This window comes from Streptomyces sp. NPDC002698 (assembly GCF_042888945.1).
In the GTDB taxonomy this organism is placed as follows: Bacteria; Actinomycetota; Actinomycetes; order Streptomycetales; family Streptomycetaceae; genus Streptomyces.
The window spans coordinates 1-57671 of the sequence record NZ_JBIAQM010000007.1 but is presented as its reverse complement, the minus strand read 5'-3'; the positions used below and the strand labels follow the sequence as shown (position 1 = coordinate 57671).

41 protein-coding genes (1 of these 41 running past the window's edge) are annotated in these 57671 nt (G+C 71.4%); 31 read left to right on the top strand and 10 right to left on the bottom strand.

Annotated features, from left to right (window positions below; translation table 11 throughout):
- Positions 1 to 1732, bottom strand: partial view of a glycoside hydrolase family 3 C-terminal domain-containing protein gene (locus ACFYW9_RS12795; protein WP_389148439.1) — the 5' portion only. 1118 nt of this gene lie to the left of the window's left edge; 1732 of the gene's 2850 nt are visible here — the first part of the coding sequence; the start codon lies at positions 1730 to 1732; its stop codon lies off the left edge, out of view.
- A 363-nt stretch (positions 1733 to 2095) separates the two neighbouring features.
- Between ACFYW9_RS12795 and ACFYW9_RS12790 the strand changes: the two genes are divergently transcribed.
- The 6 genes from ACFYW9_RS12790 to ACFYW9_RS12765 all read left to right on the top strand — a co-directional run bounded on the left by ACFYW9_RS12790 (position 2096) and on the right by ACFYW9_RS12765 (position 10951).
- The gene (locus ACFYW9_RS12790) at positions 2096 to 3775 is read left to right on the top strand and encodes an extracellular solute-binding protein (RefSeq protein ID WP_389148436.1); all 1680 of its coding nucleotides are present in this window, start codon (positions 2096 to 2098) and stop codon (positions 3773 to 3775) included.
- 26 nt (positions 3776 to 3801) lie between these two features.
- On the top strand, positions 3802 to 4854 hold the full coding sequence (locus tag ACFYW9_RS12785) for an ABC transporter permease (RefSeq protein ID WP_389148433.1): 1053 nt from the start codon (positions 3802 to 3804) through the stop codon (positions 4852 to 4854).
- The gene (locus tag ACFYW9_RS12780) at positions 4851 to 5786 is read left to right on the top strand and encodes a carbohydrate ABC transporter permease (RefSeq protein WP_389148430.1); all 936 of its coding nucleotides are present in this window, start codon (positions 4851 to 4853) and stop codon (positions 5784 to 5786) included. Before ACFYW9_RS12785 ends, ACFYW9_RS12780 begins: the two co-directional genes overlap by 4 nt.
- 132 nt (positions 5787 to 5918) lie before the next feature.
- Positions 5919 to 7925: a beta-galactosidase gene (locus ACFYW9_RS12775; protein WP_389148428.1), complete on the top strand. Its 2007-nt coding sequence runs from the start codon at positions 5919 to 5921 to the stop codon at positions 7923 to 7925.
- The gene (locus tag ACFYW9_RS12770; protein ID WP_389148426.1) at positions 7922 to 10198 is read left to right on the top strand and encodes a glycoside hydrolase N-terminal domain-containing protein; all 2277 of its coding nucleotides are present in this window, start codon (positions 7922 to 7924) and stop codon (positions 10196 to 10198) included. The genes ACFYW9_RS12775 and ACFYW9_RS12770 overlap by 4 nt, the downstream gene beginning before the upstream one ends.
- 36 nt (positions 10199 to 10234) lie before the next feature.
- Positions 10235 to 10951 carry a hypothetical protein gene (locus ACFYW9_RS12765; protein WP_389148424.1) on the top strand — a complete coding sequence of 239 codons (717 nt, stop codon included), beginning with the start codon at positions 10235 to 10237 and terminating at the stop codon, positions 10949 to 10951.
- Positions 10952 to 10999: 48 nt separating this feature from the next.
- On the opposite strand, the gene ACFYW9_RS12760 is transcribed toward ACFYW9_RS12765, so the two are convergent.
- Both ACFYW9_RS12760 and ACFYW9_RS12755 read right to left on the bottom strand, forming a co-directional pair.
- A complete protein-coding gene (locus tag ACFYW9_RS12760) occupies positions 11000 to 13042 on the bottom strand; it encodes a TIM-barrel domain-containing protein (protein WP_389148421.1) in 2043 nt (680 codons plus the stop codon).
- A 191-nt stretch (positions 13043 to 13233) separates the two neighbouring features.
- On the bottom strand, positions 13234 to 14247 hold the full coding sequence (locus tag ACFYW9_RS12755) for a LacI family DNA-binding transcriptional regulator (RefSeq protein WP_351869791.1): 1014 nt from the start codon (positions 14245 to 14247) through the stop codon (positions 13234 to 13236).
- A 365-nt stretch (positions 14248 to 14612) separates the two neighbouring features.
- Between ACFYW9_RS12755 and ACFYW9_RS12750 the strand changes: the two genes are divergently transcribed.
- The 8 genes from ACFYW9_RS12750 to ACFYW9_RS12715 all read left to right on the top strand — a co-directional run bounded on the left by ACFYW9_RS12750 (position 14613) and on the right by ACFYW9_RS12715 (position 27222).
- Positions 14613 to 16544 (top strand): acyl-CoA dehydrogenase family protein, encoded by a 1932-nt coding sequence (locus ACFYW9_RS12750; protein ID WP_389148416.1) that lies wholly within the window; start codon positions 14613 to 14615, stop codon positions 16542 to 16544.
- A gap of 160 nt (positions 16545 to 16704) precedes the next feature.
- Positions 16705 to 19479 carry a preprotein translocase subunit SecA gene (secA, locus tag ACFYW9_RS12745; RefSeq protein ID WP_389148413.1) on the top strand — a complete coding sequence of 925 codons (2775 nt, stop codon included), beginning with the start codon at positions 16705 to 16707 and terminating at the stop codon, positions 19477 to 19479.
- 192 nt (positions 19480 to 19671) lie between these two features.
- Positions 19672 to 20928 (top strand): 1-deoxy-D-xylulose-5-phosphate reductoisomerase, encoded by a 1257-nt coding sequence (gene dxr / locus ACFYW9_RS12740; protein ID WP_389148409.1) that lies wholly within the window; start codon positions 19672 to 19674, stop codon positions 20926 to 20928.
- Positions 20925 to 22229: a M50 family metallopeptidase gene (locus ACFYW9_RS12735; RefSeq protein ID WP_389148406.1), complete on the top strand. Its 1305-nt coding sequence runs from the start codon at positions 20925 to 20927 to the stop codon at positions 22227 to 22229. The genes dxr and ACFYW9_RS12735 overlap by 4 nt, the downstream gene beginning before the upstream one ends.
- A gap of 169 nt (positions 22230 to 22398) precedes the next feature.
- Positions 22399 to 23556 (top strand): flavodoxin-dependent (E)-4-hydroxy-3-methylbut-2-enyl-diphosphate synthase, encoded by a 1158-nt coding sequence (gene ispG, locus ACFYW9_RS12730; RefSeq protein WP_389148403.1) that lies wholly within the window; start codon positions 22399 to 22401, stop codon positions 23554 to 23556.
- A gap of 423 nt (positions 23557 to 23979) precedes the next feature.
- Positions 23980 to 24828, top strand: a complete 849-nt coding sequence (locus ACFYW9_RS12725; protein WP_328671850.1) for a GNAT family N-acetyltransferase — start codon at positions 23980 to 23982, stop codon at positions 24826 to 24828.
- Positions 24829 to 24889: 61 nt separating this feature from the next.
- Entirely contained in the window at positions 24890 to 25459 is a 570-nt protein-coding gene (locus ACFYW9_RS12720) for a GNAT family N-acetyltransferase (RefSeq protein WP_351869807.1), read from the top strand.
- Positions 25460 to 25530: 71 nt separating this feature from the next.
- Complete coding sequence (locus tag ACFYW9_RS12715) at positions 25531 to 27222, top strand: proline--tRNA ligase (RefSeq protein WP_351869810.1); 1692 nt, start codon at positions 25531 to 25533, stop codon at positions 27220 to 27222.
- 86 nt (positions 27223 to 27308) lie between these two features.
- Here the strand turns inward: ACFYW9_RS12715 and ACFYW9_RS12710 are convergent, their stop codons facing one another.
- Genes ACFYW9_RS12710 through ACFYW9_RS12700 form a run of 3 tightly spaced genes read right to left on the bottom strand, consistent with a single transcriptional unit; the run spans position 27309 to position 29430 of the window.
- Complete coding sequence (locus ACFYW9_RS12710; RefSeq protein WP_389148944.1) at positions 27309 to 28253, bottom strand: aminoglycoside phosphotransferase family protein; 945 nt, start codon at positions 28251 to 28253, stop codon at positions 27309 to 27311.
- A gap of 38 nt (positions 28254 to 28291) precedes the next feature.
- The gene (locus tag ACFYW9_RS12705) at positions 28292 to 28765 is read right to left on the bottom strand and encodes a ferritin-like domain-containing protein (RefSeq protein ID WP_387299272.1); all 474 of its coding nucleotides are present in this window, start codon (positions 28763 to 28765) and stop codon (positions 28292 to 28294) included.
- Positions 28762 to 29430, bottom strand: a complete 669-nt coding sequence (locus tag ACFYW9_RS12700; protein WP_389148398.1) for a hypothetical protein — start codon at positions 29428 to 29430, stop codon at positions 28762 to 28764. The genes ACFYW9_RS12705 and ACFYW9_RS12700 overlap by 4 nt, the downstream gene beginning before the upstream one ends.
- Before the next feature lie 251 nt (positions 29431 to 29681).
- Here ACFYW9_RS12700 and rimP point away from each other — a divergent pair, with 251 nt between their 5' ends.
- The 9 genes from rimP (at position 29682) to ACFYW9_RS12655 (ending at position 42128) form a co-directional block, all read left to right on the top strand.
- Complete coding sequence (gene rimP / locus ACFYW9_RS12695; RefSeq protein ID WP_328447446.1) at positions 29682 to 30179, top strand: ribosome maturation factor RimP; 498 nt, start codon at positions 29682 to 29684, stop codon at positions 30177 to 30179.
- 2 nt (positions 30180 to 30181) lie between these two features.
- The gene (nusA, locus tag ACFYW9_RS12690) at positions 30182 to 31216 is read left to right on the top strand and encodes a transcription termination factor NusA (protein WP_389148394.1); all 1035 of its coding nucleotides are present in this window, start codon (positions 30182 to 30184) and stop codon (positions 31214 to 31216) included.
- A 101-nt stretch (positions 31217 to 31317) separates the two neighbouring features.
- A complete protein-coding gene (locus tag ACFYW9_RS12685) occupies positions 31318 to 31596 on the top strand; it encodes a YlxR family protein (RefSeq protein WP_351869824.1) in 279 nt (92 codons plus the stop codon).
- 149 nt (positions 31597 to 31745) lie between these two features.
- Positions 31746 to 34892 carry a translation initiation factor IF-2 gene (infB, locus tag ACFYW9_RS12680; protein WP_351869827.1) on the top strand — a complete coding sequence of 1049 codons (3147 nt, stop codon included), beginning with the start codon at positions 31746 to 31748 and terminating at the stop codon, positions 34890 to 34892.
- 268 nt (positions 34893 to 35160) lie between these two features.
- The gene (locus ACFYW9_RS12675; RefSeq protein ID WP_326785157.1) at positions 35161 to 35454 is read left to right on the top strand and encodes a DUF503 domain-containing protein; all 294 of its coding nucleotides are present in this window, start codon (positions 35161 to 35163) and stop codon (positions 35452 to 35454) included.
- 43 nt (positions 35455 to 35497) lie between these two features.
- On the top strand, positions 35498 to 35953 hold the full coding sequence (gene rbfA / locus ACFYW9_RS12670) for a 30S ribosome-binding factor RbfA (RefSeq protein ID WP_351869830.1): 456 nt from the start codon (positions 35498 to 35500) through the stop codon (positions 35951 to 35953).
- Positions 35950 to 36855, top strand: coding sequence for a tRNA pseudouridine(55) synthase TruB (gene truB / locus ACFYW9_RS12665; protein ID WP_351869832.1), 906 nt, complete (start codon positions 35950 to 35952; stop codon positions 36853 to 36855). Before rbfA ends, truB begins: the two co-directional genes overlap by 4 nt.
- A 267-nt stretch (positions 36856 to 37122) precedes the next feature.
- Positions 37123 to 40944, top strand: coding sequence for a serine protease (locus ACFYW9_RS12660; protein ID WP_389148387.1), 3822 nt, complete (start codon positions 37123 to 37125; stop codon positions 40942 to 40944).
- Positions 40945 to 41174: 230 nt separating this feature from the next.
- Positions 41175 to 42128 (top strand): bifunctional riboflavin kinase/FAD synthetase, encoded by a 954-nt coding sequence (locus tag ACFYW9_RS12655; RefSeq protein WP_351869838.1) that lies wholly within the window; start codon positions 41175 to 41177, stop codon positions 42126 to 42128.
- A 133-nt stretch (positions 42129 to 42261) separates the two neighbouring features.
- Here the strand turns inward: ACFYW9_RS12655 and ACFYW9_RS12650 are convergent, their stop codons facing one another.
- Positions 42262 to 45978, bottom strand: coding sequence for an SCO5717 family growth-regulating ATPase (locus ACFYW9_RS12650; RefSeq protein WP_389148383.1), 3717 nt, complete (start codon positions 45976 to 45978; stop codon positions 42262 to 42264).
- 443 nt (positions 45979 to 46421) lie between these two features.
- Positions 46422 to 46718, bottom strand: a complete 297-nt coding sequence (locus tag ACFYW9_RS12645; RefSeq protein ID WP_351869844.1) for a DUF397 domain-containing protein — start codon at positions 46716 to 46718, stop codon at positions 46422 to 46424.
- Between the two features lie 263 nt (positions 46719 to 46981).
- Here ACFYW9_RS12645 and rpsO point away from each other — a divergent pair, with 263 nt between their 5' ends.
- The 5 genes from rpsO (at position 46982) to ACFYW9_RS12620 (ending at position 52502) form a co-directional block, all read left to right on the top strand.
- Entirely contained in the window at positions 46982 to 47272 is a 291-nt protein-coding gene (gene rpsO / locus ACFYW9_RS12640; protein WP_081219736.1) for a 30S ribosomal protein S15, read from the top strand.
- A gap of 362 nt (positions 47273 to 47634) precedes the next feature.
- Positions 47635 to 49851, top strand: coding sequence for a polyribonucleotide nucleotidyltransferase (locus ACFYW9_RS12635; protein WP_389148379.1), 2217 nt, complete (start codon positions 47635 to 47637; stop codon positions 49849 to 49851).
- Positions 49848 to 51227: a pitrilysin family protein gene (locus ACFYW9_RS12630; RefSeq protein WP_326785149.1), complete on the top strand. Its 1380-nt coding sequence runs from the start codon at positions 49848 to 49850 to the stop codon at positions 51225 to 51227. Before ACFYW9_RS12635 ends, ACFYW9_RS12630 begins: the two co-directional genes overlap by 4 nt.
- A 38-nt stretch (positions 51228 to 51265) precedes the next feature.
- On the top strand, positions 51266 to 52018 hold the full coding sequence (gene dapB, locus ACFYW9_RS12625; protein ID WP_326785148.1) for a 4-hydroxy-tetrahydrodipicolinate reductase: 753 nt from the start codon (positions 51266 to 51268) through the stop codon (positions 52016 to 52018).
- A 31-nt stretch (positions 52019 to 52049) separates the two neighbouring features.
- Positions 52050 to 52502, top strand: a complete 453-nt coding sequence (locus ACFYW9_RS12620) for a hypothetical protein (RefSeq protein WP_351869856.1) — start codon at positions 52050 to 52052, stop codon at positions 52500 to 52502.
- Positions 52503 to 52566: 64 nt separating this feature from the next.
- On the opposite strand, the gene ACFYW9_RS12615 is transcribed toward ACFYW9_RS12620, so the two are convergent.
- Both ACFYW9_RS12615 and ACFYW9_RS12610 read right to left on the bottom strand, forming a co-directional pair.
- Positions 52567 to 53124, bottom strand: coding sequence for a PH domain-containing protein (locus ACFYW9_RS12615; RefSeq protein ID WP_389148374.1), 558 nt, complete (start codon positions 53122 to 53124; stop codon positions 52567 to 52569).
- A gap of 89 nt (positions 53125 to 53213) precedes the next feature.
- Positions 53214 to 53453, bottom strand: a complete 240-nt coding sequence (locus ACFYW9_RS12610) for a hypothetical protein (RefSeq protein ID WP_351869862.1) — start codon at positions 53451 to 53453, stop codon at positions 53214 to 53216.
- Positions 53454 to 53747: 294 nt separating this feature from the next.
- On the opposite strand from ACFYW9_RS12610, the gene thyX reads away from it, so the two are divergent.
- The 3 genes from thyX to ACFYW9_RS12595 all read left to right on the top strand — a co-directional run bounded on the left by thyX (position 53748) and on the right by ACFYW9_RS12595 (position 57416).
- Complete coding sequence (gene thyX / locus ACFYW9_RS12605; protein ID WP_351869865.1) at positions 53748 to 54488, top strand: FAD-dependent thymidylate synthase; 741 nt, start codon at positions 53748 to 53750, stop codon at positions 54486 to 54488.
- A 211-nt stretch (positions 54489 to 54699) separates the two neighbouring features.
- Entirely contained in the window at positions 54700 to 55599 is a 900-nt protein-coding gene (gene dapA / locus ACFYW9_RS12600) for a 4-hydroxy-tetrahydrodipicolinate synthase (RefSeq protein WP_326785143.1), read from the top strand.
- Between the two features lie 131 nt (positions 55600 to 55730).
- The gene (locus ACFYW9_RS12595; RefSeq protein WP_351869871.1) at positions 55731 to 57416 is read left to right on the top strand and encodes a ribonuclease J; all 1686 of its coding nucleotides are present in this window, start codon (positions 55731 to 55733) and stop codon (positions 57414 to 57416) included.
- The last annotated feature ends 255 nt before the right edge of the window (positions 57417 to 57671 follow it).

The following is a 57671-nucleotide window of genomic DNA, read 5'->3' as shown; positions in this document are numbered from 1 at the left end:
CGACGAGGACCACGTCGGCGGAGGCGGCGACGCGCGCCACCGCGTCCTCACCGCGTTCGGTGAACTCCGCCACGAAGATCTCGGCGTCCCCGGCCTCCCGCCCGGCAACCTTCACGCCGTCGGCGGCGACACAGACGTATCCGCCCGTCCCGAGGTGCTTGAGGAGGTGGCCGCCGCGATGGGAAGCGGAGGGTTCCAGCCGGAAGGTCTCCTGGACGACCCAGCCGCCCGGCCGGTCGGCGGACGCGCGCACGAAGCCGTCGTCGGCGACCGACAGGTAGCGGCCGTCGGGGGAGCGCAGCGTGAGGACGCCCTCGCCCCAGTCGACCAGAGCCAGTTCGGTGCCGACGGCTTCGGCGGTCAGCGGGGGCAGGTCCGTACGGCCGGCGAGCAGCGCCGGGTCGAGGGCACCCTCGGCACCCCGGGTCTCCACCGGCGTGCCGTCCGCGGCGGGCACCGCGAGATACCGGCCGGACGCGGTCCTCAGGCGTACGCGGTCCACGCCCTCGGCGAAGTCCACCCGCTCGGCGCCGAACCGCTCGTACAGGCCCTCCAGCGGGGTCGACCGGTGGATGAGCGTGCCGCTGTACCAGTCGAGCTTGCACTCGTCGGCGAGCAGGCCGACGACGGCGAGGCGGACTCCGGGGCGCAGCGGCAGCAGACCGTCGTTCTTGAGCAGGACGACCGCCTGCTCCGCGGCTTCGAGGGCGAGCGCGCGGTGGGCGGGCGTGTCGAACTCCCCGGTGCTCGCGTACGGGTCGAGGTCCGGGTCGAACTCGCCCAGCCGGAAGCGCACGGCGAGCTGGCGGCGGACCGCGGTGTCGATGTCGGCCTCGGTCAGCAGGCCCCGCTCCAGGGCTCCCCGGACGCGTGCGGTGATCCGCGAGCCGTCCTCGCCGTGGTCGGTGAAGCTGTCGACGCCGGCGCGGAGCGCGGCGGCGGTGGCCTCCTCGTGGGTGTCGAAGTAGTGCTCGGAGTCGACCAGGTTGGAGGGCGCGCCCGCGTCCGAGCAGACCAGCAGCTCCTGGCCGGTCCAGGCCCGCAGGTGCTCGCGCAGATACGGCGAGACATGGTTGGGGCGGCCGTTGACCAGGTTGTACGCGGGCATCACCCCGGCGACGGAGCCCGCCTCGACGGTCTCGCGGAAGGCGCGCAGATCGTATTCGTGCAGCACGCGCGGCCGGACGGACGAGGACGAGGTGTCCCTGCCCGTCTCGTTGTTGTGCGCGAGCCAGTGCTTGAGGACCGGCGCCGTACGCCAGTAGACCGGATGGCCGCCGCGCAGCCCGCGGGTGTACGCGGTGGCGATGGCGGAGGTGAGCGCCGGGTCCTCCGAGTAGCCCTCCTCGTTGCGTCCCCACAGCGGGTGGCGCAGCAGATTGACCGTGGGGGACCAGACGTTGAGGCCCACGCGGTCGTCGCGGACGCGCATCGCGCGGGCCTCCGACGAGACGGCCTCCCCGATCCGGCGCACGAGTTCGGCGTTCCAGGTCGCGCCGAGTCCGACGGCCTGCGGGAACACCGTCGCCGGACCCATCCACGCGACCCCGTGCAGCGCCTCCTGGCCGGTGCGGAAGGCGGGTATCCCGAGCCGCTCGACGGGGGGCGTGTACTGGTGCAGGAACGCGACGCGTTCTTCCAGGGTGAGCCGCGTCAGCAGGTCGTCGATGCGCTTCGCGAACGGCAGGCTCGCGTCGCGGAAGGGCGGCATGGGTGGCGTCTCTGCGGTCACGTGGTGATCCCTTTGCGGTGGGGCGTCGAAGGTCTTTCGAAGCGCTTCGATGCTCGATCGACCAAGGGGTGGGTGTCAAGATGCCTGGGCGTCCCACCTCTGTTTCCCGCCAGTGATGTCAAGTGCCGTACGGATACGCTCTGTTGTCGCACGTCTCCGAGGAATCTTGGGATCGGCCCTTGTGCACCCCCAGGCGTTCACTTAACCTCGCAGCAACATCGAAGCGCTTCGATTGTCGGGCTTCCCTCTTCCCGGGGCACAGTCCTCCGAGGACCGCTTCAGCTCAGGCAGATCCACTCAAGACACCGCAGCCGACGGCTCCACCGCCGGGTGTCCTGCTGTGCGCCATGAAGGGTTGACGCAATGACGCCGAACACCGCCACCACCGTCCCCAGCCGGAGAAGCTTCCTCGCCTCCACGGCGGTCGCAGCGGCCGCCGTGGCCGGCGGAACGTCCCTGCTCGCCGCCTGCGGCACAGGACAGGACGGCAGCAAGGACGGCACCACCTCGGGGAAGGACGCCCAGAAGATCCTTCCGGCGTTCGTGGCGTCGAACGTCGTCACGCCCGACCTCCCGTCGAAGAACGGGTCGGCGGCCGGGTTCACCCGGGCGATCGACCTGGACGCGCTGAAGACGTCCGTCCCGAAGAAGCTGGGCACCGGCAGCGACCTGAAGATCATGTCGCCGTTCTGGGGCACCCCGCCGTCCGGCGGCAACGCGTACTACACGGCCATGAACGAGACCATCGGCGTCAAGGTGACCTGGCAGAACCAGGACGGCAACACCTACGACGAGAAACTGGGCGCGGTCCTCGCCTCCAGCGACATCCCGGACGTGGTGGTCGTCCCGGGCTGGAACCTGAACGGCAAGATCCCGAGCGCGATCAACGCCAAGTTCGCCGACCTCGGCCCGTATCTGTCGGGCGACAAGGTCAAGGCCTACCCGAACCTCGCGGCCGTACCGACCGACGCCTGGCAGCGCTCCATCTTCGGCGGCCGGCTGCGCGCGATCCCGATGCCCGCCTCCTACGTCACGAACATCGCGCCCTTCTACCGCAAGGACATCTTCGCCAAGAAGGGCTACACCCCGCCCAAGTCGCCCGACGAGTTCCTGTCCTGGGCGAAGGAGGCCACCGACGCCAAGGCGAAGGTGTGGGCCTGCGACGACCTCAAGTGGACGGCCTTCAACATCTACGGCGTCCTCAACGGCAGTGACAAAGCCCTGTGGTGGGACCTGAGGGACGGCAAGCTGGTCAACCGGATCGAGACCGACGAGTACCTCGAAGCCCTGGAGTGGACGCGCAAGCTGTACGCGGCGGGCGTCGTCCACCCCGACGTCAAGGCCGTCAAGGGCGACGCGTCCAACCGCTTCACCGCGGGCCAGTCCCTCGTCTTCAACGGCGACCTGTCCTACTGGTACGGCTCGACGGCCGAACAGCGCACCCAGAAGACCGGCTTCGAGATGGGCGCCTTCGACATCTTCGGCCCCGACGGCGGCGACCCCACGCTCTGGGCGACCCAGCCCGCCGGCATCTTCACCTTCGTGAGCGCAAAGGCGTCCAAGCGGCAGATCAAGGACTTCCTCGCGCTCGCCGACTTCTGCGCGGCGCCCTACGGCACCAAGGAGTACATGCTGACGGTGTACGGCGTCGAGGGCACCGACTACACGGTCAAGAACGGCCTGCCCACCAAGACCACCAAGGGCACCAACGAGGTCAACGGCGCCTACGACTACACCGGCGACCCGGCCGCCTACCTCGCCCACCCCGATCTGCCGGAGATCGCCAGGCTCCAGGTCGAGTGGCAGCAGCGCATGGGCGCCTTCACCAAGAAGTCCTCCTTCTACGGCCTGACCATCACCGAGCCCAACCGGTGGACCAACCTCGCCAACGACTTCGAGCAGCTGGAGGACGACGTCGTCCGCGGCCGCAAGAAGATCGGTGACGTGCAGCAGGCCGTCGCGGACTGGAAGCAGAAGGGCGGCGACGACCTGCGCGCCTGGTACAAGAAGCTGCTCGACGACAACGGCTCCGCGGCCAAGTGACCCAGGACTGAGGCAAGGAGAAGACCGTGTCCCACAGCACGGTGCCTCGGAGCAGGGCCGGGGCCGGGGCGGGCAAGAGGACGCCGGAAGGGAGCCGGCCGGACGGTGCCACCGGACGGCGGGCCGCCGAGGGCGCCGCACAGGGCGCGGGAAAGCCGGCCTTCCGGCTGCGGTTCAGACGCGACCGCACCCTGATCCTGATGACCCTGCCCGCGATCGCGCTGCTGCTCGTCTTCACCTACGTACCGGTGCTGGGCAATGTCGTCGCCTTCCAGGACTACGACCCGTATCTGAGCGACAACGGCTTCGTCGCGATCTTCGAGAGCCCCTGGACCGGCCTGGAGAACTTCCGGCGGATCTTCGCGGACTCGGCCTTCTGGCACGCGGTGCAGAACACGTTCGTCCTGTTCCTCCTCCAGCTCGTGCTCTACTTCCCGATCCCGGTCGGCCTCGCACTGCTCATCAACAGCGTGGTCAGGCCCCGGGTCCGGGCCGTCGCCCAGGCGGTCATGTACCTCCCGCACTTCTTCTCCTGGGTCCTCGTCGTCACCGTCTTCCAGCAGATCTTCGGCGGGGCGGGCATCATCGCCCAGACCCTGCGCCGGCACGGGCACCAGGGCATCGACCTGATGACCGACCCGGGGATCTTCAAGTTCCTGGTGACGGCCGAGGGCGTCTGGAAGGACGCGGGCTGGGGCATCATCGTCTTCCTCGCGGCCCTGTCGGCCGTCTCGCCCGACCTGTACGAGGCCGCCGCCATGGACGGGGCCGGACGCTGGCGCCGGATGTGGCACATCACCCTGCCCGCCCTGCGCCCGGTGATCGCCCTGCTCCTGGTGCTGCGCGTCGGCGACGCGCTCACCGTCGGCTTCGAGCAACTCCTGCTCCAGCGCGACGCGGTGGGCCCCGGCGCCTCCGAGGTCCTCGACACCTACGTCTGGTGGAACGGCATCCGCAACCAGGACTTCGGCTACGCCGCGGCGGCCGGACTGATCAAGGGGGTGGTCGGCCTGGGACTCGTCCTGACCGCCAACAAGGTCGCCCATCTCATGGGCGAGCAGGGGGTGTACGAGAAATGACCGCCGTGACGCCCGGCGTACGCCGCAAGCCCGGCCGCTGGGCCGCCCCACCACGGCCGCCCTGGGAGGAGGAGCCGTCGAAGGCCGGCCTCGCGGGCAAGGGGCTCACCCTCGCCCTGGCCGCCTTCGCGATCCTGTTCCCGCTCTGGATCGTCGTCGTCACCAGCCTCCAGTCGAAGAAGACCATCGACGCGGCCGGCGGACTGGTCGTCGTCCCCAGGGGCGTCACCCTCGTCGCCTACAGGGAACTGCTCACCGGCGGCCAGGTGCAGCGCGCCGCCCTCGTCAGCGTCGGCGTGACCCTGGCCGGCACCCTGTTCAGCATGGCGGTCTCGGTCCTGTGCGCCTACGGACTCTCGCGCGTCGGATCGCTCGGCCACCGCTGGTTCCTGATGCTGCTGCTCGCCACGATGTTCTTCGGCGCCGGACTCATCCCCACCTATCTGCTGGTGCAGGCGCTCGGTCTCACCGACAGCTACCTCGCGCTGATCCTGCCCAGCGCGGTCAGCGTCTTCAACATCCTGGTGCTGCGGGCGTTCTTCATGGGCATCTCGCCCGAGCTCGTCGACAGCGCCCGCATCGACGGCGCGGGCGACTGGCGCATCCTGTGGCAGATCGTGATGCCGCTCTCCCGGGCCGTCCTCGCGGTCATCTCGCTGTTCTACGCGGTCGGTTACTGGAGCGCCTGGTTCAACGCCTCCATCTACCTGAGCGACCAGGACATGATGCCGCTCCAGAACGTCATGATCCAGCTGGTGCAGAAGCAGGAACGGCCGGTCGGCCTCGCCACCCAGATCAACACCGGCCAACTGTCCCCGCTCGCCGTCCAGATGGCCGTCATGGTGATGGCGCTGCTGCCCGTCGCGGTCCTCTCGCCCTTCGTCCAGCGGCACTTCAAGAAGGGCATGCTCACCGGCGCCGTGAAGGGCTGACCCGCCCGGGGCGCTCCGTACCGAGGTGCCCCGGTGTCCACCCCGCACCGCCCCCAGCTCGTCGCGGCCGACCTGCTCCTGACCGGCGGTCGGCCGCGGCGGTCCACTTCCTCACCCCGAACGAGGTAGGTCATGCGCACGCCCCGTGGAACCGGTCCGCAGTCCGGGCGGCCGAGCCTGAGCGACGCCACCCGGGGCCGTGTCCTGTTCGGCGGCGACTACAACCCCGAACAGTGGCCCGAGGAGATCTGGCACGAGGACGTCCGCCTCATGAAGGAGGCCGGCGTCAACTCCGTCACCCTCGGGGTCTTCTCCTGGGCCAGGATCGAACCCCGCCCCGGAGCAAGGGAGTTCGGCTGGCTGGACCGGCTGATGGACCTGATGCACGAGCACGGCGTCGGCGTCGTGCTCGCCACCCCCACCTCCTCGCCGCCGCCCTGGATGGGCCGGCTGCATCCCGAGACCCTGCCCCGGGACGAGGACGGCCGTACCGAATGGTGGGGTTCCCGGCAGCACTTCTCGCACTCCAGCGCCGTCTACCGCCGCCACGCCGCCGCCGTCACCGAGGACCTGGCGGCCCGCTACGCCGGCCACCCCGCCCTCACGATGTGGCACATCAACAACGAGTACTGCACCGTCGACTACGGCGACGAGGCGGCCACCGCCTTCCGCCGCTGGCTCCAGGACAGGTACGGCGTCCTCGAAGCGCTCAACACGGCCTGGGGAACGGCCTTCTGGGGCCAGGTCTATGACGACTGGCACGAGGTCCTCCCACCGCGTCACGCGCACTACATGAAGAACCCGACGCATGTCCTCGACTTCAAGCGGTTCACCTCCGACATGCTCCTGGAGTGTTACGTCGCCGAGCGGGACATCGTGCGCCGCCACAGCCCCGGCACTCCGGTGACCAGCAACTTCATGCCGATGTGGGTCGGCCAGGACGCCTGGCGGTGGGCCGAGGAGGAGGACGTCGTCTCGGTCGACCTCTACCCCGACCCGCGCGACCCCCTCGGCGCGCAGCACGGCGCGCTCGTCCAGGACATGACGCGCTCGCAGGCGGCGGGCGGTTCCTGGATGCTCATGGAACAGGCGGCCGGAGCCGTCAACTGGCGTGGTGTGAACCATCCCAAGCCGCGCGGGCTGAACCGGCTGTGGTCCCTCCAGGCCGTGGCACGCGGCGCCGACGCCGTCTGCTACTTCCAGTGGCGGCAGTCCCGGCAGGGCGCGGAGAAGTTCCACTCCGGGATGATCGGCCACGCGGGGGAGCGGGGCCGCACCTTCCAGGAGATCAAGCGGATCGGAGCCGAACTGGCCGCCCTCGCACCCCATGTGGCGGGCACCCGGGTCGGCGCGGACATCGCGATCCTGCACGACTGGAACTCCTGGTGGGCGGGAGCGCACGACGGCCGGCTGTCCGCGGAGAACGACTGCGCCGAGGTCGTACGGGCCTGGCACCGCGCCCTGTGGGAGGCCCACCTCACCACCGCGTTCGCCCACCCGGAGCACGACCTCTCCGCGTACCGCATGGTCGTCGTGCCCCAGCTCTACCTGCTCACGGACACCGCGATCGAGAACCTTCTCGCCCACGCGCGAGCGGGCGGCACGCTCGTCTGCGGCTTCCTCACCGGCGTCGCCGACGAGGACGACCGGGTCCGGCCGGGCGGCATGGACGAGCGGCTGCGGGACCTGTTCGGCATCCGCACGCTGCACGAATGGTGGCCGCTGGACGCGGGGGAGAAGGTCGCGTGCGACAGCTTCTCGGGCACGCTGTGGTCCGAGGAGATCGAACCCGACGGCACCGCGGCCGTCGAGGCGCGCTACCGCGGCGGCGAGCTGGACGGACTGCCCGCCGTACTGTCCAAGGGCACCGCCCGCTACCTCTCCACCCTGCCCGAACCGGCCGCTCTGCGCGCGCTGCTGGCGGCAGCCGCGGACAGCGCGGGCGTCCGGCCGCCACTCGGCCGACTGCCCGACGGTGTCGAGGCCGTCCGGCGCGGCGACCTGCTCTTCCTGCTCAACCACCGGCGCGACCCGGTGACCGTCGAGGTGCCGGGCAGCCACCGCGACCTGCTCGGCGGTGCGGCCGTGCGGGACTCCGTACGGCTGGAGCGCCACGGAGCGGCGGTGCTCGCCCCATGACCGACGAGGCCCGCCCGGGCCCCCACGCGGACCGCTCCCCGGCGGAGGGCGGCCCCGGTTCCGCCCCCGTCCACGGCACCTGGGAACCCCGGCCCGCCGCCCGCTGGGAGGACGCCTTCCTGAGCGGGAACGGCACACACGGCGCCATGGTGTTCGGTGACCCGGACGACGACCGGGTCATCGTCAACCATCACCGTCTGGTCCGCCCCAACGGCAGCGCGGACACGCGCCCGCCCGAGCTCGCCGACCGCCTCGCCGACGTACAGGACCGGCTGCTCGCCGGAGACGTGGACGCCGGCGAGGACTTCACCGACGGCCGGCCGCTGCTGTGGGTACAGCCGTTCCATCCGGCGTTCCAGGTGCGGCTGCGCCGCCCCGCCGGGGAGGCGCGCGTCTACCGCCGCGAGGCCGACTTCACCACCGGGGTCGTCCGCGCCGTGTGCGGTGCCCGGCGGAGCGAGGTGTTCGTCTCGCGCGCCGACGACGTGATCGCGCAGTACGTGACCGCACCCGGCCCCGCGGCCGAGGTGACGCTGGACCACCGGCTGCCGGGAGCGCCCGCGGACCTGGCGGTGGAGCACGGAGCCGTCCACACCCCCGAGGGCGCCCTGCTCACCCTGTGCGCCCGCTATCCGGGCAGCGACCTGGCGTACACCGGGGTCACCCTCCTCGTGACGGACGGTGCCACCCGTCCCGCCCCTTCGGGCGTACGGGTCGAGGGCGCCCGCTCGATGCTGCTGCTCACCCGGGTGCGTCGGCACCCGGGCCACCTGGACGCCCGCGCGGAGCTCCGCGCGCTGCGGGATCTGCTGCCCGGGTCCGGTCACGGCGCCGAGGACATCGAGAACGCCCGCGCGCACCTGCTCTCCCGCCACACCGCCCTGCACCGCGCCGCCTATCTGCGGGTCACTCTCGACCTGCACGCCGATCCCGCCGAACGGGCGCTGCCCGGATCGGAGCTGGTCCGGCGCCCGAAGAGCCCCGCCCTTGTCGAACGGCTCTTCGCGGCCGGCCGGTACCACCTGCTGTCGGCGGCCGGCACGCTGCCGCCGCGGCTGACCGGCCTGTGGACCGGCGACTGGGACACCGCCTGGTCCGGGGCGTTCACCACGGACGCCAACCTCAATCTCCAGACGGCGTCGGCCGCCGCGGCCGCCCTCCCCGAGGTCACCGAAGCGCACGCGGCCCTGGTCCACGGCCAGTTGCCGCACTGGCGGGACAACGCCCGAGCCGTCTTCGGCGCACGCGGGGCACTCGCCCCCGCCCACACCGACGGCGAGTCCGGCCACATCCACCACCTCAGCCGCGCGTACCCGCTGCACGTGTGGACCGCGGGTGCCGACTGGCTGCTCAAGCCGCTCGTGGACCACGACGAGACCCGCGGCGCCCGCGACCCGCGGCTGGCCACGGCGCTCGCCGAAGCCGCCCGCTTCTACGAGGACTTCCTGACCCGGACCGACCAGGACGGCCACCTGGTGATCGTGCCGTCCTACTCCCCGGAGAACCGTCCCGCGAACGCGAGCTGGGTCACCGTGAACGCCGCCATGGACCTCTCGGCGGCCCGCCACGCCCTGTGCACGGCGGCCACGTATCATCCGGGCCCTGACGCCGAGCGCTGGCGGGCGCTCGCCGACCGGCTGCCGCCGCACCGGGTCAACGCCGAGGGCGCGCTCGCCGAGTGGGCCGGTCCCGGGCTCCTCGACACCTACGACCACCGCCACCTCAGTCATCTCTACGGCGTCTGGCCGCTCGACGAGATCAACCCCTACGACACCCCCGGGCTCGCCGCGGCGGCCCGTCGCGCCCTCGAACTGCGCGGCGCCGAGAACGACTCGGCGCACGGTTACCTCCATCACGCCCTGGTGGCCGCCCGGCTGCGGGACGCCGGGCGGGTGGCGGGGGCCCTCGGCAACGTCCTGGCCGGGGACTTCTTCCATGTCTCCCTGATGAGCGGCCACTACCCGGGCCGGCACGTCTACAACGCCGACGCGGCCCACACCCTGCCCGGCGTCGTCATCGAGGCACTCGTCCAGTCCACCCCGCGGCGGCTCGTCCTCTTCCCCGCGCTCCCCGCGAGCCTGCCGAGCGGCGAACTCCGGGGCATCCGCACCAGGTTCGGCGCCCGGGCCGACCTCACCTGGACCCCCGACGGCGCCACCGTCGTACTGCGACCGGACCGCACCTGCCGCGTCGAACTCCGGACTTCCGCCGGCGCGCGACCGCTCTCCCTGAGCGCCGGAGAAGACCGCGTCCTCACCCTGGGGCCGCGGTAGCCCCCCGCACCTCCCCCCACCCATGGAAGGGACACCATGGCACTTCGCACACGGAACAGGATCACCAAGGCCCTCGTCGCCCCCGCGCTCGCGCTCGGCGCGACGATCGGCCTCGCCGCCGCTCCCGCCCAGGCCGCCGTCTGGTCCTCCTGCGACCAGTGGGGCAACACCACCCTCAACGGGTACACGCTCTACAACAACATCTGGGGCTCCGGCGCGGGCAGCCAGTGCGTCTGGGCCAACTCCGGCACCAACTGGGGAGTCTGGGCCAATCACCCCGACACCGGCGGCATCAAGTCGTACCCCAACTCCAAGAAGTACGTCGGAAAGACGATCGCCGGGCTGTCCTCCCTCACCAGCACCTACAACGTCACCGTCCCGTCCTCCGGCGCGTACAACACCTCGTACGACATCTGGGACACCGACTACGACTACGAGACCATGCTCTGGGTCAACTACAACGGCGCCGTCGGCGCGCTCGGCACCTCCCAGGGCACGCTCACGCTGAACGGCAACACCTGGACCGTCTACAAGGGCAACAACGGCGCGAACGACGTCTTCTCGTTCCTGCGCACCTCGGACTCCACGTCCGGCACCATCAACATCCTCCCGATCATGAGGTGGATCGCGAACACCAAGGGCTGGATGTCCAGCGCCGAGACCATCGGCGACGTGCAGTTCGGCTTCGAGATCACCTCGTCCGCGGGCGGTCTCGACTTCGTCGCCAACAACCTGACGGTCAGCAGCAGTTGACCCGTGCGCCCAGGCGCGGCCGGCCCCTCCCGGGACCGGCCGCGTCCGCTATCCGGCCACCGGCAGCCGCGCCCCGTCCCGCAGGAACAACGGGATCCGGTCCAGCGGCGCGTCCACCGTCACGGCCGCGCCCCCCTCGTACGACACCCCGGTCCACGCGTCCGTCCAGCGCGCACCCGCCGGGAGGTACGCCGTACGGGCCGTCGCACCCGCGGTGAGCACCGGCGCGACCAGCAGGTCCGGGCCGAGGAGGTAGGCGTCGTCCACCGACCAGGCCGCCTGGTCGCCGGGGAACTCCAGGAGCAGCGGGCGCATCACCGGCAGCCCCTCCTCGTGGGCCTCCCGCATGACGTCCAGCAGATACGGCTTCAGACGTTCCCGCAGCCGCAGATACCTCTCCATGACGGCGCCGGCCTCCTCGCCGTACGACCAGACCTCGTTCGGGCCGCCGGTCATGCCGGGACCGAGCGGCAGCCCCGGGTCGCGGAAGCCGTGCAGCCGCATCAGCGGCGACAGCGCGCCGAACTGGAACCAGCGCACCATGACCTCGCGGTACGCCGGGTCGTCCGGGTCGCCGCCGTGGAAGCCGCCGATGTCGGTGTTCCACCACGGGATCCCGGACAGCGCGGTGTTGAGACCCGCGGCGATCTGGCGGCGCAGGGTCGCGAAGTCGGTCCCGATGTCGCCCGACCACAGGGCGGCCCCGTAGCGCTGGCTGCCCGCCCAGGCCGAGCGGTTGAGGGAGATGATCTCGCTCTCCCCGGCGGCGCGCAGGCCCTCGTAGAAGGTGCGGGCGTTCTCGCGCGGGTAGAGGTTGCCCACTTCGAGTCCCGGGCCCGCGTGGTAGCGCAGGTTCTCGGAGAAGCCCGGCTTCAGCTCCGGCTCGCAGGCGTTCAGCCAGAAGGCCGAGATGCCGTACGGATCGAGATAGTTGTCCTTCACGCGGGACCACAGGAAGTCCCGCGCCTCGGGGTTCGTGGCGTCGTAGAAGGCCACCTGGACCGTGGAGGCGACCTGCTTGTCCGGCCAGTCGGCGTGCGCCATCGGCCCGTACTCGGTGCCGATGAACCAGCCCCGCTGCTCCATGAGCGCGTGGTTCTCCGAGAGCGGCGAGACCGACGGCCAGACGGACACGACCAGTTTGACGCCGAGACCGGCGAGTTCGGCCTGCATGGCCGCCGGGTCGGGCCACTCGGCCGGGTCGAACCTCCAGTCGCCGAGGTGGGTCCAGTGGAAGAAGTCGCAGACGATCACCGACAGCGGAAGGCCCCGCCGCTTGTACTCCCGCGCCACCTCCAGGAGTTCCTCCTGGGTGCGGTAGCGCAGCTTGCACTGCCAGAACCCGGCCGCCCACTCGGGCAGCATCGGCGTCCGGCCGGTCGCCGCGCTGTAGCGGCGCTGGGCGTCGGCCGGGGTGCCCGCGGTGATCCAGTAGTCGATCTGCCGGGCCGAGTCGGCGACCCAGCGGGTGCCGTTGCCCGCGAGTTCCACCCGGCCGACGGCCGGGTTGTTCCACAGGAGGGTGTAGCCGCGGCTGGAGGTGAGCACCGGAACGGTGACCTCGGCGTTGCGCTGGATCAGGTCCAGGACCACGCCCTTCTGGTCGAACAATCCGTGCTGGTGCTGCCCGAGGCCGTACAGCCGCTCGCCGTCGTACGCGGCGAAGCGCTGTTCCAGCCGGTGGTGGCCGTTGCCGGTGGGGGTGTACAGCCGCGGTCCCGGCCACCAGAAGTGGGCGCGCTCCTCGGCGAGGAGTTCGGCGCCGTCAGCGGTCCGGGTGAAGCGGATCATCCCCTCGGCGCTCACCTCGACGGTGAGCGCTCCGACGGTCAGCCTGGCCTCACCGCCGGTGAGTTCCAGCGTGCTCGTGGTGTCCTCGGGCCGGTCGAGCAGCGCTCCCGGCAGGTCTTCGAGCAGCGGACCGCCGAGCCGGGCGCGGACCCGCACGGCGTCGGGGCCCCACGGCTCGATCCGGACGGTCTCCGTACGGCCGCTCCACTCCAGAGCGCCGTCCCGTTCACGGAACGTGCCGACGGTCGGGGAGGACTGCGCGAGGCTCACCTGGGGCTGGATCGCGGCGGGCTGATTCACGTGGATGCTCCTGAAGGAGTGCAGACATGAAGGAGTGCGGACGGGGAGTGCGGCCGGGATTCCGTCCGGGGCGGGGCGGCGAAGCGCGGTACGGGGAGAGCACGCGGACAGCGGGTGCCCGGCAGGGGGCGCGAGGTCCCTGAAGTCCGCGCGGGGAGTGCCGGCGGGCGCGCCGTCGGCAGGAGCCCGGCTCAGGGAGCGGCCGGCGCCGGTCCCGTGCTCGCCCGTACCGTCAACTCCGGGGCGATCAGTACGACTTCGTCCTTGCCGCGTCCTTCGAGCTTGGCGATCAGACGCTCGACGGCATGGCGGCCCATGTCCTGGGCGGGGATGGCGACCGACGTCAGCCGCACCGAGGACTGGGTGGCGACCTGGTCGGGGCAGATCGCGATCACCGAGACGTCCTCGGGGACGGCACGGCCCTTCTGGCGCAGCAGCGCGAGCAGCGGTTCGACCGCCGACTCGTTCTGCACGACGAAGCCCGTGGTGCCCGGGCGCTCGTCGAGGATGCGGGCGAGGGTGAGGGCCATCGCGTCGTAGCCGCCCTCGCAGGGCCGGTGCAGCACCCGCAGCCCCAACTCGCGGGAACGGGCGCGCAGCCCGTCGAGCGTCCGCTCGGCGAAGCCGGTGTGCCGCTCGTAGACGGCGGGCGCCTCGCCGATGACAGCGATGTCACGGTGGCCGAGCAGCGCCAGATGCTCGGCGCACAGCGCGCCCGTCGCCCCGAAGTCGAGGTCGACGCAGGTCAGGCCGGTGGTGTCGGCGGGGAGGCCGATGAGCACGGACGGCTGGTCCGTCTCACGCAGCAACGGCAGCCGCTCGTCGTCGAGTTCGACGTCCATCAGGATCATCGCGTCGGCGAGCCCGCTGCCGGTGACCCGCCGCACCGCGTCGGGCCCCTCCTCGCCGGTGAGCAGCAGGACGTCGTAGCCGTGGGTCCGGGCGTTGGTGGCCACCGCGATGGCGATCTCCATCATCACGGGTACGTACATGTCGGTGCGCAGCGGGACCATCAGCGCGATGATGTTGGACCGGCTGCTCGCCAGGGCGCGGGCGCCCGCGTTCGGGTGGTAGCCGAGTTCCTGGATGCTCCGCTCGACCCGCTGCCGGGTGCTCACGGAGATGGACCGCTTGCCGCTGAGGACATAGCTCACCGTGCTCGCCGAGACTCCGGCGTGCTGGGCGACCTCGGCGAGGGTGACCATCCGGCTCTCCCAGTTTTGTGAAGCGCTTCGACAGTGCGCGCGGTACCGATAGGGGCGATGAGGGTGGCTCGACACTAGCTCGGTGGAGGAATCGTGTCCATAGGCTGTCGAAGCGCTTCGACAGTCAATCCCCGGTAGCGGCCCCGGCCCCGTGGCCGTGCGGAACCTCCCCCGAACGGCGTACCCGGACCGTCCCCCGGAACGGGCCTCCGGCGCAACACCGGCGGCCGGTCCGCGGGTGAGCCCATGGGGCCGAACGCTGCGCGAGGACTGGTGGGGTCGTCCGGAATCAGGTAAATACGATCGAGTAGAACCGGTCGGTAACGGACAGTCCCAAGATCCCTATTCGCGGCGAGGTGAGCCTCATGTCCGCAACACCCCACAAGCCCACAGTCACCGAACGTGAGGCACGACAGGTCGCCGAGGCCGCGCGCGAACAGGACTGGCGCAAGCCCAGCTTCGCCAAGGAACTCTTCCTCGGCCGCTTCCGGCTCGACCTGATCCACCCGCACCCGCTCCCCGCCGACGAGGACACACAGCGCGGCGAGGAGTTCCTGGCCAAACTGCGGGACTTCTGCGAGACGAAGATCGACTCCGCCCGGATCGAGCGCGAGGCACGGATCCCGGACGAGACGATCACCGGGCTCAAGGAACTCGGCGCCCTCGGCATGAAGATCGACACCAAGTACGGGGGTCTCGGCCTCACCCAGGTGTACTACAACAAGGCCCTCGCCCTGGTCGGCTCCGTGAACCCGGCGCTCGGCGCCCTGCTCTCGGCCCATCAGTCGATCGGCGTACCGCAGCCGCTGAAGCTCTTCGGCACCCAGGAGCAGCGGGACGTCTTCCTGCCGCGCTGCGCCCGCACCGACATCTCCGCCTTCCTGCTCACCGAACCGGACGTCGGCTCCGACCCGGCCCGGCTCGCCACGACCGCCGTGCCGGACGGCGACGACTACATCCTCGACGGGGTGAAGCTCTGGACGACCAACGGCGTCGTCGCGGACCTCCTCGTCGTCATGGCGCGCGTCCCGAAGTCCGAGGACCGCAAGGGCGGCATCACGGCCTTCGTGGTGGAGGCCGCCTCGGAGGGCGTCACGGTCGAGAACCGCAACGCGTTCATGGGTCTGCGGGGCCTGGAGAACGGAGTCACCCGCTTCCACCGGGTGCGCGTGCCCGCCGCCAACCGCATCGGACCCGAGGGAGCGGGCCTGAAGATCGCCCTCACCACCCTCAACACCGGACGCCTCTCGCTGCCCGCGATGTGCGTGGGCGCCGGCAAGTGGTGCCTGAAGATCGCCCGTGAGTGGACGTCGGTGCGTGAGCAGTGGGGCAAGCCGGTCGCCTTCCACGAGGCCGTCGGCTCCAAGATCTCCTTCATCGCGGCCACCACCTTCGCCCTCGAGGCCGTGCTCGACCTGTCGTCGCAGATGGCCGACGAGAACCGCAACGACATCCGCATCGAGGCCGCCCTCGCCAAGCTGTACGGCTCCGAGATGGCCTGTCTCATGGCCGACGAACTGGTCCAGATCCGCGGCGGCCGCGGCTTCGAGACGGCCGCGTCGCTGGCGGCCCGCGGCGAGCGCGCGGTCCCCGCCGAACAGGTGCTGCGCGACCTGCGCATCAACCGCATCTTCGAGGGCTCCACGGAGATCATGCACCTGCTGATCGCCCGGGAGGCCGTCGACGCCCACCTCTCGGTCGCCGGCGACCTCATCGACCCCGACAAGTCCCTCTCCGAGAAGGCGAAGGCGGGCGCCAACGCCGGAGTCTTCTACGCCAGGTGGCTGCCGAAACTGGTCGCGGGCGCGGGCCAGCTCCCGCGCTCGTACAACGAGTTCAGCCACGACGTGGACCTCTCCACGCATCTGCGGTACGTCGAGCGCAACGCCCGCAAGCTCGCCCGGTCCACCTTCTACGCGATGTCGCGCTGGCAGGGCCGCATGGAGACCAAGCAGGGCTTCCTGGGCCGGATCGTCGACATCGGCGCCGAGCTCTTCGCGATGAGCGCGGCCTGCGTACGGGCGGAACACCTGCGGACGAAGGGCGATCACGGACGCGAGGCCTACCAGCTCGCCGACGCCTTCTGCCGCCAGTCCCGCATCCGTGTCGAGGAGCTCTTCGGACGCCTGTGGAGCAACACCGACGACCTCGACCGCAAGGTCGTCAAGGGCGTCCTGTCCGGTACCTACACCTGGCTGGAGGAAGGCGTCCTGGACCCCTCGGGCGAAGGCCCCTGGATCGCCGACGCCACCCCCGGCCCGAGCACCCGGGAGAACGTGCACCGGCCCATTCGCTGACGATTTCCCGGTGGCGCGCTCCCGCCCCGTCCGCCGCCCTGCTGCTTGCCGCGCCGCAGCAGGGCGCCGACAATGAACGCGACGGCGAACGGGGAACTCCACCACGACGCCCTGGCGGTTCTCCCCGGCATCGACCGCGCCGGACTGCGAGGGAATTCCCATGCCAGCAAAAGGGCTCGACGCCATCACCGGAAGGATCATGCGCGCGGGCGAGGGCCGGATGCTGCGCCGCCTCGAACACCTCGCCGCGCAGACCGGCTCCCTGGAGGAGGAGTTCAGGGCGCTGTCCGACGAGGAGCTCCAGGCCCTCACACCGGAGTACAAGGAGCGTCTCGGCGCGGGCGAGAGCCTGGACGACCTGCTGCCGGAAGCCTTCGCCGCGATGCGCGAGGCCTCCCGCCGCATCCTCGGCATGCGCCACTTCGACGTGCAGATCATGGGCGGAGCGGCACTGCACCTCGGCCACATCGCCGAGATGCAGACGGGTGAGGGCAAGACGCTCGTCGGCACCCTGCCGGTCTATCTGAACGCCCTCGCCGGCAACGGGGTCCACCTCGTCACCGTCAACGACTACCTGGCCCGCCGGGACGCCGAGTGGATGGGGCGCGCGTACCGCTTCCTCGGACTGAGCGTCGGCGTCCTCAGGGCGGAGTCGACCCCCGCCGAACGGCGTGCCCAGTACGCCTGCGACGTCACCTACGGCACCAACACCGAGTTCGGTTTCGACTACCTGCGCGACAACATGGCCCGCTCCAAGGACGAACTCGTGCAGCGCGGGCACCACTTCGCGATCGTCGACGAGGCCGACTCGATCCTCATCGACGAGGCGCGCACCCCGCTGATCATCTCCGGACCGGCCGACCAGCCGACGCACTGGTACGAGGCCTTCGCCGCGTTCGCCCGGCACATGAGGGGCGTCGCGGTGCAGGAGGAGCAGTTCACCACGCAGGCCGACAAGGACCGCCTCGCCGTCCTGCGGACGGGGCACGACTACGAGTACGACCCCAAGAAGCGCACGGTGTCGATCCTGGACCCCGGCGTCGAGTACCTCCAGGACCAGCTCGGCATCGACAGCCTCTACGAGTCCGACCACACCCCGCTGATCGGACACCTGAACAACGCGCTCAAGGCCAAGGAGCACTTCAGGAAGGACAAGGACTACGTCGTCGTGGACGGCGAGGTGCTGATCGTCGACGAGCACACCGGCCGCATCCTCGCCGGCCGACGCTACAACGAAGGACTGCACCAGGCCATCGAGGCCAAGGAAGGCGTCACGATCAAGGACGAGAACCAGACGCTCGCCACGATCACCCTCCAGAACTTCTTCCGCCTCTACGGCAAGCTCGCCGGCATGACCGGCACCGCCATGACCGAGGCGGCCGAGTTCCACCAGATCTACCGGCTGCACGTCGTCCCGATCCCCACCAACCGGCCCATGGTGCGGCGCGACGACCCCGACCAGATCTACCGCACCGAGGAGGCGAAGTACGCCGCGGTCCTCGCCGACATAGCCGAGAAGCACGCCCTCGGCCGGCCGGTCCTGGTGGGCACCACCTCCGTCGAGAAGTCCGAGGTGCTCTCCGCGCTGCTGCGCCGGCAGGGCATCCGGCACGAGGTGCTCAACGCCAAGAACCACCACCGCGAGGCCCAGATCGTCGCCCAGGCCGGACGCCGGGGCGCCGTCACCGTGGCCACCAACATGGCGGGCCGCGGCACCGACATCATGCTCGGCGGCAACCCCGAGGCGATGGCGCTCGCCGAGGCGGGCGAGGACGCGGACCCCGGGGAACGGCGCGGGGTCCTCGACCGGATCACCTCAGCGGTCGCGGCCGAGCACGACGAGGTCACGGCGCTCGGCGGGCTGTACGTACTGGGCACCGAGCGGCACGAGTCACGGCGCATCGACAACCAGCTCCGCGGCCGCTCCGGCCGCCAGGGCGACCCCGGCGCCTCCCGCTTCTACCTCTCCCTGGAGGACGACCTGATGCGGCTGTTCCGGGCCAACGTCGTCGACCGCGTGATGTCCATAGCGAACGTCCCCGACGACGTGCCCATCGAGAACAAGATGGTCACCCGCGCCATCGCCTCCGCCCAGGCCCAGCTGGAGCAGCAGCACTTCGAGTCGCGCAAGGACGTCCTGAAGTTCGACGAGGTCCTCAACCGGCAGCGCACCCTCATCTACGCCGAACGCCGCCGCGTCCTGGACGGCGAGGACCTGAACGAACAGATCGCGCACTTCATGGAGGACACCGTCCGGGCGTACGTCGAGCGGGAGACCGGCGAGGGCTTCCCCGAGGAATGGGACCTGGACAGGCTGTGGGGAGCCCTCCGGCAGCTCTACCCCGTGGGGATCACGGCCGGGGAACTGGTGGACCTCCACGGCGGCCGTGAGGACCTCACCACCGAGCGGGTCCTCGAGACGGTCACCGACGACATCCGCGCCCGGTACGCGGAGCGCGAGAGGGAACTCGGCCCGGAGGCCCTGCGCGACCTGGAGCGTCTCGTCGTCCTGTCCGTCCTCGACCGCAAGTGGCGCGAGCACCTCTACGAGATGGACTACCTGCGCGAAGGCATCGGGCTGCGCTGGACGCTCGGCCGCGAGCCGATCGTCGAGTACGAGCGCGAGGGCTACGACATGTACGGAGCCATGACCGACGCCATCAAGGAGGAGTCCGTCGGCTACGTCTTCAACCTCGACACCGCTGCCCCGGCCCCCAGGGCCCTGGAACCCCGCGACCGTGGCGACGGCCTGCTCTTCACCGCGCCGACGCTCGACACGGCCGACGGTGTGGTCGAAGGCGCGTTCGCCCCCGCACGGCCGCTCAGGACCGCGCCGGCCGCTCCCGGACCCACCGGAGCACCCGCCGACGCACGGCCCGCGCGCGGCGGTACCCGGCCGCGCGGGCCCGCGTCCCGGCGCCGCCGCAAGCGCTGACCTGCGGATCGGCAGGGCGGCCGGGCCGCGCCACGGCCCCCGCGGGCGGGCACCGGCCCACCGCGGCCCCGCGGAATACCCGCTCCTCGCCGGCGTCCCCGAGGCGTCCCGGCACCACCGGCCACGGGGGGAGACGGCGGGAATGAGGGACGCCCTGTCCTCGGGCGGACGCGATGCGGCCACAATGGGGGGATGAGCGACAGTCCAGCCCCCCTCGCTGATCCGCATCTCGTCTTCGACCCCGTGAACGGAGTCCGGGATGTCGTGATCCTCGGATCCACCGGCTCGATCGGCACCCAGGCCATCGACCTCGTGCTGCGCAACCCCGACCGGTTCCGGGTCACCGCGCTGTCCGCCGCCGGCGGCAGGGTCGCCCTGCTCGCCGAGCAGGCCCACCGGCTGCGGGTACGGACGGTCGCCGTGGCGCGCGAGGACGCCGTCCCGGCGCTCAGGGAGGCCCTCGCGGCCCGGTACGCACCCGGTGAGACCCTTCCCGAGATCCTCGCCGGGCCCGACGCGGCCACCCAGGTCGCCGCGTCCGACTGCCACACCGTGCTCAACGGCATCACCGGTTCCATCGGCCTCGCGCCCACCCTCGCCGCCCTGGAGGCGGGCCGCACCCTCGCGCTCGCCAACAAGGAGTCGCTCATCGTCGGCGGCCCGCTGGTGAAGGCGCTGGCGAAGCCGGGCCAGATCATCCCGGTCGACTCCGAGCACGCGGCCCTCTTCCAGGCGCTGGCCTCCGGCACGCGCGCGGATGTGCGCAAACTCGTCGTGACCGCCTCCGGGGGCCCGTTCCGCGGCCGTACGAAGGCGGAGCTGGCGGACGTGAAGCCGGCCGACGCCCTCGCACACCCCACCTGGGCCATGGGCCCGGTCATCACGGTCAACTCCGCGACCCTGGTCAACAAGGGACTGGAGGTCATCGAGGCGCACCTCCTCTACGACATTCCCTTCGACCGCATTGAGGTGGTCGTGCACCCGCAGTCGTATGTCCACTCGATGGTGGAATTCACGGACGGCTCGACGATCGCCCAGGCGACGCCCCCCGACATGCGGGGGCCCATCGCCATCGGCATCGGCTGGCCCGAGCGCGTCCCGGACGCGGCCCCCGCCTTCGACTGGACGAAGGCCTCGAACTGGGAGTTCTTCCCGCTCGACGAGGAAGCCTTCCCGTCCGTGGGACTCGCCCGGCACGTGGGGCGGCTCGCGGGTACGGCCCCGGCGGTGTTCAATGCCGCCAACGAGGAGTGCGTGGACGCGTTCCTGAACGGCACACTGCCGTTCAACGGGATCATGGAGACCGTCACCCGGGTCGTCGAGGAACACGGCACACCGCGTACGGGAACTTCCCTGACCCTCGCGGACGTCCTCGAAGCGGAGACCTGGGCGCGCGCCCGGGCCCGTGAACTGACGGCACAGATGACAATCGCGGAGGCTCGTGCATGACGACCCTGATGATGATCCTCGGCATAGTCGTCTTCGTGATCGGCCTGCTGATCTCGATCGCGTGGCACGAGCTGGGACATCTGTCGACGGCCAAGCTCTTCGGCATCCGGGTGCCGCAGTACATGGTGGGCTTCGGCCCGACCATCTGGTCGCGCAAGAAGGGCGAGACCGAGTACGGCATCAAGGCCGTTCCGCTCGGTGGCTACATCCGCATGATCGGGATGTTCCCGCCCGGCCCGGACGGCCGGATCGAGGCCCGCTCGACGTCCCCCTTCCGGGGCATGGTCGAGGACGCCCGGTCGGCGGCCTTCGAGGAGCTGAGGCCCGGCGACGAGACCCGCCTCTTCTACACGCGCAAGCCGTGGAAGCGCGTGATCGTGATGTTCGCCGGTCCCTTCATGAACCTGATCCTGGCCGTCGTGATCTTCCTCGGCGTGATGATGACGTTCGGCGTCCAGACCCAGACCACCACGGTCAGCGCGGTCTCCCCCTGCGTGATCCAGGCCAGCGAGAACCGCGACAAGTGTACGAAGAAGGACCCGGTCGCGCCCGCCGCGGAGGCGGGACTCAAGCCCGGTGACAAGATCGTCGCCTTCAACGGCACGCCCGTCCCGGACTGGTCCGCGCTGCAGTCCGACATCCGCGCCAACCCCGGCAAGAAGGTGACGATCACCGTCGACCGCGATGGCCGGCAGCTCGGCCTCACCGCGCACCTGGTCAAGAACACGGTGAGCAGGACCGACGGCAGCGGCGGCTATGTGGAGGGCAAGTACGTGGAGGCCGGCTGGTTCGGCTTCACGCCCGCCGTCGGCATCGTCGAGCAGTCCTTCGGCCAGTCCGTGGACCGCATGGGCGACATGATGCAGAACGGCGTCGAGTCCCTGGTCTCGCTGCCCGGCAAGGTCCCCGACCTGTGGGACGCGGCCTTCGGCGACGGCCCGCGCAAGGCCGACTCCCCGATGGGCGTGGTCGGCGCGGCCCGCATCGGCGGCGATGTCTTCACCCTGGACATCCCCGCGTCGCAGCAGGTCGCGATGATGCTCCTGCTCGTCGCCGGGTTCAACCTCTCCCTGTTCCTGTTCAACATGCTCCCGCTGCTCCCGCTCGACGGCGGGCACATCGCGGGCGCGCTGTGGGAGTCGCTGCGCCGCAACCTCGCGAAGGTGCTGCGCCGCCCGGACCCGGGTCCGTTCGACGTGGCGAAGCTGATGCCGGTGGCCTACGTGGTGGCCGGGATCTTCGTCTGCTTCACCTTGTTGGTCCTCGTGGCAGACGTCGTCAATCCCGTGAAAATCTCTTAGTCGTACAGCGTTGGCGGCGGCCGGGCACCCTGGGTGCCCGGCCGTCTTCCATTGAGCGGGTTTGAACGCCGGGGCGTGATGTGCCCGGTGGTGCGCCCGTACCGTAATCTCGAAGCCCGGAGCCCACGATTCCCGGGACCTTGAACCATAACTTGGGGTTGCACAGCAGATGACTGCGATTTCTCTCGGCATGCCGTCCGTTTCGACCAAGCTGGCCGAGCGCCGGAAGACCCGGCAGATCCAGGTCGGGACCGTCGCCGTGGGCGGAGACGCACCCGTCTCGGTGCAGTCGATGACGACCACGCGCACGTCGGACATCGGCGCCACGCTCCAGCAGATCGCCGAGCTGACCGCGTCCGGCTGCCAGATCGTGCGCGTGGCCTGTCCCACGCAGGACGACGCCGACGCGCTCGCCACGATCGCCAAGAAGTCGCAGATCCCGGTCATCGCGGACATCCACTTCCAGCCGAAGTACGTCTTCGCCGCGATCGACGCCGGCTGCGCCGCCGTCCGCGTCAACCCCGGCAACATCAAGCAGTTCGACGACCAGGTCAAGGAGATCGCGCGGGCCGCGAAGGAGACCGGCACCCCGATCCGCATCGGCGTCAACGCGGGCTCGCTCGACAAGCGCCTGCTCCAGAAGTACGGCAAGGCGACCCCCGAGGCGCTCGTCGAGTCGGCGCTGTGGGAGGCCTCCCTCTTCGAGGAGCACGACTTCCGGGACATCAAGATCTCGGTCAAGCACAACGACCCGGTCGTCATGGTCAACGCCTACCGCCAGCTGGCCGCCGCCTGCGACTACCCGCTGCACCTCGGCGTGACCGAGGCAGGCCCCGCCTTCCAGGGCACCATCAAGTCGGCCGTCGCCTTCGGCGCCCTGCTCTCCGAGGGCATCGGCGACACCATCCGCGTCTCCCTGTCGGCCCCGCCGGTCGAGGAGGTCAAGGTCGGCCTCCAGATCCTCCAGTCGCTGAACCTGCGCCAGCGCGGCCTGGAGATCGTCTCCTGCCCGTCCTGCGGCCGCGCCCAGGTCGACGTCTACAAGCTCGCCGAGGAAGTCACCGCCGGCCTCACCGGCATGGAGGTCCCGCTCCGCGTCGCCGTCATGGGCTGCGTCGTCAACGGTCCCGGCGAGGCCCGCGAGGCCGACCTCGGCGTCGCCTCCGGCAACGGCAAGGGCCAGATCTTCGTCAAGGGCGAGGTCATCAAGACCGTCCCCGAGTCGAAGATCGTGGAGACCCTGATCGAAGAGGCGATGAAGCTCGCCGAGCAGATGGAGGCCGACGGAGTCGCCTCCGGCGAACCCATGATCTCGGTAGCGGGCTGACTCCACTCCCACGTCTGGGCCGGGCGCCGACGCCCGGCCCAGCAGGCACAAGCCCGCCCCCGGAGCGCCTCAAGGGGCAGCCGACAAGGCTGCCCCTTCGAACTCCGGCCCCCCGGACCGCCCCAGGGGCGCGGGGAACCGCGCGCCCAGCCCCCACACACCCGCACCCGGGCGACAACACCGGGTCCCGCCCCGGTAGCCGCAGGCAACAGGGCTACCCGTGCGGGTTCCGGTCCCAGGGGCGCCCCAGGGGCGCGGGGAACCGCGCGCCCAGCCCTCACAGACCCGCACCCGGGCGGACAACCCCAGGTCCCACCCCGGTGGGGGCCCGCTCCCCTGTCCGGCCAGAGGACTCAGCAGCGAGCCACAAGTACGGCAGGTACAGTGCGGAGATCAGCAGATCCCAGGGTGAGGCCCCCGCACGTGTTGACCCAGACCACCACCAGGGTCCTCGAACCGAGTGACCTGGACGCCGCGCTCGCCGTCCTCGGCCGCGAGCCGGTGGCGAACGCGTTCGTCACCTCCCGAGTACAGGTCGCCGGGCTCGACCCATGGCGGCTCGGCGGCGAGATGTGGGGCTGGTACGAGGACGGCATGCTGCGGTCCCTCTGCTACGCGGGCGCCAACCTCGTCCCGATCTGCGCCACCCAGCGCGCCGTGCGCGGCTTCGCCGACCGGGCCCGCAGAAGCGGCCGCCGCTGCTCCTCGATCGTCGGCCCCGCCGAATCCACCGCCCAGCTCTGGCGGCTCCTCGAACCGAGCTGGGGCCCCGCCCGAGAGATCCGCGCCCACCAGCCGCTGATGGTCACCGACCGGCTGCCCGCCGACATCACCCCGGATCCGTACGTCCGCCGCATCCGCAAGGACGAGATGGAGACGATCATGCCGGCCTGCGTCGCCATGTTCACCGAGGAGGTCGGCGTCTCGCCGCTGGCCGGCGACGGCGGCCTGCTCTACCAGGCCCGGGTCGCCGAACTCGTCGGCTCGGGCCGGTCCTTCGCCCGCCTCGACCCGGACGGCAACGTCGTCTTCAAGGCGGAGATCGGCGCCGCGACCGCCGAGGCCTGCCAGATCCAGGGTGTCTGGGTGGCCCCCGAGTACCGCGGCCGGGGACTCGCGGCCCCCGGCATGGCCGCCGTGCTGCGCTACGCCCTCGCCGATGTCGCCCCGCTCGTCAGCCTCTACGTCAACGACTTCAACACCGCGGCCCGGGCGACGTACCGCCGCGTCGGGTTCCAGGAGGCCGGCGCGTTCATGAGTGTCCTGTTCTGACGCCCGGTGCGGGCCCGTCGGGACCTCACGCGTCACACGGTCCGCCAGGTAGTCTCCCGGCATGCTGCGCTTTCCCGGCCACGGCCAACGCGACTTCGACGACGTGGTCATCGGCCCGCTGGATCTCGCCGCCCGCGTCGACGAGGCACTCGCCGTGCAGGCGCTCGCCTTCGGGCTCGGCGCCGACGAGATCGCCGTACGACGCCAGATCGTGCTGCGCCACGTCACCTACCCGGGAGCCCGCGCGCTCGGCGCCACCACCGTCGACGGACGGCTCGTGGGATTCGTCTACGGCATGCCCAACGACCGCGCGCACTGGTGGTCCACCGTCGTCGAACCGTATCTGCGCGACCAGGGCCACGACGGCTGGCTGGACGACTCCTTCGTGATCACCGAACTGCACGTCCACCCCCGCTTCCAGAACCGGGGCGTCGGCCGCACCCTGATCACCGCCATCACGGACACCGCGGCCGAACCCCGCTCGATCCTCTCCGCGATCGACTTCGACAGCCCGGCCCGCGGCCTGTACCGCTCCCTCGGCTACGAGGACCTCGCACGGCAGGTCCTCTTCCCCAGCGCGCCCAGGCCGTACGCCGTGATGGGCGCCCCGCTTCCGCTGCGCCACGCCTAATGGATTTCCGGGGACGGCCGCTGCCCGGCTAACCTCCAGACATCACCCTTACGCAGCAGGAGTCGAGAATCATGGCCCAGGTCCAGCGCATGTCCCGTTTGATGGTCAAGACATTGCGTGACGACCCGGCCGACGCCGAGACGCTCAGCCACAAGCTGCTCGTCCGCGCCGGCTACGTACGCCGCAACGCCGCGGGCATCTGGACCTGGCTGCCGCTCGGCAAGAAGGTCCTCGACAACATCTCCCGGGTGGTCCGCGAGGAGATGGACGCGATCGGCGCCCAGGAGGTCCTCCTCCCGGCCCTGCTGCCCAAGGAGCCCTACGAGGCCTCGGCCCGCTGGGAGGAGTACGGCGACCTGCTCTTCCGCCTCAAGGACCGCAAGGGCGCGGAGTACCTGCTCGGCCCGACGCACGAGGAGATCTTCACCCTGGTGGTGAAGGACCAGGTGGCCTCGTACAAGGACCTGCCGGTCATGCTCTACCAGATCCAGACGAAGTACCGCGACGAGGCCCGTCCGCGCTCCGGCGTGCTGCGCGGCCGCGAGTTCCAGATGAAGGACTCGTACTCCTTCGACATCACGGACGAGGGTCTCGCCGAGTCCTACGGGCTGCACCGCGAGGCCTACCAGAAGATCTTCGCGCGCATCGGCCTCGACTACCGCATCGTGTCCGCCGTCTCCGGCGCCATGGGCGGCTCGGCCTCCGAGGAGTTCCTCGCGCCCGCCGCCGCCGGTGAGGACACCTTCGTGGACTGCCCGGCCTGCGACTACGCGGCCAACACGGAGGCCGTGACCTTCAAGCTCACGCCCGTCTCCGAGGAGCACGGCGCGGTCGAGGAGCTGGACACCCCCGACACCCCGACGATCGAGACGCTCGCCGAGCACCTCGGCGTGCCCGCCTCCGCGACCCTGAAGAACCTGCTGGTCAAGGTCGACGGCGAGATCGTGGCCGTGGGCGTCCCCGGCGACCGCGAGGTCGACCTCGGCAAGCTGGGCGAGCACCTCGCCCCGGCCGTCGTCGAACTCGTCACGGCCGAGGACTTCGAGGGCCGCGAAGACCTCGTACGCGGTTACGTGGGCCCCCAGGGCCTGGAGAAGGTCCGCTACATCGCCGACCCGCGCGTCGCCCCCGGCACGGCCTGGATCACCGGTGCCAACAAGACCGGCAAGCACGCGAAGAACGTCGTGGCCGGCCGCGACTTCGAGGTCGGCGACTACCTCGACGTCGTCGTGGTGGAAGAGGGCGACCCCTGCCCGGCGTGCGGCACCGGCCTCAAGATGGACCGCGCCATCGAGATCGGCCACATCTTCCAGCTCGGCCGCAAGTACGCCGACACCTTCGGCCTCGACGTTCTCGGACAGCAGGGCAAGCCGGTCCGCGTGACCATGGGCTCGTACGGCATCGGCGTCTCCCGCGCGGTCGCGGCGCTGGCCGAGCAGTCGGCGGACGACCAGGGTCTGTGCTGGCCCAAGGAGATCGCTCCCGCCGACGTGCACGTGGTCGCCGCGGGCAAGGCCCTCCAGACCGAGCTGGCGCTCGACGTCTCCGAGAAGCTCGGTGCCGCGGGTGTCCGCGTCCTGGTCGACGACCGTGCCGGTGTCTCCCCGGGCGTGAAGTTCACCGACGCGGAACTGATCGGCGTACCGACGATCCTGGTCGCCGGCCGCCGCTCGGCCGAGGGCGTCGTGGAGCTGAAGGACCGCCGCACCGGCGAGCGCGAGGAACTGACCGTCGAAGAGGCGATCGCCCGCCTGACGGCGTAACCGACACCTGGGCGGCGCCCGCACCTCTCCGGAGGCGCGGGCGCCGCTCGGCCGTTTCCAGGGGTGCGGGGTGTCCCGGCCGGTGCTCAGAGCCAGCCGGCGAACTCCAGGAGCAGTCCGGCGTCCTGGGGGCGGCCGACCCGGCCCGCCCGGACACCCGACTCGACGGCACGGAACAGGGTCCAGCCGCGCAGCCGCGCCTGGTCCACTTCCAGGGACTCGGCGAGCCGCTTGATCCGCCGCCGGGTGATCGACGGTCCCGAAGGCGACGCGATGAGGTCCTCCACCCGGTCGCGGACCAGCCGGGCCAGGTCGAACGCGCACTCGCCGACCACCGGGTCCGGTCCCACCGCCAGCCAGGGCACGCGCTCACCGGCGAGCACCTTGCTCTGCCGGAACGTGCCGTGCAGCAGCAGTGCCTCGGGCGGCTGGACGAGCAGTTCCTCGCGGGCCGCGAGCGCCGCGTCGACCAGGGCCCCGATCCCGGTCCCGGCCGCGCCCGCCGCCGTGGCCCGCATGGCCTCGGCCTGCCGCCCGGTCCGCTCCGCCACGGTCTCGAGGACGGGGTCGGCGGGCGGCTCGACCCACAGCCGCCGCAGCGTCCCCGCCGCCTCCAGCAGGGCCTTCGCCTCGGGCAGCGACCGCACGGAGACGTCCGGATGCAGCCGCTCGAGCAGCAGGACGCCACCGGTGCCGGAGGCCTCCCCGGTGTCACCGCCGTCGAGAAGACGGACCGCGCCGCGGCCGTCCCAGTGGGCGAGCGCGACCCGCTCGGCCTCCGGCCGCGCCCGCCCGGGCGCCAGCTTCAGCACGGCGGGCGTGCCGTCGGCCCGGCGCACCAGGACGACCAGACTGCTGCGCCCACCCGGAGCCTGCACTCGCTCCACGGTCAACTCGCGCAGAGCGACGGCTTCTTGGGCCAGCTCGGGCAGCCTCTCCAGCCACTCGTCGGCCTCGTCGGGGCCCTCCTGCCCGCTCCGGCGGGTCTCGCCGAGCGCCCGGAGAAGGCGCCGCGGCGGTTCGAAGGCCATGCGCGAGTCCATGCGCGAGAGGTTCCTTCCAGGTCGCGTCAGGCCGGCGAGGGTGCCGTGGCCGATGGGGTGCCCGCCCGCTCGGCGAGCCCAGGGAAGGCTACGCTCTCGCCGCTCCAGCGCACCGCGCGGACCGCGGCCTCGCGCAGCGCCCCGGCCGCCATGCGCCGCCGGTCGCCCGTGGCGGCGCGCACGAGGTCGGAGTACACGTCGGCGACGCGTTCCTCCAGCTCGGCCGCGAACCGTATGGCCGCGGCGGTGTCCGTCACCGGGAACGGCAGCACGTACGCGGCCGACGCGGCCTCGGGCGCCGCGCCCATGTCCTTGACCTCCCGCGTCAGTTCGTCCCTCCGCGCCCGGTGGGCGTCGTAGGCCGACCGGGCGTCCGTCTGACGGGCCGCGCCGATCCGGGCGCCCACGACGCCGTAGCCGTAGACGGCCGCGTGCTCGGCGCCCAGCGCGGCCTGGAGGGCCTTGAGCTCCGCTTCCTCGGTCTTGGTCCGCTTGCTCACTTCGCCGCCTTCGTCAGCAGGAACGCGTGGGCCGCCCCGGCCGCCGCCACGGAGGCGAGCAGCCGGGCGAGCTCGCCGGGGACGTCCACCAGGGCCCGTGTCCGTTCGTCCGCGAGCGCCAGTTCGGCCGAGGCGAGTTCGGCGAGCGCGTCCTTGGGCCGGGCCGCCACACCGGGCGAGGCACCGGCCGAAGCCGAACTCGAAGCCGAACTCGAAGCCGAACTCGAAGCCGAACTCGAGGCGGACGCCGACTCCGGAGCCGACGCGGACGGAGACCCCGTCGAGGACTCCGACGCCGATGCCGACCCTGACGGAGCATCCGACGCCGACCCCGACGGAGCAGCCGACGTGGATCCCGAGGCTCCCGCACTGCCGCCCCCGAACGCCTGCGCGTGCCGGACGACCTCTCCCCGCAGCGGGCCGAGCCGCTCCGCCAGCTGGGGATGGGCGGCGATCACCGCGGTGTACCGGTCGGAGAGCGTCATGCTGTCCCGGGCCGCACGCGCGCGTGCCCGGTCCGCGAGCGAGGGGCTGCCGCCCGTCGTGTCGCTGGACGACTCGGGAGCGGCGGAACAGCCCGCGAGCGCGAAGGCACCCGCGGCGGCCGCGAGCAGGGTCCTTCGGCGCGGACCCGACGGGGTGCGCGACGGCAGGGGGAACGACACGGCAGACGTCCTCGGAGGGCTCGTACGAATGTATGGGCGAACTGCCCGTGATCACGGTACCCGCGCATCGGCCGATCACGGCCCAGCGGCTCTCCTCCAACTGTTCACGGCGCTGTTCCGGGGAGGTCCGCGGGCACCCGTCCGAGCGCTGGCACCCGCCCGGTGGACGGCAACACCCTCCGCGACCGGATACCCTTTGAGCTGACACGCGACCAACCCACAACAGCACACGCGGCCGAGGAGTCACCCGGATGAGCACGACCCAGAGCGAGAGGCTTCGAGAACTCCTGGATCCGCTCGTGAGCTCCCAGGGCCTCGATCTCGAAGAGATCGAAGTGGAGTCAGTAGGCCGCAAGCGTGTACTGCGCGTCGTCGTCGACTCGGACGAAGGCGCCGATCTGGACGCGATCGCCGATGTGAGCCGCGCGCTCTCGGCGAAGCTCGACGAGACCGACGCGATGGGTTCGGGTGAATACACCCTCGAGGTCGGAACCCCCGGTGCCGAGCGCGAGCTCAAGGAGCACCGTCACTACGTACGCGCCACCGACCGCCTGGTGAAGTTCCAGCTGGCGGAGGACGGCGAACTGCTCGCCAGGATCCTGCGGGTCGAGGACGACGGTCTCGATGTCGAGGTGCCGGGTGTGAAGGGGCGCAAGCCCACCGCCCGGCGGCTCGCCTTCGGGGACATCGTCAAGGCCCGCGTCCAGGTCGAGTTCAGCCGCAAGGACAAGAAGGAAGAGGAGGCGTAGCCGTGGACATCGACATGAGTGCCCTGCGGGGTCTGGTGCGGGAGAAGGAGATCTCCTTCGACCTGCTGGTCGAGGCGATCGAGTCGGCCCTCCTCATCGCCTACCACCGCACCGAGGGAAGCCGCCGGCGCGCGCGCGTGAAACTCGACCGGGAGACCGGTCATGTGACCGTGTGGGCGAAGGAGGACCCCGAGGACCTGGAGGAGGGGCAGGAGGCCCGCGAGTTCGACGACACCCCCTCGGGGTTCGGCCGGATCGCCGCCACCACCGCCAAGCAGGTCATCCTGCAGCGCCTGCGGGACGCCGAGGACGACGCGACCCTCGGCGAGTACGCGGGCCGCGAGGGCGACATCGTCACCGGTGTGGTCCAGCAGGGCCGCGACCCGAAGAACGTGCTCGTCGACATCGGCAAGCTGGAGGCCATCCTGCCGGTGCAGGAGCAGGTCCCCGGCGAGAACTACGAGCACGGCCTGCGGCTTCGCTCGTACGTCGTACGGGTGGCCAAGGGCGTCCGCGGTCCGTCCGTGACCCTGTCCCGTACGCACCCCAACCTCGTGAAGAAGCTCTTCGCGCTGGAGGTGCCGGAGATCGCCGACGGTTCCGTCGAGATCGCCGCCATCGCCCGTGAGGCCGGCCACCGCACGAAGATCGCCGTCCGGTCCAACCGCAGCGGCCTGAACGCCAAGGGCGCCTGCATCGGCCCCATGGGCGGCCGGGTGCGCAACGTGATGGCCGAGCTGAACGGCGAGAAGATCGACATCGTCGACTGGTCGGACGACCCGGCGGACATGGTGGCCAACGCGCTCTCCCCGGCCCGTGTCTCCAAGGTCGAGGTCGTCGACCTCGCCGCCCGCTCCGCGCGCGTGACGGTCCCCGACTACCAGCTGTCGCTGGCGATCGGCAAGGAGGGCCAGAACGCCCGTCTCGCCGCCCGCCTCACGGGCTGGCGGATCGACATCCGTCCGGACACCGAGCAGCCCGGTGAGCAGCGCGGTGAGCAGTCCGGCGAGCGGCGCGGCGAGCGGCGCGGGGAATAGTCCGGGAATAGATCCGGCCCGCGCATCGCTTACATCACGACAACAACCGTTCGATTCTTGCCCCAAAGGGGTGAGGTCGGTACGGGGAGGTAGACTTAAGAGTGTCTGGCCGGACGCGAGCCCGCGCATGCCCTGAACGCACCTGTGTGGGGTGCCGGGAGCGAGCGGCCAAGAGAGACTTGCTGCGCATCGTGGCGGTCGAGGGCGAATGCGCCCCCGATCATCGCGGTACGCTGCCCGGCCGGGGTGCGTACGTGCATCCCGTTCTGGTCTGTCTCGATCTGGCGGTCCGCCGCCGGGCGATCCCACGGGCGCTGCGCGCTCCGGGACCGCTCGACACCGCGGCGTTGCGCCTCTACGTCGAGCAGGCAACACCGTAAGAAGCACGTCGTACGGAACCCCCGTGCGGCCTGGTATTCCGCGAGTTGGAAGTAGGTCGAGATTGCGATGAGCACTCGATGAGCACGCGATGAGTACGCCCATGAAGTAGCGACGGTCCGGACGCAGACCCGGACCTAAAAGGAGCGAAGTGGCTAAGGTCCGGGTATACGAACTCGCCAAGGAGTTCGGCGTAGAGAGCAAGGTCGTCATGGCCAAGCTCCAAGAACTCGGTGAATTCGTCCGTTCGGCGTCCTCGACGATCGAGGCCCCCGTCGTACGTAAACTGACAGATGCCCTCCAGCAGGGCAACGGTGGCGGCAAGCCCGCCCCGCGCAAGGCTTCCCCGGCCAAGCCGGGCGCCCCCTCTCCGGCGCAGGCTGCCCGTCCGGCCGCCCCGCGCCCGCCGGCCCCGAAGCCGGCCGCGGCCGAGAAGCCCGCGGCCGCTCCGGTCACCCCGGCAGCCTCGGGCCCGCGCCCGACTCCGGGCCCCAAGCCGGCCCCGAAGCCCGCTCCGGCGGCTCCGGCCCCGGTCGCGGCCGAGTTCACCGCGCCCCCGTCGGCGCCGGCCGCGCCGCAGACCCCCTCGGCTCCCGCCGCGGGTCCCCGTCCGGGCGCCCCGCGTCCCGCCGGCCAGGCTCCGCGTCCCGGTGCCCGTCCGGCTGCCGGTGGTCCCGGTCAGGGTGGTCAGGGTCGTGGCGACCGTCCCGAGCGCGGCGACCGTCAGGGCGCCCCGCGTCCCGGCGGCCAGGCTCCGCGTCCGGGCGCCCGTCCGGCCGGTCCCCGTCCGGGCAACAACCCGTTCACCTCTGGTGGCTCCACCGGCATGGCGCGTCCGCAGACGCCCCGTCCGGGTGGTGCCCCGCGTCCCGGTGGCGCCGGTGCCCCCGGTGGTCCGCGTCCGCAGGGCGCGGGCGGCCAGGACCGTGCTCCCCGTCCCCAGGGCGGTCCCGGCGGCGCTCCGCGTCCGCAGGGCGGTCCGGGCGGTGCCCGTCCCACTCCGGGCGGCATGCCCCGTCCGCAGGCTCCGCGTCCCGGCGGCGGTCCGGGCGGTAACCGCCCGAACCCCGGCATGATGCCTCAGCGTCCTGCCGCGGGCAGCCCGCGTCCCGGCGGCGGCCCCGGTGGCCGTGGTCCCGGTGCCGGTGGCGGTCGTCCCGGTGGTCCCGGTGGCGGCGGCGGTCGTCCGGGCGGCGGCTTCGCCGGTCGTCCGGCCGGTCCCGGTGGCGGTGGCGGCGGCTTCGCCGGTCGTCCCGGTGGTCCCGGTGGCGGTGGCGGCGGTTTCGCCGGTCGTCCCGGTGGTCCCGGCGGTGGCGGCGGTGGCCGTCCCGGCTTCGGCGGTCGTCCGGGTGGTCCCGGTGCCCGTGGTGGCACACAGGGTGCGTTCGGCCGCCCCGGCGGTCCCGCGCGTCGTGGCCGCAAGTCGAAGCGGCAGAGGCGCCAGGAGTACGAGGCCATGCAGGCCCCGTCGGTCGGCGGCGTGATGCTGCCTCGCGGCAACGGACAGTCCGTCCGCCTGTCGCGCGGTGCCTCCCTCACCGACTTCGCGGAGAAGATCGGCGCCAACCCGGCGTCGCTCGTCGCCGTGATGATGAACCTCGGCGAGATGGTCACTGCCACGCAGTCCGTCTCCGACGAGACGCTGAAGCTCCTCGCGGATGAGATGAACTACATCCTCGAGATCGTCAGCCCCGAGGAGGAGGACCGCGAGCTGCTCGAGTCCTTCGACATCGAGTTCGGCGAGGACGAGGGTGGCGAGGAGTTCCTCGTCGCGCGTCCGCCGGTCGTGACCGTCATGGGTCACGTCGACCACGGTAAGACCCGCCTTCTCGACACCATCCGCAAGACGAACGTCGTCGCGGGCGAGGCCGGCGGTATCACCCAGCACATCGGTGCGTACCAGGTCACGACCCAGGTCAACGACGAAGAGCGCAAGATCACCTTCATCGACACCCCGGGTCACGAGGCGTTCACCGCCATGCGTGCCCGTGGTGCGAAGTCGACCGACATCGCGATCCTCGTGGTGGCGGCCAACGACGGTGTGATGCCCCAGACGATCGAGGCGCTGAACCACGCCAAGGCGGCCGACGTGCCGATCGTGGTCGCGGTCAACAAGATCGACGTCGAGGGTGCCGACCCGACCAAGGTGCGCGGTCAGCTCACCGAGTTCGGTCTGGTGGCCGAGGAGTACGGCGGCGACACGATGTTCGTCGACATCTCCGCCAAGCAGGGCCTCAACATCGAGAGCCTGCTGGAGGCCGTGGTCCTGACCGCGGACGCCTCGCTCGACCTGCGGGCCAACCCGGAGCAGGACGCGCAGGGTATTGCGATCGAGTCCCACCTCGACCGCGGCCGCGGTGCCGTCGCGACCGTCCTGGTCCAGCGAGGCACCCTGCGGGTCGGCGACACCATGGTGGTCGGCGACGCGTACGGCCGTGTCCGCGCGATGCTCGACGACAAGGGCGAGAACGTGGAAGAGGCGGGTCCCTCGACCCCGGTCCTCGTCCTCGGTCTCACCAACGTCCCGGGCGCCGGCGACAACTTCCTGGTCGTCGACGAGGACCGCACGGCGCGTCAGATCGCCGAGAAGCGCGCGGCGCGTGAGCGCAACGCCAACTTCGCCCGCCGGGGTGTCCGGTTCTCCCTGGAGAACCTGGACGAGGCCCTCAAGGCCGGTCTGGTGCAGGAACTCAACCTCATCATCAAGGGCGACGCGTCCGGTTCGGTGGAGGCTCTCGAGTCCTCGCTGCTCCAGCTCGACGTCGGCGAAGAGGTCGACATCCGCGTCCTGCACCGCGGTGTGGGTGCGGTCACCGAGTCCGACATCAACCTGGCGACCGGCTCCGACGCCATCGTCATCGGCTTCAACGTCCGCGCCGCGGGCCGCGCGGCGCAGATGGCGGAGCGCGAGGGCGTCGACGTCCGGTACTACTCGGTGATCTACCAGGCCATCGAGGAGATCGAGGCGGCCCTGAAGGGCATGCTCAAGCCGGAGTACGAGGAGGTCGAGCTCGGCACGGCGGAGATCCGCGAGGTCTTCAAGTCGTCCAAGCTGGGCAACATCGCCGGTGTCCTGGTCCGCTCGGGCGAGGTCAAGCGCAACACCAAGGCGCGCCTCATCCGCGACGGCAAGGTCATCGCGGAGAGCCTCAACATCTCCGGGCTGCGTCGCTTCAAGGACGACGTCACCGAGATCCGCGAAGGCTTCGAGGGCGGTATCAACCTCGGAAACTTCAACGACATCAAGGTCGACGACGTCATCGCGACGTACGAGATGCGCGAGAAGCCGCGCTCGTAAAGCGGTTCCCAGGCTGGCCGGCGGTGAGCAGTCACCGCCGGCCAGCCTGGCTTTTGCGAGATCACGCGATTCCCCGCGTCCCTTCCCGGGGCGCGGGGAATCGCGTGACCGGCCCCGGCCGGTCACCGTGCCGGGTCACCCGTCCGGTGTACGGCCCGGGCCCGGAAACCCCGTCGAGCGAGCCGACGGTTCGTTGTACGGTTCTGATGTCCCTGCCAAGTGCATTGGCAGGCCATCTACCCCGTACCGGCGGGACATCCGGTTACACATGTATGTGGGGACGCTGTCCTTCGATCTGCTCCTCGGCGACGTCCACTCGCTCAAGGAGAAACGCTCTCTCGTCCGGCCGATCGTCGCCGAACTCCAGCGGAAGTACGCGGTGAGTGCCGCCGAGACGGGCAACCAGGACCTTCACCGCAGGGCCGAGATCGGCCTGGCGGTGGTCTCCGGGGACACCAAACACCTGACGGACGTACTGGACCGGTGCGAACGACTGGTCGCGGCGCGACCGGAGGTGGAACTGCTGTCGGTACGACGCAGACTCCACACCGACGAAGACTGACGAAGACCGACGCAACACGCAAGGCGAAGAAGGAGACGGACCAGTGGCCGACAACGCGCGGGCGAAGAGGCTGGCGGACCTCATCCGAGAGGTGGTGGCCCAGAAGCTGCAGCGCGGGATCAAGGACCCGCGGCTCGGCACTCACGTCACCATCACGGACACCCGGGTCACCGGGGACCTCCGGGAGGCCACCGTCTTCTACACGGTGTACGGGGACGACGAGCAGCGTGCCGAGGCGGCCGCGGGCCTGGAGAGCGCCAAGGGCGTGCTCCGCTCGGCCGTCGGCGCGGCGGCGGGCGTGAAGTTCACGCCGACGCTGACGTTCGTCGCGGACGCCCTGCCGGACACCGCCAAGACCATCGAGGACCTGCTCGACAAGGCACGGGCCTCGGACGCGAAGGTGCGCGAGGTCTCGGCCGGCGCGGCCTTCGCGGGTGACGCGGACCCGTACAAGAAGCCGGGCGAGGACGACGAGGACGAGGACGACTCGGCTCGATGACGCAGAAGACCAAAACGCCCGACGGGCTTGTCATCGTCGACAAGCCGTCGGGCTTCACTTCGCACGACGTGGTCGCCAAGATGCGCGGGATCGCCAGAACCCGCCGGGTCGGCCACGCGGGCACCCTCGACCCCATGGCGACGGGCGTTCTCGTCCTCGGTGTCGAGAAGGCCACCAAGCTCCTCGGGCACCTCGCGCTCACCGAGAAGGAGTACCTCGGCACGATCCGGCTCGGCCAGAACACGCTGACCGACGACGCCGAGGGCGAGATCACCTCCTCGGCGGACGCCTCCGGCGTGAAGCGCGACGCGATCGACGCCGGGGTGGCCAAGCTGACCGGCGCCATCATGCAGGTGCCGTCCAAGGTCAGCGCCATCAAGATCGACGGTGTGCGCTCGTACAAGAGGGCACGCGAGGGCGAGGAGTTCGAGATCCCGGCCCGCCCGGTGACCATCTCGTCCTTCGCGGTGTACGACATCCGTGACGCGGTCGCCGAGAACGGCACCCCGGTGCTCGACCTGGTCGTCTCCGTCGTCTGCTCGTCCGGGACGTACATCCGGGCGATCGCCCGCGACCTCGGCGCGGACCTGGGCGTCGGCGGTCACCTCACGGCCCTGCGCCGTACCCGCGTCGGCCCGTACAAGCTGGACTCCGCGCGCACCCTCGACCAGCTCCAGGAGGAGCTGACGGTGATGCCGCTCGCGGACGCGGCCGCGGCCGCGTTCCCGCGCTGGGACGTGGACTCCAAGCGGGCCCGGCTGCTGCTCAACGGCGTCCGGCTCGAGATGCCCGACGAGTACGCGGGCAAGGGCACCGTGGCGGTCTTCGACCCCGAGGGCCGGTTCCTCGCGCTGGTCGAGGAACAGAAGGGCAAGGCCAAGAGCCTGGCCGTCTTCGCCTGAGCACCGCGCGCCCCTGCCGGGCGCGCGGCAGGGGCGGACACGTCTGCCCGTGGAGCGGCGGTTACGGGGTCTCGTGCCCGCCGCTCCACGGTCCCCCCTCGGTTCCCCCACCAAGGGTGTATCCATCCGATCTGCCGTATTCACCCCATCGGGCGGGCGCTCGGAGTGAACCGGGGGAGTAGAGGGGGGCGCGTTCGCCACGCGAGCTGTCCCGCTGATCACCTCGCCCCTACCGTCGGAGCAGGAGCGCGGCGGGGAGGTTCGAGTATGGCGGGGCGAGGCCCGCGGACCGGGAACGACGAGGCGGCGGACGACGCCGGACAGACGGGGGACGACGCCCTCGTACGCGTCTGCGACCCGGCCGGCCGCCCGCGCGGCACGGGTTTCGCGGCCGACCACCACGGCACCGTGATCACCAGCCACGAGGCCGTCGACGGACTGGCCCGGCTCGTCCTGCACGCCCCCGGCGACCGCACCTGCGTGCTGGGCGCCGACGCCGTCACACCGCTGCCCGGCCTCGGTCTGGCCCTCGTACGCACCGAAGGTCTCGGCCTCCGCCCGCTCCCCGTCACCGTGCGGGACCGCGTCGGGACCGGCACGTACGTCAGGATCGCCGCGGGCGGCTGGCGCGAGGCGCGCGTGCTGGGCTCCGCCCCTGTGGCGTACCCGTCCCCCGGCGACGCCCATCTCCTCCACGGCGCACTGGAGTTGGCGATCGGCACGGCGGGCGCGGACGCGCTCAGGCCGGGCGGCGGAGCGACCGGGGGGCCGGTCCTCGACGCCCGTACCGGCGCCGTGGTGGCGGTCGTCGGCACCGCCCCGCGCGCCCGCACCCCGGACGGCACCGCGCCCGGGGAGACCCCGGCGGGCCATCGGGCGCCCGGACTCGCCGTTCCCCTGCGGCGCGGCGCGGGCCCGCTCGCCGAACTGCTGGCCCGTAACGCGGCCACCGTGCCCGCGTACGGCGCCGATCTGAACCTCGCGGGCGCGCTGGAGCTCACCGCGACCTCGGTGGGCTCGGACGGGCCCCGCCCGCCGGTCCCGTCCGGAGCCGTGGGCGCGCAGCCCGGAATCGTCGAACGGGCCGGCGTCGGCAGGGAGTTCGCGGCCTTCGAGAGCGGCCCGGCCGTCGTCCTCGGGCTCGTCGGCCCGCCCGGCAGCGGCCGTACGACGGAACTGGCCGCCCTCGCCGCCCGCCGCCTCCGGAGTCCCGAACCGGCTCCCACCCTCTGGCTGCGCGGTGCCGACCTGCGCGCCGACGACATCTCGGTGGCCGACGCGGCGGCGCGTGCCCTGGAACGCGCCGGCCGGATCGTGGCCGCGTCGCGACGGGGCCACGGAGCGACCGGGACGGCGGCCGCGCGGCGGGCCCCGGCCGACACGAGCGTGCTGCCTCCCGAGGGATACGGCGGCGAACTCGGCGACATCGCGCCGGATCGCCTGGCCGGGTCCGCACACGCCGCGGGCAGGCCGCTGCTGTTCCTCCTCGACGGCCCCGAGGAGATGCCCCCCGAACTCGCCCACCGCCTCCCCGCCTGGACCGAGGCGACGGCGGACTGGCTGACCCGGACCGGCACCCGACTCGTGGTCGCCTGCCGCGCGGAGTACTGGGAACGGGCCGGGGCCGAATTTCCCGCGGCCCTGCTGCACCGCCCGGCACCGGACCCGGACGGCCGGCGGACGCCGGCCCCGGACGGACCCGCGTCGCCGGACGCCGGCGGGACCCTGCCCGCGTGTGTGCTGCTCGGTGATCTGACCGAGGCGGAGGGGCGGCTGGCGCGGGCGCGTGCCGGGATTCCGGACGGTGTCCTCGTGCCGGCCGACGCCCGTCGTCCGCTGGTGCTGCGCCTGCTCTCCGAGGTGCGGGCCGCGCCCGTGGACCTGCCGTCCAGGCAGCTCGACCGCGACGACGTGTTCGCCGCTCACCTCGACCTGATGTGCCTGCGCGTCGCGGTCCGGCTCGCCGCGGCGAACGGACTGCGCGGCGCCGCCGTACGCAGGCTCGCGGCCCGTGTCTCCGGCCAGGTGCACGAAGCCGCCCGGCGCTGCCTGGGCCCCGGACAGGGCCAGCTGGACCGGGCCTCCTTCGAGAGCGTCTTTCCCTGGGGCCCCGCCCGGGGACCTCTCGCGGGCATCACCGGCTGGGCGTCCGCCGTCCTCACCGAAGGGCTCCTCGTCCCCGCCGGGGACGGCTACCGCTTCGCCGACGAGGAGCTCGCCGACTGGATCCAGGGCACCCACCTCGACCTGGACGCCGCGCTGGACAGCCTGGTCCACCGCAGGCGCGGCACCGGCGTCGGAACCGGCACGGATACCGGCATCGGCCTCGGCCGTACGGAGGCCACGGTGTCCGGCCGCCGGCACGCCCGCCGTGCCCGGTCCGCCTCTCCCGACGCCGGGGCCCGTGACTCCAGGCCCCCCGCCGACGGAACAAGCGCCCTTCCCGTACCCGGCCACAGGATCGGCCCCGTCGTCGAGACCCTGCTCCTGCTGGCCCGTCAACAGGCCACCGCCGAACTGGCACTCCACCTCGAGGACCTGGTCCACGCGGTCGGCGACCTGCTGCCGGAAGCGCCGGACCGGCTCACCGCCCGGCACGGCGACCCCCTCTGGTGGGCGACCCGCCTCTGCGCGACCGTCCTGCTCCGCGTGCCCGACGCGACCCCGTACCTCGGCGCGCTGCGGCTCCTCGCCGAGCGGATCGTGGTGTGGCGGCGGCAGGGCAGAGCCGTACCGGCCGCGTTCGGCCCGGCCTTCTGGGTGGAGCTGCCCGTCCCGGACACGGAACGCTTCGACCTGCTCAGGCGCCTGGTGGCCGCCGACCCCCGCCGGGCCCCGGCCACCGAGCCCCCGCACCCGGGCGAGGCGCCCGCCGCCCCGCGCCATCTCGACACCGTCTCCCGTCTCCTCGCCGCCGACCCCGTCGCCGTGCACCGCCACCTCACCCGCTGGTTCGACGACGAGCGGCCCCTGCCCGCGACACCGAACGCGACCGTGGCGACGGCCGCGCAGGCACTGCTGTACGCGCACCGGCGGCGCGCCCCGGACGACCTGACCGAGGCCCTCATGGCCGACGCCCATCCACGGGGCGACGAACTGCTGGCCGTGCTGGCCGAGGAGGAGCCGTCGGCCGTGTGCCGGGCGGTCGACCGGTGGGCGCGCGACGAACGGCCCGAGCGGCGTGCGGCGGCCCTCGCCCTCGGGCTGCGCGCGGCACCGTTCGCGGCCACCCCGGCCGACCGCGAGCTGCTGCGCCACGCCGCTCTCGGCCTGCTCGCCCGTCCCGCCGACCGAACCCTGCACGGCGGGGCGCTCGGCATCCTCGTACAGGATCCGCTCGCGCGTGCCCGTTGCCTGCCGCAGGCACTGGAACGCTTCGCGGCCGGTGACCCACGGCTGCCGCCGAGCGCGCCGGCCGCCGCGCTCGCCACCGACCCGGAGCCCGTGCTCGCCGCGTTCCGCGAACGGCTGCGGCGCCTCGGCCCCGACACGGGTGAGCTGCTGGGCGCCCTCGCCGACGTCACCACCCCCGCGCTGGCCCGCCCGGTCGCCGCTCTGGTGCGCGAGACCGTGGAGCTGTGCCCCGGAGTCGCCGCCTACGTGGCCGCGGACGTGGACCGGCGCATCGACCACGGAAGTGCTCCCCAAGGGGCGCTGTTCCCCCTGGTCAGCGGACTGCTGGAGATGTGCGGCCCGCCGGTGCGGAGCGCGCTCGCCCAGGTCCTCGCGTCGCCGGGAGACCAGGCGTCGGCCCCGCTGCGGCGCGAACTGCTCGATCTGCTGCTGGCGCACGAGCGGGATCAGGCCGTTCTCGGCACCGTGCTGAGGGCCGCCGCCGACGGCCTCCACCGCGGGGGCGAGGGACCCACCCGTGAGCTGGTGCACCGCGTCGGCCTCCTCCTCCTGCGCACCCCGGCCGGGGCCACCGCCTTCGACCGGGGCCTGGCCGACCTGGCCCGGCGTGTTCCCGGCTTCGCCGCCCTGGTGGACCGCTGGGTGACCGGCGCTCCCGAGAAGTGGTACGGCGTCGTCGGCCCCGGCACCCGCCACCTGATCGAGAACCTGGCCGGGGCACGGGCGCCCGCCTGAACCACGCCCACGCACCGGACTCCGCACCGCACCGGGCTCACCGCCGCGCGCCGGGCCGGACCCCGCACCGGGCCCGGCGGCCGCACCTCGTCGGACTCGGCACCGCACCCCGCGGCGCTGAGCGATCGGTCACAGCCTGATGCCGATGCAAGCCGAGAGCGCACGGCATGGCACCCTTAGAGCTGCGAATAAGGCAATCACGGACACGGGTTCGACAAGGAGCGGTCACAGTGCAGCGCTGGCGTGGCTTGGAGGACATCCCCGAGGACTGGGGGCGCAGCGTCGTCACCATCGGTTCCTACGACGGGGTGCACCGCGGACACCAGCTGATCATCCGGCATGCCGTGGACCGCGCACGGGCTCTGGGCGTCCCCTCCGTCGTGGTCACCTTCGACCCGCACCCCAGCGAGGTCGTCCGCCCCGGCAGCCACCCGCCCCTGCTCGCCCCGCATCACCGCCGCGCCGAACTGATGGCCGAACTGGGCGTCGACGCCCTGCTCATCCTGCCGTTCACCACCGAGTTCTCGAAGCTGTCGCCCGCCGACTTCGTGGTCAAGGTGCTGGTCGACAAACTGCACGCCAAGGCGGTCGTCGAGGGCCCCAACTTCCGCTTCGGCCACAAGGCCGCGGGCAACGTCGGCTTCCTGCGCGAGCAGGGGGAGACGTACGACTTCGAGGTCGAGGTCGTCGACCTCTTCGTGTCCGGTGAGGCGGGCGGCGGCGAGCCGTTCTCCTCGACCCTCACGCGGCGCCTCGTCGTCGAGGGCGATGTCGAGGGCGCGCGCGAGATCCTCGGCCGGCCGCACCGCGTCGAGGGCGTCGTCGTCCGCGGTGCCCAGCGCGGCCGCGAGCTCGGCTTCCCCACGGCGAATGTCGAGACCCTCCCGCACACGGCGATCCCCGCCGACGGCGTCTACGCCGGCTGGCTGCACGCGCAGGGCGAGGCCATGCCCGCCGCGATCTCCGTGGGCACGAACCCGCAGTTCGACGGCACCGAGCGCACGGTGGAGGCGTACGCCATCGACCGTGTCGGTCTCGACCTCTACGGCCTGCACGTCGCCGTCGACTTCCTCGCGTTCGTCCGCGGCCAGGCCAGGTTCGACTCCATCGAGGCGCTGCTGGTGGCCATCACCGACGACGTGAAGCGCTCGCGGGAGCTGATCGAGGCGTACGACGGGGAGTAGCCCCTCCTCCCGCCTTCCCTCTGTTCTCGCCCGGTCCCTCTCCGGATCCCCCGTACGTACGCGAAGACCCGCACCGTCCATGGACGGTGCGGGTCTTCGCCGTGTCCGGCCCCTCGGAGGAGCCGGCCGGACGCTACTGCTGCGGGGGTGCCGGAGGCGGCGGGTTCTGCCCCGGGTTCGGCGGGTAGGCCTGTCCGGGCTGGAACTGCTGCCCCGGCTGCGGCGGTTGCGGGTATCCCTGCCCCGGCGCCTGCGGATACGGCTGACCGGGCTGCTGCGGGTAGGGCTGTCCCGGCTGGGCGTACGGCTGCTGGGGCTGCTGCGGAGCCTGCCCGGGCGCCGGCTGACCCGGAACCTGCTGCCCGGGGACGTACTGCCCGGGAGCCTGCTGTCCGGGGACGTACTGACCCGGCATCGGCGGCGCGGCCACCGGCGGCGGGTTGCCGTCGTTCGTCCACAGCCCGTGCGACTGCTGGTGCCGCGCGAAGTCCTCGGCGACCATCGCCGAGAGGTTGAAGTACGCCTCGCGCACCTTGGGCCGCATCATGTCGAGGTCGACCTCGGCGCCCGCGGACAGATGCTCGTCGAACGGCACGACCACGACACCGCGGCAGCGCGTCTCGAAGTGGCTGACGATATCGTCCACCTTGATCATCTTGCCGGTCTCGCGCACTCCGGAGATGACCGTGATCGACCGCGAGACGAGGTCCGCGTACCCGTGCGCGGAGAGCCAGTCCAGCGTCGTGCTGGCGCTGCTCGCCCCGTCCACGGACGGCGTCGAGATGATGATGAGCTGGTCGGCGAGATCGAGCACCCCGCGCATGGCGCTGTACAGCAGACCCGTTCCGGAGTCGGTCAGGATGATCGGGTACTGCTTGCCCAGGACGTCGATCGCGCGCCGGTAGTCCTCGTCGTTGAAGGCCGTGGACACGGCGGGGTCGACGTCGTTGGCGATGATCTCCAGCCCGGAGGGCGCCTGGGAGGTGAACCGCCGGATGTCCATGTACGAGTTGATGTACGGGATCGCCTGCACGAGGTCACGGATGGTGGCCCCGGTCTCGCGGCGCACCCGGCGGCCGAGCGTGCCGGCGTCCGGGTTGGCGTCGATGGCGAGGATCTTGTCCTGGCGCTCGGTGGCGAGCGTGGAGCCGAGCGCGGTCGTCGTGGTCGTCTTGCCGACACCGCCCTTGAGGCTGATGACGGCGATCCGATAGCAGGACAGCACCGGAGTGCGGATCAGCTCCAACTTCCGCTGCCGCTCGGCCTCTTCCTTCTTCCCGCCCAGCTTGAAACGCGACGACGCGGCGGCCGGCCGGCCGCTCTTGACCTTCTGCCGCTTGTTGTTGAGCAGCCGGTCGGAGGACAGCTCCACCGCCGCGGTGTAACCGAGCGGGGCCGCACCGGGGTTGGTCGGCTGCCGCTGATCGTGTCGCACGGGCTGCGGCCAGGCGGTACCGGTCCGCGGGTCGACCGGGGCGGTCGGCGCGGCGGGCTGCTGCTGCGCCGGCGGCGGGCCCGGCTGGTGCGGAGCCTGCGGCTGCACCGGCGCCGGGTACGGCGGGGCGGTCGATGCCGGGGCCTGCGGCTGCGCGAGGTCGTAGCCCGGCTGCGGTGCGGGTGAACCGGCCGCCGACTGCGGGAATCCGTAGCCCTGCTGAGGAGCGGGAGCCGGAGCGTTCGGAGGCGGCACGGCACCCGGCACGGGCGGGGCGACCGGGGCGGGCCGGCCAGGCGCCTGCTGCTCCGGGGCCGGGGCCGGCTGCGGGAATCCGTAGCCGGGGGCCTGCTGCTCCGGGGCGTTCTGCTGCGGGAACCCGTAGCCGGGGGCCTGCGGGGCGGCGGGGTGGGCCGGCTGCTGGTCCTGGGGCGCGGTGTTCGGCTGGGGGAAGCCGTAGCCCGGTGCGGGGGCGGGCCGGCCAGGCGCCTGCTGCTCCGGGGCCGGGGCCGGTGCCGGTGCGGGCTGAGGGAAGCCGTAGCCCGGTGCCTGGACCGGCGGGGCCGCCGGAGCGGGCGGGCCGGGCTGCGGGAAGCCGTAGCTGCCCTGCGGGGCGGAGACCGGGTCCGGGGTGCCGGACTGGGGGAAGCCGTAGCTCCCCTGCTGAGGCGCTGCCGGGGCCCCGGGAGCGGGTGCTGCCGAGGGATGGGCGGCCTGCGGGGGAGCGGGCGCGGTGTTCTCGAATTCCGCCGGCGGTACCGGCGCGGGCGCCTGAGGCGGACCCGCGGGACCGGGAGCGCCGGGCGAGGACCACGCCGACGGCACGGGCTGCGGTGCCGGGGGCTGGAAGGGCTGGCCGGGCGCGGGCGCCGAGGCGGGCGGCTGGAAGGGCTGGCCCGGGGCGGGAGCCGGTACCGAGGCGGGCGGCTGGAAGGGCTGGCCCGGGGCCGGGGCCACGGGCGCCTGCTGCGGCATCGGCGCCTGGTACGGCACCTGGTCCTGCGCGGCCGGCGCGGGCTCCGTGGAGGCGGGCCAGTGCGGAGCCGGTGCGGGGGCCGCGGGCTGGTAGGCGGGCGGCAACGGCGGCAGCCCACCCTGCGGCAGCGGCGGCGGAGCCCAGGCGGGAGGCGTGTCCTGCACCCTCTCGGGCTCCTCCGGCCGGACCACGGGCACCGCGTCCTGGGGCTCGCTGCCGTGGGGCTCGCCGTCCTGGGGGGAGGCGTCCTGGAGCTCGAAGTCGACGGCTCCGGGGGCAGCGGCGTCCGTACCGGTCTCGTCGTCCGACGATCCCGGCGGCACGGCGTCGGGGGCCCCGTCCCGGGCTTCGCCGTCGGTCCCGGCCGGGGCGGCGTTCGCTTCCTCGGCGGACTCGGCGCCGGGGGAAGCGGCGACGGCGATGGCGTCGGCCGCCCGGTCCGCCACCGGCGCGTCGGCCACGCCGGCGCGCTGGGACTGGGAGGCCGCCTCCAGCGACTGATAGGCGAGCACGGGATCGATGACGGGCGCGGGCCCGGGAGCGGCCACGGGCTGGGCGGGCACCGGCTGCCCGGACCGGCCCACGTCACCCGGCCGGACCACGGTCAAGGCCGCGCCCGGGGCCTCGGCTCCGTCCTCGCCCCGCACCGTGCCGTCGTCACCCCGGTCGTCGCCTTCGCCTTCGGCGGGGCCGGCCTCGGCCTGAGTGTCCACGGCCGGAGCGTCCTCGGTCCCGGCGTCCTCGGAAGCCGTCCGTTCCGCGATCTCACGCTTCAGCGCGACAGCGGAGAACCGCATGGTCGCCCCGCTGTCGAGGTCCCCGCTCCCGGAATCCTGTACGCCGGGAGCGGCATCGGAGGCGACGGGCGGAGCGGCGGGCGTCCACGGCGCCGGGAATCCGCCCGCGGGGAGGTGCGGCAGAGCGCTCGGGCCACCGGCATCGGCGACCGGATCCGCCACGGGCGCGTGAGGCTGCACGGCGTCGGGCTGCACGGCGTCGGGCTGTACGAAGTGGGGTGCGACGCCGGGCTGTCCGGCGTGAGGCTGCACGACGGGCGGCAGGACGGCCTCGGGGCCGTCGACGGGCGCCGAGCCGGTCACCGTCACCGGAGCGGCAGACGGTCCGTCCGCGGCCGTCGCGTCACCCGCGGGTGCCGAATCCTCCGGCCCCGGCGACTCCCGCCGCTCCTCGGACTCCCCCACGTCCCCGGACTCCTTCGGGCCGTCGGATTCCTCCGCGTCCTCCGGACCCTCCGAGTCCCCCGCGTCGCCCGTGCCCCCCGAATCCCCGGAACCGGCCGAGGCGTTCTGCGTGTACCAGGCGGGCGGCGCGTAGTCGATGGTGAACTCGCCCGTCGTCTCGACGGCGGACTCGGCGTCGGACTGGTCATCGCCGGGCGTCGCCCAGCCCCCGCGGATCCCGTCCCGATCGCTGTTCACAATTCCTCCTGGTGTGGTCGAGCACCCTCAAGCCGTGCCGGGCCGACCGTCTGCTTGTCGTCCGCTGACGTTCACGGACGACCGAGGCCGCCCGAAGTGCGTACGAGACCGCCCGAATTGACCGGCCCCCCGGATAACGCGAGCCTCCCGTGCACGGGTTCAGGCGTCGCGCCCCGTCCCAGCCTAATCACCATGACTGTTCGCGGGGCAGGCCCGTCCACCGCACCGCTGCGACCCGTTACGGCACACCCTGCCCAGAAGTGGCGTACGTACGCTCACTATTGACCCCGTAAGCGGACAAACGACGGCACCCGGACGGTCACTTGCCGCACGGTCGCTCACTGGGTGTTCACGCGCCTCCCGCGGACGCGCCGCCGGGGCGGACAGACGAAAGGGCCGCCGCGGCATGTCTCCGCACCGGCCCCTGGGTTCCCGACGGCCCGCTACTCCGTGTGCGGACCACCCGCGTGCGGAGCCGGCTCGAGGTCGAACTCGCCGTCCCGCGCGCCCAGCACGAAGGCCCGCCACTCCGCCTCCGTGTACCGGAGGACCGTCCCCGGGTCGAGCGACGACCGCATGGCCACCGCGCCCCCGGGCAGATACGCGATCTCGACCCGCTCCTCGTGCTCCTCGGTGCCCGGCGCGCTCTCCCACGCGACACCCGAGATGTCGAGCGCGTAGAGCTCGTCCTTCTCCCGCTCCTTGCGCGCCTTGACGTCGTTCTCCGTCTCCTCGGCCATGTTCGCCGGCCCCTTCCCCACGTACGAATGACCTCTGCCGTCACCCTAGTGGCCCGGTCCGCGCCGTCCGGGAAGGTTCGTGGACCCGGACAGACGTATCCGCCCAGGCTGGTACCCTGTGTAACGGCCGTTTGTGTACGCACCCCCGGAGCGCTGCTCTGGAGGCCGCGCCCAGCGGATCCCCGCCTTCCGAGTCACGGAAGCTCCCCTGAGAATTCGACCAGGGGCACTCGGTGGCAGACACGAGACTACAAGGAGTAAGCGTGCCGCTCGACGCCGCTACGAAGAAGCAGCTCATCAGCGAGTTCGGTCAGAAGGAGGGCGACACCGGCTCCCCCGAGGTCCAGGTCGCCATGCTTTCGCGCCGGATCTCGGACCTGACCGAGCACCTCAAGACCCACAAGCACGACCACCACTCCCGCCGTGGTCTTCTGATCCTGGTCGGCCAGCGTCGCCGCCTGCTTCAGTACCTGGCCAAGAAGGACATCCAGCGCTTCCGTGCGCTGGTCGACCGCCTGGGCATCCGCCGCGGTGCGGCCGGCGGCGCCAAGTAAGACGCCGTGAAGGGAGCGGTTCCCACTTCTTGGGGGCCGCTCCTTTTGCTGTATGTGCTGCCTCAGGTGCTCTCTACGTGCGGAGTGTCACCGACGCTTTGTAGTGTGGTAGCACAACGCAATACGCAGGAAACAGCACGGACGAACACAGCGTGACGACGCCGTACCCGCCGGGTAGGGCATCTCACGACAACGAACGAGGAGAAGCGCGCCCCATCGCCGCCGGTCCTCGGTAGTGGCCCCCGGGCGACAGAGCCCCGGGTGCTTCGATCGAAGACCGGCCCGCACGAGAAGGAGCGCTTCTCCGCCACCGTCCCCCTGCCACACGGGCAGGACGGGACGAAGACGAGGAGAAAACGCTAGTGGAGAACGAGACCCACTACGCCGAGGCCGTTATCGACAACGGTTCCTTCGGCACCCGCACCATCCGCTTCGAGACGGGCAGGCTGGCCAGGCAGGCCGCCGGCTCCGCCGTCGCGTACCTGGACGACGACACCATGGTGCTGTCGGCCACCACCGCTTCGAAGAAGCCCAAGGACCAGCTCGACTTCTTCCCCCTGACGGTGGACGTCGAGGAGCGGATGTACGCCGCCGGCAAGATCCCCGGCAGCTTCTTCCGCCGTGAGGGCCGTCCCTCCGAGGACGCGATCCTCACCTGTCGTCTGATCGACCGCCCGCTGCGTCCGTCCTTCAAGAAGGGCCTTCGCAACGAGATCCAGGTCGTCGCGACGATCATGGCCCTCAACCCCGACCACCTGTACGACGTCGTGGCGATCAACGCCGCCTCCGCGTCCACGCAGCTGGCCGGTCTTCCCTTCTCCGGCCCGGTCGGCGGCGTCCGCGTCGCGCTGATCAACGGCCAGTGGGTCGCGTTCCCGACGCACACCGAGCTCGAGGACGCCGTCTTCGACATGGTCGTCGCCGGTCGCGTCCTGGAGGACGGCGACGTCGCGATCATGATGGTCGAGGCCGAGGCCACCGAGAAGACGATCCAGCTCGTCCAGGGTGGCGCCGAGGCGCCGACCGAGGAGGTCGTGGCCGCCGGTCTCGACGCCGCGAAGCCCTTCATCAAGGTCCTGTGCAAGGCGCAGTCGGACCTCGCCGCGAAGGCCGCCAAGCCGACCGGTGAGTTCCCGATCTTCCTGGACTACCAGGACGACGTCTTCGAGGCTCTCAGCGCCGCGGTCACGAGCGAGCTCGCCCAGGCGCTCACCATCGCCGGCAAGCAGGAGCGCGAGGCCGAGCTGGACCGCGTCAAGGAGATCGCCGCCGAGAAGCTGCTCCCGCAGTTCGAGGGCCGCGAGAAGGAGATCTCCGCCGCGTACCGCTCGCTGACCAAGAAGCTGGTCCGCGAGCGCGTCATCAAGGACAAGGTCCGCATCGACGGCCGTGGCGTCACGGACATCCGTACGCTGGCCGCCGAGGTCGAGGCCATCCCGCGCGTGCACGGCTCGGCGCTGTTCGAGCGTGGCGAGACCCAGATCCTGGGCGTCACCACCCTCAACATGCTCCGCATGGAGCAGCAGCTGGACACCCTCTCCCCGGTGACCCGCAAGCGCTACATGCACAACTACAACTTCCCGCCGTACTCCGTCGGTGAGACGGGCCGCGTCGGCTCCCCGAAGCGTCGCGAGATCGGCCACGGCGCGCTCGCCGAGCGCGCGATCGTGCCGGTCCTGCCGACCCGCGAGGAGTTCCCCTACGCGATCCGTCAGGTGTCCGAGGCCCTCGGCTCCAACGGCTCGACGTCCATGGGCTCGGTCTGCGCCTCGACCATGTCGCTGCTCAACGCCGGTGTGCCGCTGAAGGCCGCCGTCGCGGGTATCGCCATGGGTCTGATCTCCCAGGAGATCGACGGCCAGACGCACTACGTCGCCCTCACCGACATCCTCGGTGCGGAGGACGCCTTCGGCGACATGGACTTCAAGGTCGCCGGCACCAAGGAGTTCGTGACCGCCCTCCAGCTCGACACGAAGCTGGACGGCATCCCCGCCTCCGTCCTGGCCGCGGCCCTCAAGCAGGCCCGCGACGCCCGCCTCCACATCCTCGACGTGATGATGGAAGCGATCGACACGCCGGACGAGATGTCCCCGAACGCCCCGCGGATCATCACCGTCAAGATCCCCGTGGACAAGATCGGTGAGGTCATCGGCCCCAAGGGCAAGATGATCAACCAGATCCAGGAGGACACCGGCGCCGACATCACGATCGAGGACGACGGCACCATCTACATCGGTGCCGCCCAGGGTTCGCAGGCCGAGGCCGCGCGCGCCACGATCAACTCGATCGCCAACCCGACCATGCCGGAGGTCGGCGAGCGCTACCTGGGCACCGTCGTGAAGACGACGACCTTCGGCGCGTTCGTGTCGCTGCTGCCGGGCAAGGACGGTCTGCTGCACATCTCGCAGATCCGCAAGCTCGCCGGCGGCAAGCGCGTGGAGAACGTCGAGGACGTCCTGGCCGTGGGCTCCAAGGTCCAGGTCGAGATCGCCGAGATCGACTCCCGCGGCAAGCTCTCCCTGATCCCCGTGGTCGAGGGCGAAAGCGACGATGACAAGAAGGACGACACCGACCAGTGACGTCGAGTAGCTCCACGACGACGGCCCGCACCTCTTCGGAGGCGCGGGCCGTCGCCCGTACCCAAACCCTCATCAAGGGCGCGAACGGCATCGGCACGGTCCGCAAGACCACCCTGCCCGGCGGCCTGCGCATCGTCACCGAGACGCTCCCCTCCGTGCGCTCCGCCACGTTCGGCATCTGGGCGCACGTGGGCTCCCGCGACGAGACGCCGACCCTGAACGGCGCCACGCACTACCTGGAGCACCTGCTCTTCAAGGGCACCAGCCGCAGGTCCGCCCTGGACATCTCCTCGGCGATCGACGCGGTCGGCGGCGAGATGAACGCGTTCACGGCCAAGGAGTACACGTGCTACTACGCACGCGTGCTCGACACCGACCTGCCGCTGGCCATCGACGTCGTCTGCGACATGCTGACCGGCTCGCTCATCCTCGAGGACGACGTCAACGTCGAACGCGGCGCCATCCTCGAAGAGATCGCGATGACCGAGGACGACCCGGGTGACTGCGTGCACGACCTGTTCGCGCACACCATGCTCGGCGACACCCCCCTCGGCCGTCCGGTCCTCGGCACGGTCAACACGGTCAACGCCCTCACCGCGGACCGCATCCGCCGCTTCTACAAGAAGCACTACGACCCGACGCACCTCGTCGTGGCCTGCGCGGGCAACGTCGACCACAACAAGGTCGTACGCCAGGTCCGTGCCGCCTTCGAGAAGGCCGGCGCCTTCAAGAACGCCGAGGCGGCCCCCATCGCCCCGCGCGACGGCCGGCGCAGCATCCGCACCGCGGGCCGCGTCGAACTCCTCGGCCGCAAGACCGAGCAGGCCCACGTCGTCCTCGGCATGCCGGGCCTGGCCCGCACCGACGACCGCCGCTGGGCCCTCGGCGTCCTGAACACCGCCCTGGGCGGAGGCATGTCCTCGCGCCTGTTCCAGGAGGTCCGCGAGAAGCGCGGCCTGGCCTACAGCGTGTACTCGTACACCTCGGGCTTCGCCGACTGCGGCCTCTTCGGCGTCTACGCGGGCTGCCGCCCGAGCCAGGTCCACGACGTCCTCAAGCTCTGCCGCGACGAACTGGACCAGGTCGCCGAGCACGGCCTCTCGGACGACGAGATCGGCCGCGCCATCGGCCAGCTCCAGGGCTCCACGGTCCTCGGCCTGGAGGACACCGGCGCGTTGATGAACCGCATCGGCAAGAGTGAGCTGTGCTGGGGCGAGCAGATGTCGGTCGACGACATGCTCGCCCGGATAGCGTCGGTCACCCCGGACGAGGTCCGCTCCATCGCCCGGGACGTCCTCGGACAGCGCCCCTCGCTGGCGGTCATCGGCCCGGTCAAGGACAAGCAGGCGTCCCGACTGCACGACGCGGTCGCGTAGATCCCGTCTCGAATCCCGTCTCGGTAAGGAACGAAGCAATGAGCAAGCTGCGCGTGGCGGTCCTCGGTGCCAAGGGCCGGATCGGAGCCGAGGCGGTACGAGCCGTCGAGGCCGCCGAGGACATGGAGCTGGTGGCCGCACTGGGCCGCGGCGACAAGCTGGAGACGCTGGTCGAGGCCGGCGCCCAGGTCGTGGTCGAGCTGACCACCCCGGCCTCGGTGATGGGCAACCTCGACTTCTGCGTCCGGCACGGCATTCACGCCGTGGTCGGCACGACCGGCTGGACCGAGGAGCGTCTCGCACAGCTCGGCACCTCGCTCGCCGCGTCCCCGGAGACGGGCGTGCTCATCGCGCCCAACTTCTCCATCGGGGCCGTCCTGACGATGAAGTTCGCCGAGGTCGCCGCGCCCTACTTCGAGTCCGTCGAGGTCGTCGAACTGCACCACCCGAACAAGGTGGACGCCCCCAGCGGCACCGCCACGCGCACCGCTCAGCTCATCGCGGCGGCCCGGGAGCGCGCGGGCAGCGCCCCGCAGCCCGACGCCACGGTGACCGCCCTGGACGGTGCCCGCGGCGCCGACGTCGACGGCGTCCCGGTGCACGCGGTCCGGCTGCGCGGCCTCCTGGCCCACCAGGAGGTCCTGCTCGGCGGCGAGGGCGAGACCCTGACCATCCGCCACGACTCCCTCCACCACAGCAGCTTCATGCCGGGCATCCTGCTCGGCGCCCGCCGCGTGGTGACCACCCCGGGCCTCACCTTCGGCCTGGAACACTTCCTCGACCTCGGCTGAGCCGGGGACGTACGACAGTTAGCCGGCAGACATGCGCGCGAAGATCACCTATGCCATCACGGCCGCCGTCCTGGTCGTCTATTTCGTCCTGGTCGGCAGCCGGGGCGTGCTGCTCATCCAGAACGGCACCCTGATCACCGTCACCTTCGGGGTCGCGGTGCTCATCCTGCCGGTCATCGGCGTCTGGTTCCTCTGGCAGAACACCCAGTTCGTCCGGAAGGCCAACCGGCTCTCCGCCGTGCTCGACGCGGAGGGCGGACTGCCCGTCGACGAGCTGCGGCGCACCGAGGGCGGACGTATCGACCGCGACTCGGCCGACGAGGTCTTCGCCCGCCGCAAGGCCGAGACCGAGGACGCCCCGGACGACTGGCGGAGCTGGTTCCGCCTCGCCGTCGCCTACCACGACGCCCGGGACACCCCGCGCGCCCGCAAGGCCATGCAACGGGCCATCGCCCTCCACGAGGGCAGGACCCTGGAGGCCTGACCAGGCCGTACGGCGAAGGGGCCGGTCCGCACAGTGTGCGGACCGGCCCCTTCGCCGTGATGTCTCAGGCCCGGCGGTACTCGTCGGCCCACACCTCTATGACGTCCGCCGCCCGGTCGAAGGCCTCGGTGCGTGCCAGGAAGTCGGCGTTGTGCGTGGTCATCAGCGGCGGCACGTCCCCGGGCGCGCGGTCCGCGCCCACCAGCGTCAGGGCCTGGCCCTGGACCGTACGGGGCAGCCCCAGCCAGCGCACCGGCTGCTGCACCGTGCGCACCGCCACGACCTGCTCCCACGGGGTCGTCCGCGTGACGAAGAAGCCCACCCGGCGCAGCCCTCGGGCGCTGACCCACACCCCCATGCGCAGCAGTCGCAGCGCGCACAGGATGACGGCCGTCGCGCCGGCCATGCAGGCGGCGGCGCCGGGCAGCGTCCCGGCGACGGCGATGATGACGGCCGCGACGAGCACGTACGAGGCGAGCAGGAGGACGAGCGCGGCCGCGCCCACCCGCCATGGGCCGGGCCGGTAGGGGCGCCGCCAGCGGTCGCGGTCGTCGAAGGGCAGCGCGACATCCTCCGCCGCCTCGTCAAAGGCGCGGTCCGCCGTCAGGAAGGGCAGGGGCACGACTGATCCTCACTCGCTCCACGATGGGCTGTGCCCGGTGAGGTTATCGAGCCGGTTACCGGCTCACCACCCTCGGGGGTCCGGAAGAGTCAGCGGCCGTCCGACGCCACGGAGTGCTGCGTCTGCGCAGGTGACGGATCCTGGGACAGGGCGGGCATGCCGAGGACCAGGGCCCCGGCGATCCCGGCGGCCAGGGTGAGGCCGAAGAGGCACCGGCCGGCTATCTGCCCGGCGGAGGACCGCTCGCGGGGCGGGGGAGCGACATTGCTGCGGAACGGGTCGGCTTCGGCGGTGAAGGCGAACGGGACGGGCTCGCGCCGACGGAACATGGGCGGTGCTTCTCCTCTGGGGGCTTCGCCGGGCCCAGCGACGTGATCCGGGTGATCCGGTGACCTGGGCGATCCGGTGGCAAGTGGTGCGATCGGCTCGAACAGCTCGAACGCATCGCTCCCACTCATACAGACGGCCGAACGTTACAAGAGGTGCCCGGAATCACCGAATTCGCAGAAGTTCGCCGATGAATGTCGCGGCGGGCACCGAACGCCCGGTTGCGGACGCCGGACTGACGCCTGGCCGTAGAGTGGTCGCCGCCCGAGCCAGTGATGGGAAGGACCCCGCGCACCGTGACCGACACCCCAGCCGACGACCTCAAGCCCCTCTTCCGCAGCGATGTCACCGTCGAGCTGATCAAGCACACGGCCTCCGACGCCGACGTGCTGTTCGCCGCCCGTGTGTCCACCGCGGGGGAGCAGTCGCTGGCAGAGCTGCAGAAGGACCCGGAGCGCTCCAAGGGCCTGATCAACTACCTGATGCGGGACCGGCACGGCAGCCCCTTCGAGCACAACTCGATGACCTTCTTCGTCAGCGCCCCGATCTTCGTCTTCCGTGAGTTCATGCGGCACCGCGTGGGCTGGTCGTACAACGAGGAATCGGGCCGCTACAGGGAGCTGGAGCCGGTCTTCTACGTTCCCGGTGAGGACCGCAAGCTGGTCCAGCAGGGGCGCCCCGGCAAGTACGAGTTCGTCCAGGGCACCCCCGAACAGCACAGGACCGTCACCACGGCCATGGAGGAGTCGTACCGGCAGTCCTACGCCGCGTACCAGGAGATGCTGAAGGCCGGTGTCGCCCGCGAGGTCGCCCGCGCCACCCTTCCGGTCGGACTCTTCTCCTCGATGTACGCCACGTGCAACGCCCGCTCCCTGATGCACTTCCTCGGACTGCGCACCCAGCACGAGCTCGCCAGGGTGCCGTCGTTCCCGCAGCGGGAGATCGAGATGGTCGCCGAGAAGATGGAGGCGGAGTGGGCCGGGCTCATGCCGCTCACGCACGCGGCGTACAACGCCAACGGGCGCGTGGCGCCCTGACACGCCACTGAGCACCGGTCCGGCACAGATGTACGGATCATCCGAGCGAAGTGTCCGTATTGCGGCATTTCGCGAAGTTCATCTAGCCTGATCAAACGGACCCGGTACTGCTTGAACCCCCGAGCAGGCAGTGCCGGGTTCCACCTTTGTCATGCTTTGTCGTGTCTCCCGAGGGCAGACCGCGCGGTGAGCAGCGAGTAGCGTATTACCCATGGCTCCGACCTCCACTCCGCAGACCCCCTTCGGGAGGGTCCTCACCGCCATGGTCACGCCCTTCACGGCGGACGGCGGACTCGACCTCGACGGCGCTCAGCGGCTCGCGACCCACCTGGTGGACGCAGGCAACGACGGCCTGATCATCAACGGCACCACCGGTGAGTCCCCGACCACCAGCAACGCGGAGAAATCGGAGCTGGTACGCGCCGTGCTGGAGGCGGTCGGCGACCGCGCCCACATCGTCGCCGGCGTCGGCACGAACGACACCCGCCACAGCATCGAGCTCGCCCGCGACGCCGAGAAGGCCGGCGCGCACGGCCTGCTCACCGTGACGCCGTACTACAACAAGCCCCCGCAGGAGGGCCTGTACCGGCACTTCTCGGCCATCGCCGACGCGACCGAACTGCCGGTCATGCTCTACGACATTCCCGGCCGCAGCGGCGTCCCGATCAACACCGAAACTCTGGTGCGACTCGCCGAGCACCCGCGTATCGTCGCGAACAAGGACGCCAAGGGGGACCTCGGCCGCGCCAGCTGGGCCATCGCCCGCTCCGGCCTCGCCTGGTACTCCGGCGACGACATGCTGAACCTGCCGTTGCTCTCCGTCGGCGCGGTGGGCTTCGTCTCCGTGGTCGGTCACGTCGTCACCCCGGAACTGCGCGCGATGCTCGACGCGTACATCTCGGGGGACGTCCAGAAGGCCACCGAGATCCACCAGAAGCTGCTCCCCGTCTTCACCGGCATGTTCCGCACCCAGGGCGTGATGACGACCAAGGCCGCACTCGCCCTCCAGGGCCTGCCCGCCGGTCCGCTCCGCGCCCCGATGGTCGAACTGTCGCCCGAGGAGACCACCCAGCTCAAGATCGATCTTGGCGCCGGCGGGGTAGAGCTCTGACCACAGACTTCACAACTTAATACGCCCGACCGCAGGCCACGGGCCTGCACCCCACATAACAGCTACTGCACGAACGTCACGCGCGCCACGTGCCTTGCCAGGTACGTGGCGCGCGTGGTGAGGAGAGTCTTTTGAGTCATCCGCATCCTGAACTCGGCAAACCGCCGGTCCTCCCGAAGGGCGGCCTGCGGGTCACCCCGCTCGGCGGCCTCGGCGAAATCGGCCGGAACATGACGGTCTTCGAATACGGAGGCCGTCTCCTGATCGTCGACTGCGGAGTGCTCTTCCCCGAGGAGGAGCAGCCCGGAATCGACCTGATCCTGCCGGACTTCACGTCCATCAGGGACCGCCTCGACGACATCGAGGGCATCGTGCTCACGCACGGCCACGAGGACCACATCGGTGGCGTGCCCTTCCTGCTCCGTGAGAAGCCGGACATCCCGCTGATCGGCTCCAAGCTGACCCTCGCGCTCATCGAGGCGAAGCTCCAGGAGCACCGCATCCGGCCCTACACGCTCGAGGTGGCCGAGGGCCACCGCGAGCGCATCGGCCCCTTCGACTGCGAGTTCGTCGCGGTCAACCACTCCATCCCGGACGCCCTCGCGGTCGCCATCCGCACCCCCGCGGGCATGGTGGTCCACACCGGCGACTTCAAGATGGACCAGCTCCCGCTGGACGGCCGGCTCACCGACCTGCACGCGTTCGCCCGGCTGAGCGAGGAAGGCATCGACCTCCTCCTCTCGGACTCCACGAACGCCGAGGTCCCGGGCTTCGTCCCGCCCGAGCGCGACATCCAGAACGTGCTGCGCCAGGTCTTCGCCGGCGCCAGCAAGCGGATCATCGTGGCGAGCTTCGCCAGCCATGTGCACCGCATCCAGCAGATCCTCGACACCGCCCACGAGTACGGCCGCAGGGTCGCCTTCGTCGGCCGCTCGATGGTCCGCAACATGGGCATCGCGCGCGACCTCGGCTATCTGAAGGTCCCGCCGGGCCTGGTGGTCGACGTCAAGACGCTCGACGACCTTCCGGACCACGAGGTCGTCCTCGTCTGTACGGGATCCCAGGGTGAGCCGATGGCCGCGCTCTCCCGGATGGCGAACCGCGACCACCAGATCCGGATCGTCCAGGGCGACACGGTGATCCTGGCGTCGTCGCTGATCCCGGGCAACGAGAACGCGGTGTACCGCGTCATCAACGGCCTGACCCGCTGGGGCGCGAAGGTCGTCCACAAGGGCAACGCCAAGGTGCACGTCTCCGGACACGCCTCCGCGGGCGAGCTGCTGTACTTCTACAACATCTGCAAGCCGCGCAACCTGATGCCGGTCCACGGCGAATGGCGTCACCTTCGGGCCAACGCCGAGCTGGGCGCCCTGACCGGTGTCCCGCACGACCGGATCGTGATCGCCGAGGACGGCGTCGTCGTCGACCTGATCGAGGGCAAGGCGAAGATCTCCGGCAAGGTCCAGGCCGGGTACGTCTACGTCGACGGTCTCTCGGTCGGTGATGTCGGTGAGCCCGCGCTCAAGGACCGCAAGATCCTCGGGGACGAGGGCATCATCTCGGTCTTCGTGGTGATGGACGCCAGCACCGGCAAGCTCACGGCCGGCCCGCACGTGCAGGCACGTGGCTCCGGCATCGACGACGCGGTCTTCGCCGACGTCATCCCGAAGATCACGGAGGTCCTGGAGCGGTCGGCCCAGGACGGTGTGGTGGAGCCCCATCAGCTCCAGCAGCTCATCCGTCGCACGCTGGGCAAGTGGGTGTCCGACACCTACCGCCGGCGCCCGATGATCCTCCCGGTCGTCGTCGAGGTCTGACCTCCGGCAACGCCCCAACCTGGAGCGGAGCACCTCGATTTGCATCGTGGCGCTCCGCTCCAGTACGTTTACGTCTCCGCCCGAACGGAAACCCCGAAGCTTCACGCTCCGGAGGCACTCCCCGGACAGGGTGGAAATTCCGACTCAGAGAATCTGATAAAGTCGGAGCCGCCGGAAAGGGAAACGCGAGAGCGGATTACCTGGAAAGCACCGAGGAAATCGGATACGGAAACGGTCTGATAGAGTCGGAAACGC

Excerpts from the sequence above, each read along its gene's own strand:
- ACFYW9_RS12780 (WP_389148430.1), top strand. The coding sequence starts at position 4,851 with ATGACCGCCGTGACGCCCGGCGTACGCCGCAAGCCCGGCCGCTGGGCC.
- dapB (WP_326785148.1), top strand. The coding sequence starts at position 51,266 with ATGAGCAAGCTGCGCGTGGCGGTCCTCGGTGCCAAGGGCCGGATCGGA.
- ACFYW9_RS12710 (WP_389148944.1), bottom strand. The coding sequence starts at position 28,253 with ATGGCCTTCGAACCGCCGCGGCGCCTTCTCCGGGCGCTCGGCGAGACC.
- ACFYW9_RS12610 (WP_351869862.1), bottom strand. The coding sequence starts at position 53,453 with ATGTTCCGTCGGCGCGAGCCCGTCCCGTTCGCCTTCACCGCCGAAGCC.
- ACFYW9_RS12755 (WP_351869791.1), bottom strand. The coding sequence starts at position 14,247 with ATGGTCACCCTCGCCGAGGTCGCCCAGCACGCCGGAGTCTCGGCGAGC.
- ispG (WP_389148403.1), top strand. The coding sequence starts at position 22,399 with ATGACTGCGATTTCTCTCGGCATGCCGTCCGTTTCGACCAAGCTGGCC.
- ACFYW9_RS12790 (WP_389148436.1), top strand. The coding sequence starts at position 2,096 with ATGACGCCGAACACCGCCACCACCGTCCCCAGCCGGAGAAGCTTCCTC.
- ACFYW9_RS12735 (WP_389148406.1), top strand. The coding sequence starts at position 20,925 with ATGACGACCCTGATGATGATCCTCGGCATAGTCGTCTTCGTGATCGGC.
- secA (WP_389148413.1), top strand. The coding sequence starts at position 16,705 with ATGCCAGCAAAAGGGCTCGACGCCATCACCGGAAGGATCATGCGCGCG.
- truB (WP_351869832.1), top strand. The coding sequence starts at position 35,950 with ATGACGCAGAAGACCAAAACGCCCGACGGGCTTGTCATCGTCGACAAG.
- ACFYW9_RS12660 (WP_389148387.1), top strand. The coding sequence starts at position 37,123 with ATGGCGGGGCGAGGCCCGCGGACCGGGAACGACGAGGCGGCGGACGAC.
- ACFYW9_RS12775 (WP_389148428.1), top strand. The coding sequence starts at position 5,919 with ATGCGCACGCCCCGTGGAACCGGTCCGCAGTCCGGGCGGCCGAGCCTG.
- dxr (WP_389148409.1), top strand. The coding sequence starts at position 19,672 with ATGAGCGACAGTCCAGCCCCCCTCGCTGATCCGCATCTCGTCTTCGAC.
- ACFYW9_RS12675 (WP_326785157.1), top strand. The coding sequence starts at position 35,161 with ATGTATGTGGGGACGCTGTCCTTCGATCTGCTCCTCGGCGACGTCCAC.
- ACFYW9_RS12770 (WP_389148426.1), top strand. The coding sequence starts at position 7,922 with ATGACCGACGAGGCCCGCCCGGGCCCCCACGCGGACCGCTCCCCGGCG.
- ACFYW9_RS12715 (WP_351869810.1), top strand. The coding sequence starts at position 25,531 with ATGGCCCAGGTCCAGCGCATGTCCCGTTTGATGGTCAAGACATTGCGT.
- rimP (WP_328447446.1), top strand. The coding sequence starts at position 29,682 with ATGAGCACGACCCAGAGCGAGAGGCTTCGAGAACTCCTGGATCCGCTC.
- dapA (WP_326785143.1), top strand. The coding sequence starts at position 54,700 with ATGGCTCCGACCTCCACTCCGCAGACCCCCTTCGGGAGGGTCCTCACC.
- ACFYW9_RS12645 (WP_351869844.1), bottom strand. The coding sequence starts at position 46,718 with ATGGCCGAGGAGACGGAGAACGACGTCAAGGCGCGCAAGGAGCGGGAG.
- ACFYW9_RS12620 (WP_351869856.1), top strand. The coding sequence starts at position 52,050 with ATGCGCGCGAAGATCACCTATGCCATCACGGCCGCCGTCCTGGTCGTC.
- ACFYW9_RS12765 (WP_389148424.1), top strand. The coding sequence starts at position 10,235 with ATGGCACTTCGCACACGGAACAGGATCACCAAGGCCCTCGTCGCCCCC.
- ACFYW9_RS12750 (WP_389148416.1), top strand. The coding sequence starts at position 14,613 with ATGTCCGCAACACCCCACAAGCCCACAGTCACCGAACGTGAGGCACGA.
- ACFYW9_RS12720 (WP_351869807.1), top strand. The coding sequence starts at position 24,890 with ATGCTGCGCTTTCCCGGCCACGGCCAACGCGACTTCGACGACGTGGTC.